General features: G+C 59.5%; 41 protein-coding genes. 23 read left to right on the top strand and 18 right to left on the bottom strand.

Translation table 11 applies throughout. The annotated features are described in order from the left end of the window. The first annotated feature begins 407 nt into the window (after positions 1-407). Positions 408-1,184 (top strand): ABC transporter substrate-binding protein, encoded by a 777-nt coding sequence (locus KGB28_RS19500; RefSeq protein WP_223447218.1) that lies wholly within the window; start codon positions 408-410, stop codon positions 1,182-1,184. Positions 1,185-1,300: 116 nt separating this feature from the next. Here the strand turns inward: KGB28_RS19500 and KGB28_RS19495 are convergent, their stop codons facing one another. From KGB28_RS19495 to KGB28_RS19475, 5 genes are all read right to left on the bottom strand, one after another. Continuing rightward, complete coding sequence (locus KGB28_RS19495; RefSeq protein ID WP_223447217.1) at positions 1,301-1,942, bottom strand: transcriptional regulator; 642 nt, start codon at positions 1,940-1,942, stop codon at positions 1,301-1,303. A gap of 90 nt (positions 1,943-2,032) precedes the next feature. Continuing rightward, a complete protein-coding gene (locus tag KGB28_RS19490) occupies positions 2,033-3,160 on the bottom strand; it encodes an NAD(P)/FAD-dependent oxidoreductase (protein WP_223447215.1) in 1,128 nt (375 codons plus the stop codon). 146 nt (positions 3,161-3,306) lie between these two features. Further along, a complete protein-coding gene (locus KGB28_RS19485) occupies positions 3,307-4,251 on the bottom strand; it encodes an ornithine cyclodeaminase family protein (RefSeq protein ID WP_223447213.1) in 945 nt (314 codons plus the stop codon). Between the two features lie 137 nt (positions 4,252-4,388). Then, positions 4,389-5,879 carry an ATP-dependent RNA helicase RhlB gene (gene rhlB, locus KGB28_RS19480; RefSeq protein ID WP_223447211.1) on the bottom strand — a complete coding sequence of 497 codons (1,491 nt, stop codon included), beginning with the start codon at positions 5,877-5,879 and terminating at the stop codon, positions 4,389-4,391. Positions 5,880-5,977: 98 nt separating this feature from the next. After that, the gene (locus KGB28_RS19475) at positions 5,978-6,634 is read right to left on the bottom strand and encodes an alpha/beta hydrolase (protein WP_151213857.1); all 657 of its coding nucleotides are present in this window, start codon (positions 6,632-6,634) and stop codon (positions 5,978-5,980) included. 469 nt (positions 6,635-7,103) lie between these two features. On the opposite strand from KGB28_RS19475, the gene KGB28_RS19470 reads away from it, so the two are divergent. From KGB28_RS19470 to KGB28_RS19445, 6 genes are all read left to right on the top strand, one after another. Next, positions 7,104-8,135, top strand: a complete 1,032-nt coding sequence (locus KGB28_RS19470; RefSeq protein WP_046041975.1) for an amino acid ABC transporter substrate-binding protein — start codon at positions 7,104-7,106, stop codon at positions 8,133-8,135. A 65-nt stretch (positions 8,136-8,200) separates the two neighbouring features. Continuing rightward, on the top strand, positions 8,201-9,382 hold the full coding sequence (locus tag KGB28_RS19465; RefSeq protein WP_223447209.1) for an amino acid ABC transporter permease: 1,182 nt from the start codon (positions 8,201-8,203) through the stop codon (positions 9,380-9,382). Between the two features lie 10 nt (positions 9,383-9,392). Then, positions 9,393-10,490: an amino acid ABC transporter permease gene (locus KGB28_RS19460; RefSeq protein WP_223447207.1), complete on the top strand. Its 1,098-nt coding sequence runs from the start codon at positions 9,393-9,395 to the stop codon at positions 10,488-10,490. Between the two features lie 28 nt (positions 10,491-10,518). Next, positions 10,519-11,283: an amino acid ABC transporter ATP-binding protein gene (locus KGB28_RS19455; RefSeq protein WP_223447205.1), complete on the top strand. Its 765-nt coding sequence runs from the start codon at positions 10,519-10,521 to the stop codon at positions 11,281-11,283. A 274-nt stretch (positions 11,284-11,557) separates the two neighbouring features. Continuing rightward, the gene (locus KGB28_RS19450) at positions 11,558-12,217 is read left to right on the top strand and encodes a FadR/GntR family transcriptional regulator (protein ID WP_223447203.1); all 660 of its coding nucleotides are present in this window, start codon (positions 11,558-11,560) and stop codon (positions 12,215-12,217) included. Further along, entirely contained in the window at positions 12,207-13,517 is a 1,311-nt protein-coding gene (locus KGB28_RS19445; protein WP_223447201.1) for a CynX/NimT family MFS transporter, read from the top strand. Before KGB28_RS19450 ends, KGB28_RS19445 begins: the two co-directional genes overlap by 11 nt. Positions 13,518-13,524: 7 nt before the next feature. On the opposite strand, the gene KGB28_RS19440 is transcribed toward KGB28_RS19445, so the two are convergent. The 5 genes from KGB28_RS19440 to KGB28_RS19420 all read right to left on the bottom strand — a co-directional run bounded on the left by KGB28_RS19440 (position 13,525) and on the right by KGB28_RS19420 (position 19,457). After that, positions 13,525-14,175, bottom strand: a complete 651-nt coding sequence (locus tag KGB28_RS19440; RefSeq protein ID WP_223447198.1) for a DUF1120 domain-containing protein — start codon at positions 14,173-14,175, stop codon at positions 13,525-13,527. Between the two features lie 82 nt (positions 14,176-14,257). Then, positions 14,258-14,872 carry a DUF1120 domain-containing protein gene (locus KGB28_RS19435; RefSeq protein ID WP_223447196.1) on the bottom strand — a complete coding sequence of 205 codons (615 nt, stop codon included), beginning with the start codon at positions 14,870-14,872 and terminating at the stop codon, positions 14,258-14,260. Positions 14,873-14,955: 83 nt separating this feature from the next. Further along, the gene (locus KGB28_RS19430) at positions 14,956-16,098 is read right to left on the bottom strand and encodes a DUF1120 domain-containing protein (protein ID WP_411740591.1); all 1,143 of its coding nucleotides are present in this window, start codon (positions 16,096-16,098) and stop codon (positions 14,956-14,958) included. A gap of 11 nt (positions 16,099-16,109) precedes the next feature. Continuing rightward, a complete protein-coding gene (locus KGB28_RS19425; RefSeq protein ID WP_223447194.1) occupies positions 16,110-18,593 on the bottom strand; it encodes a fimbria/pilus outer membrane usher protein in 2,484 nt (827 codons plus the stop codon). Between the two features lie 135 nt (positions 18,594-18,728). After that, on the bottom strand, positions 18,729-19,457 hold the full coding sequence (locus KGB28_RS19420) for a fimbria/pilus chaperone family protein (RefSeq protein ID WP_223447192.1): 729 nt from the start codon (positions 19,455-19,457) through the stop codon (positions 18,729-18,731). Positions 19,458-19,930: 473 nt separating this feature from the next. Here KGB28_RS19420 and KGB28_RS19415 point away from each other — a divergent pair, with 473 nt between their 5' ends. The 4 genes from KGB28_RS19415 (at position 19,931) to KGB28_RS19400 (ending at position 22,524) form a co-directional block, all read left to right on the top strand. Further along, positions 19,931-20,557 (top strand): response regulator transcription factor, encoded by a 627-nt coding sequence (locus KGB28_RS19415; protein WP_223447190.1) that lies wholly within the window; start codon positions 19,931-19,933, stop codon positions 20,555-20,557. A 120-nt stretch (positions 20,558-20,677) separates the two neighbouring features. Then, positions 20,678-21,148, top strand: coding sequence for a nuclear transport factor 2 family protein (locus KGB28_RS19410; protein WP_223447189.1), 471 nt, complete (start codon positions 20,678-20,680; stop codon positions 21,146-21,148). Between the two features lie 40 nt (positions 21,149-21,188). Next, positions 21,189-21,500, top strand: a complete 312-nt coding sequence (locus KGB28_RS19405; protein WP_223447187.1) for a GIY-YIG nuclease family protein — start codon at positions 21,189-21,191, stop codon at positions 21,498-21,500. Positions 21,501-21,588: 88 nt separating this feature from the next. Then, positions 21,589-22,524, top strand: a complete 936-nt coding sequence (locus KGB28_RS19400; RefSeq protein WP_223447185.1) for a glutathione S-transferase family protein — start codon at positions 21,589-21,591, stop codon at positions 22,522-22,524. A 98-nt stretch (positions 22,525-22,622) separates the two neighbouring features. Here the strand turns inward: KGB28_RS19400 and KGB28_RS19395 are convergent, their stop codons facing one another. After that, positions 22,623-22,973 (bottom strand): glutaredoxin family protein, encoded by a 351-nt coding sequence (locus KGB28_RS19395; RefSeq protein WP_223447183.1) that lies wholly within the window; start codon positions 22,971-22,973, stop codon positions 22,623-22,625. Next, positions 22,973-23,977 carry a nucleoid-associated protein YejK gene (gene yejK, locus KGB28_RS19390; RefSeq protein ID WP_008018580.1) on the bottom strand — a complete coding sequence of 335 codons (1,005 nt, stop codon included), beginning with the start codon at positions 23,975-23,977 and terminating at the stop codon, positions 22,973-22,975. Before yejK ends, KGB28_RS19395 begins: the two co-directional genes overlap by 1 nt. 396 nt (positions 23,978-24,373) lie before the next feature. Here yejK and KGB28_RS19385 point away from each other — a divergent pair, with 396 nt between their 5' ends. Continuing rightward, complete coding sequence (locus tag KGB28_RS19385) at positions 24,374-24,655, top strand: HU family DNA-binding protein (protein WP_007905514.1); 282 nt, start codon at positions 24,374-24,376, stop codon at positions 24,653-24,655. Positions 24,656-24,959: 304 nt separating this feature from the next. Then, positions 24,960-25,295, top strand: a complete 336-nt coding sequence (locus tag KGB28_RS19380; RefSeq protein ID WP_223447181.1) for a DUF3757 domain-containing protein — start codon at positions 24,960-24,962, stop codon at positions 25,293-25,295. Positions 25,296-25,553: 258 nt separating this feature from the next. Here KGB28_RS19380 and rlmF read toward each other — a convergent pair whose 3' ends face one another. From rlmF to KGB28_RS19355, 5 genes are all read right to left on the bottom strand, one after another. After that, positions 25,554-26,585, bottom strand: coding sequence for a 23S rRNA (adenine(1618)-N(6))-methyltransferase RlmF (rlmF, locus tag KGB28_RS19375; RefSeq protein WP_223447179.1), 1,032 nt, complete (start codon positions 26,583-26,585; stop codon positions 25,554-25,556). 265 nt (positions 26,586-26,850) lie between these two features. Further along, positions 26,851-29,697 (bottom strand): valine--tRNA ligase, encoded by a 2,847-nt coding sequence (locus tag KGB28_RS19370; RefSeq protein WP_223447177.1) that lies wholly within the window; start codon positions 29,695-29,697, stop codon positions 26,851-26,853. Between the two features lie 239 nt (positions 29,698-29,936). Then, positions 29,937-31,253, bottom strand: coding sequence for an MFS transporter (locus KGB28_RS19365; protein WP_223447175.1), 1,317 nt, complete (start codon positions 31,251-31,253; stop codon positions 29,937-29,939). A gap of 261 nt (positions 31,254-31,514) precedes the next feature. Then, positions 31,515-32,747, bottom strand: a complete 1,233-nt coding sequence (locus KGB28_RS19360) for a transporter associated domain-containing protein (protein ID WP_223447173.1) — start codon at positions 32,745-32,747, stop codon at positions 31,515-31,517. Between the two features lie 12 nt (positions 32,748-32,759). Next, on the bottom strand, positions 32,760-33,572 hold the full coding sequence (locus KGB28_RS19355) for an inner membrane protein YpjD (protein ID WP_056726163.1): 813 nt from the start codon (positions 33,570-33,572) through the stop codon (positions 32,760-32,762). Positions 33,573-33,782: 210 nt separating this feature from the next. Between KGB28_RS19355 and ffh the strand changes: the two genes are divergently transcribed. The 5 genes from ffh (at position 33,783) to rplS (ending at position 37,354) form a co-directional block, all read left to right on the top strand. Beyond that, a complete protein-coding gene (gene ffh, locus KGB28_RS19350; RefSeq protein ID WP_223447171.1) occupies positions 33,783-35,159 on the top strand; it encodes a signal recognition particle protein in 1,377 nt (458 codons plus the stop codon). Between the two features lie 250 nt (positions 35,160-35,409). Continuing rightward, positions 35,410-35,661: a 30S ribosomal protein S16 gene (gene rpsP / locus KGB28_RS19345; protein WP_108214983.1), complete on the top strand. Its 252-nt coding sequence runs from the start codon at positions 35,410-35,412 to the stop codon at positions 35,659-35,661. Positions 35,662-35,666: 5 nt separating this feature from the next. Continuing rightward, entirely contained in the window at positions 35,667-36,203 is a 537-nt protein-coding gene (gene rimM / locus KGB28_RS19340; RefSeq protein ID WP_150754524.1) for a ribosome maturation factor RimM, read from the top strand. A gap of 2 nt (positions 36,204-36,205) precedes the next feature. Then, on the top strand, positions 36,206-36,958 hold the full coding sequence (gene trmD, locus KGB28_RS19335; RefSeq protein WP_007897583.1) for a tRNA (guanosine(37)-N1)-methyltransferase TrmD: 753 nt from the start codon (positions 36,206-36,208) through the stop codon (positions 36,956-36,958). 45 nt (positions 36,959-37,003) lie between these two features. Further along, the gene (rplS, locus tag KGB28_RS19330; protein ID WP_003175895.1) at positions 37,004-37,354 is read left to right on the top strand and encodes a 50S ribosomal protein L19; all 351 of its coding nucleotides are present in this window, start codon (positions 37,004-37,006) and stop codon (positions 37,352-37,354) included. A gap of 186 nt (positions 37,355-37,540) precedes the next feature. On the opposite strand, the gene KGB28_RS19325 is transcribed toward rplS, so the two are convergent. Then, positions 37,541-39,352 (bottom strand): cation:proton antiporter, encoded by a 1,812-nt coding sequence (locus KGB28_RS19325; RefSeq protein ID WP_223447169.1) that lies wholly within the window; start codon positions 39,350-39,352, stop codon positions 37,541-37,543. A 107-nt stretch (positions 39,353-39,459) separates the two neighbouring features. Between KGB28_RS19325 and xerD the strand changes: the two genes are divergently transcribed. From xerD to KGB28_RS19300, 5 genes are all read left to right on the top strand, one after another. Further along, a complete protein-coding gene (xerD, locus tag KGB28_RS19320; RefSeq protein ID WP_223447167.1) occupies positions 39,460-40,356 on the top strand; it encodes a site-specific tyrosine recombinase XerD in 897 nt (298 codons plus the stop codon). Positions 40,357-40,622: 266 nt separating this feature from the next. Further along, the gene (dsbC, locus tag KGB28_RS19315; protein ID WP_008053501.1) at positions 40,623-41,354 is read left to right on the top strand and encodes a bifunctional protein-disulfide isomerase/oxidoreductase DsbC; all 732 of its coding nucleotides are present in this window, start codon (positions 40,623-40,625) and stop codon (positions 41,352-41,354) included. Between the two features lie 133 nt (positions 41,355-41,487). Then, positions 41,488-42,792 carry a homoserine dehydrogenase gene (locus tag KGB28_RS19310; protein ID WP_007998527.1) on the top strand — a complete coding sequence of 435 codons (1,305 nt, stop codon included), beginning with the start codon at positions 41,488-41,490 and terminating at the stop codon, positions 42,790-42,792. A gap of 111 nt (positions 42,793-42,903) precedes the next feature. Beyond that, complete coding sequence (gene thrC / locus KGB28_RS19305) at positions 42,904-44,313, top strand: threonine synthase (RefSeq protein ID WP_223447165.1); 1,410 nt, start codon at positions 42,904-42,906, stop codon at positions 44,311-44,313. A 119-nt stretch (positions 44,314-44,432) separates the two neighbouring features. Continuing rightward, a partial coding sequence (locus KGB28_RS19300) for a transporter substrate-binding domain-containing protein (RefSeq protein ID WP_223447163.1) occupies positions 44,433-44,879 on the top strand: 447 nt, incomplete at its 3' end.

Here is a 44,879-nt window from a genome sequence, read left to right as displayed (position 1 = left end):
CACGATCATCCTGTGCATGTAGATGAAAGGTGTGTTTTCCCAGATCGATGGCGGCAATAGCTACTTTGCTCATGGCAATGATCTCCGATAAGCCCCCTGTGAAAGCTTAGTGGGCGATCACAGGGGGCGGCGGGGGTAGCCATTTCATTAGTGGATCTGGTTGAACATAAACATTGTGTACGACACAGAACCCTGTGGGAGCGGGCTTGCTCGCGAAGGGGTCATCTGACTCACCCAATACCTTGCAGAACCACCACCCGACCATCGGCCGGCACGGGCTGCATTTGCCTCATTGACGATTTATACGTAAAAGTCCAGTATGGAATTATAAGTACAAAAAAGGCTTCCACCCGTTTCAGCTTTTTCTTCTGTCTTGCCAAACCAACAACAACCGCGAGAAAACGAACATGAAGAAGTTCCCCCTCATCACCGGTCTGGCCCTGAGCCTGTTGGCGTGCAGTTCTGTGTTCGCCGCCGAGAAAACCCTGCGCATCGGTATCGAAGCGGCGTATCCACCGTTTGCCTCGAAAACCGACAAAGGCGAAATCGTCGGTTTCGACTATGACATCGGCAATGCCCTGTGCGCACAGATGAAGGCCAAGTGTGTGTGGGTCGAAGGCGAGTTCGACGGTCTGATTCCTTCCCTGAAGGTGAAGAAAATCGACATGGCGCTGTCGTCCATGACCATCAATGAAGACCGCAAGAAGTCGGTGGACTTCACCCACAAGTACTATTTCACTTCGTCGCGCCTGGTGATGAAGGATGGCGCGGTGGTGGATGACCAGTACGCCAGCCTCAAGGGCAAGAACGTCGGTGTGCAGCGTGCCACCACCACCGACCGTTACGCCACCGAAGTGTTCGAGCCCAATGGCATCAACGTCAAGCGCTACAGCAACAACGAAGAAATCTACATGGACCTGGCAGCCGGTCGCCTCGACGCGATTTTTGCCGACACCATTCCACTGAATGACTTCCTGTCGATGCCGCGTGGCAAGGGGTACGCCTTTGTCGGGCCGGAGCTGAAAGATCCGAAGTATGTGGGCGAGGGTGCCGGGATTGCAGTGCGCAAGGGCAATACCGAACTGGTCAGCGAGCTGAACACGGCCATTGATGGCATTCGTGCCAGTGGTGAGTATCAGAAGATTTCGGACAAGTATTTCAAGTCGGACATCTACGGCGACTGATCTATAGCTTTCGCGAGCAAGCCCGCTCCCACATTTGATCTCCATAAGACGAAGATCCAGTGTGGGAGCGGGCTTGCTCGCGAAGAGGCCAGTTCAAGCAATGCAAATCTCAGGGCTCAGCCCTTCAATTCCTTCAAATGCTTGTACACCGTCGCCCGGCCCATGTTCAGCACATTGGCCACATAGTTCGAGGCGCTTTTGCCCTTGAACGCGCCTTCGGCGTGCAACGCCAGCACCAGTTCCCGCTTGTGGTCGCGAGTCAGCAGATTCAGGCTCAATTGGCGCTCGCGCAGCCAGGCGTGTAGGAACGTGTTGATCCGTTCCTGCCAGTCATCGCGAAACAGTGAGTCCGGTTGCGGGATCAGCTTGGTCGGGGACAGGAACAGGTCCAGGGCGGCCTTGGCATTTTCGAACAACGAAATATTCAGGTTGATGCACAGCACCGCCAGTGGACGATCTTCGCTGTCCCGTAGCACCGTGCTGAGGCTGCGAATCTTCTGACCATCCCAGTTGAGCTTTTCGTACGGCCCGATGTTTCGTTCGCTGACATCGTCGCTGAGCATGTCTTCCAGCGCCGAGTCGTCGCCGATTTCCCGCTTGGACAGGTTGTTGGCGATGTAGTCGACCTTTTGCGTGCGCAGGTCGTGCAGCACCACTTCGGCGTGGGGGAAAAACAACGTGGCGATGGCGTCGGCAATCGCGTGGAAGTTATCCAGGGACGTGTCGTCCAGGACCGAGTCTTTTTCGGGGGCGTTCATACAGTGGAACTCCAGGCAGCGTCAGCACCCCATCAAAGGGGCGCTGAAAGTGTGCCGTATTCGTGTGGGCACGTCACCTGAGGATCAGGATCAGCCGAGGCGGGCAGGGGAGAGCATTTCGGCATTCAGGCCGAAAAGGCTGAGCGACTCGGGCAATGCGGCGCCGCGCACCAGTGCCGCGCTGGCCTGGCCCATGGCGGGCGAGGTCTGGATGCCATAACCGCCTTGTGCCGCGACCCAGAACAGCCCCGGTACCTGTGGATCGAAGCCGGACAGCAAGTCGCCGTCGTTGACGAAGCTGCGCAGGCCGGCCCAGGTGCGGGTCGGGCGGCGAATGGTCAGGGTCGTGGCTTCTTCGATCTGGTAGATGCCCATGGCGATGTCCAGCTCTTCGGGCTGCACATCGTGGGGTTCCACCGGGTCGGCGTTGGCCGGCGAACCGAGGAACATCCCGGCGTCGGGTTTCATGTAGAAGGATTCGTCGAGGCTGACCAGCATCGGCCAATGATGGATGTCCACGCCTTCGGGGCCGGCGAAGATGAATGCGGCACGGCGTTTGGGTTGCAGGCCCAGCGGCTTGGCGCCGGCCAGTTCACCGATCTTGTCGGCCCAGGCGCCGGCGGCGTTGATGATGATCGGCGCGCTGAAGGTCTGGTTGCCGGTCTGGACGTGCCATGTACCTTGGCCGTCGCGGTTCAGGCTGACGACTTCGCTGTCGGTATGCACTTCGCCCTGGTTGCGGCGGATACCGCGCAAATAGCCCTGGTGCAGGGCATCGGTGTCGATGTCGCTGGCGGTCGGGTCGTAGATGGCGCCGTGGACCTTTTCCCGGCGCAGGATCGGCACCCGCTTGCAGGCCTCGTCGACGCCAAGCAATTGCATCTCCGGCACCGTGGTTTTTGCGCTCTGGTATTGCCTGTGCAGTTCGTCCGGGTCACCGGTGAAATCCACGGTCATTTCGCCGCGCGGAGTCAGCAACGGGTGTTCGCAGAAACCGCTGGGCGGGTTGTCGAAGAAGTCCCGGCTGGCCAGGGTCAATGCCCGCACTTGCGGGGTGCCGTAGGCTGCGGTGTACAGCGCAGCCGACCGGCCGGTGGAGTGATAGGCCGGATGGGATTCGCGTTCGAGCACGATCACGCGGCCGTGCTGCGACAGCCAGAAACCCGTGGAAGCACCGGCAATCCCGCCGCCGATGATGATGAAATCTGCCTGGCTCATGAACGTCTCCAGTGAAGTGCGATGCTGAAATTGTGGTGATCCCCTGTGGGAGCGGGCTTGCTCGCGAAAGCGGTGTGACAGTCGACATTGCAGGTGAATGTCGGACCCTATTCGCGAGCAAGCCCGCTCCCACAGGTTTCGCGGTGTTAGTGATGTCGGCGATAGATCGCATTGGCCAGCGCAATGTCTTCCAGGCCCAGGCCGATCGAGCGGAAAAACACATGGCGATCGTAATCCGGACGCAGGACTTTTCCGCTGAGCAAGTCAGGCAGGTCGCCGACAATCGCGCCCTTGTCCCAGCCGTGCCGTTCGGCGGCGATCAGCATTTCACCGGCCGAGTCCGGGGTGGTCAGGCGATAGTCGCAGAACACCTGCATGTCGTTGAGGCTCTGCGGCGGCACTTCGTGGGCACGCGGTGCGTTGGTGCTGATGGAGGTGATCAACGCCGGTTTGCGCAAGCTCGATGGGTCGATCACCGGACCGGCGGACGAGGTGCAGAGCATGATCACGTCGGCGTCCTGAACGGCAGCTTCGCGACTGCCGACGATGTTCAGGCGTGGCTCGAGGTTTTTCAGCAGGCTCACGGTTTCGGCGTCTTCGCTCAAGCTTGGTGAGTACAGGCAGATGCTCTGCCAGTCGCGCAGGCCTTTCACGTAATGCAGGTGCGCCTGGGCCACTTTGCCGCTGCCGATGATGGCCAGGCGACTCGCCTTGAGCGGCGCGAGTGCATCAACCGCCACGGCGGTGGTCGCAGCGGTGCGTGCCGTGGTCAGTTCGCCGGCATCGCACAGCAACAGCGGCTGGCCGGTTTGCATCGACATCAGCAGCGTCCACGCCGTCACCAGCGGCCCTTGTTCACGGACGATGTATGGCGACGTCTTGATCCCGTACACGCCATCTTCGGCCAGCACACCCAGGTAGTTGATGAAGTCGCCGGCGCCCTGTGGAAACTCCACCAGTTGCTGCGCCGGTTGTACGGCTTGCCCGACGGCCAGGTCGCGGAACAGTTTGCGCAGGATCTGCGGCACATCGACCTGCGCCAGTAGCTCGCGAGCCTGGGCTTGGGGGATCACTTGGGGCGTACTGGACATGGTCGGCTCCGGAGCTGGAAGTAAACTAATTTGTCCATTATGGACTTTTAGATATCTCTGGCAAGCTCCTGTTGAAAAAAGCCGGGCGAAAAAAAAGCGCAGTCCGTTTCCGGCTGCGCTTGTCTTTTCAGCGTCGCTTAATGAGGACGCTTGCGTTCAACGGCCCGCAACAGATGCGTCGGTGGCGTTTCACAGCTGATCTTGCGCCCCAGCTTTTCCTCGATGGACGGTAGCTGGTAGGAGTCATCTTCACCGGCAAAGCTGATGGACACACCGTCGGCGCCGGCACGGCCGGTACGACCGATGCGGTGCACGTAGTCGTCCGGCACTTCCGGCAGGGTGAAGTTGATCACGTGGCTGATGCCGTCGATGTGGATGCCGCGACCGGCCACATCGGTGGCGACCAGTACGCGGATCTTGCCTTCGCGGAAGCCTTCGAGGGTCTTGATGCGCTTGTGCTGCGGCACGTCGCCGGACAGTTGCGCGGCGTTGATGCCGTCACGCACCAGGCGTTCTTCGATGCGCCGCACTTCATCCTTGCGGTTGGCGAACACGATGACCCGCTCCCAACCATTGTCGTTGACCAGGTTGTAGAGCAGTTTGTATTTGTCGGCAGCGGCCACCGCGTAGATGTGCTGCTCGACGTTTTCGTTGGCCACGTTCTGCGACTCGATCTCGACGATCGACGGGTCGGTGGTCCATTGCTTGGCCAGGTTCATCACGTCTTCGGTGAAGGTCGCGGAGAACAGCAGCGTCTGACGCTCGGACTTCGGCGGCGTCTGGCGAATGATCTGGCGCACTTGCGGGATGAAGCCCATGTCGAGCATGCGGTCGGCTTCGTCCAGCACCATCACTTCGACCATGTCCAGGTGCACGTCGCCGCGCTGGTTGAAGTCCAGCAGGCGGCCGGGCGTGGCCACGAGGATGTCGCAGTGACGGGCTTCGAGGTGCTTGAGCTGCTTGTCGAAGTCCATGCCACCGACGAACGTCATGACGTTGAGGCCGGTGTACTTGGTCAGGTCGGCGGCGTCCTTGGCGATCTGCACCACCAGTTCGCGGGTCGGCGCGATGATCAGTGCCCGTGGCTCACCCATGTAGCGCTCTTTCGGCGGCGGGGTTTGCAGCAACTGGGTGATGATCGAGACCAGGAACGCAGCGGTCTTGCCGGTACCGGTCTGGGCGCGGCCGATGGCGTCTTTGCCCGCGAGGGTGAAGCCCAGCACCTGTGCCTGGATCGGCGTGCAATACGGGAAGCCCAGGTCCTGGATGGCGTGCATCAGTTCCGGGGCGAGTTTGAAATCGTGGAAGCGGGTCTTGCCTTCCTGGGGCTCGACGACGAAGTCTTCGAGTTTCCATGGGATGACCGGTGCCTTGGGCTTGGGTTCGCGGCGCGGTTTGGCGGGTTTCGGCGTTTCGCTGAGCGGCTGCTCCGGGGCTGTTATCGCCGCAGGCTGGGCAGCTATTGGGGTCTTCGGCTCATGCTTGGGTGCCGCGGTGGTGGCGGCTCGTTCAGATTGATTACCGTCGGTGCGGTGGCCGGGAGCGTGAGACGCAGGGCTGGGAACTGGCGCGAGTTGCTCAGTCTCGCTTTTACCGAACATTTTCTTGAGTGCTTTGAGCACGGTCATCTCATCAATTGGTTAAGGAATGTACGCCGGCCAGTGTAATGCAAGAATCGGGCGCGGCGTAGTGGGATGGATCAAAGGGCGCTTTTAAACAGAAATGCTTAACGCAAGCGCTCGGCGAGCCAGACGCCGATGTCGCGAATTTCTTCGGGTAACACTTCGTGACCCATTGGGTACTCCTGCCATGTCACGGTGACACCACGCAGCTTCAAATGCTCGTAGGCGCTGCGCCCCATCGAGTTTTGCACCACATCATCGTACTGGCCGTGCATCGACAGCACCGGAATGCGCTGCTGGCTGGCGGACAGTTGCAGTTCGTCGCTGAAGGTCGGTGCATAAGTAGATAGGGCAACTACGCCACCCAACGGTCCCTGCCATTTCAGAAACGCGGTGTGGAAAACCACGGCACCGCCCTGGGAAAAACCTGCGAGGAAGATCCGCGAGGCGTCTATTCCGCTGGCCTTCTGCGTTTCGATCAGTTCGATGATCCAGTTGGTCGACTCTTCCAGTTGCTCGCGATTGATCGCGCGCGCCGGGCTCATGGCCAATATGTCGTACCAGCTCGGCATCTCGTAACCGCCGTTGATGGTCACGGCGCGGTTCGGTGCCTGGGGCAAAACAAAGCGGGTGCTCAACAGGGTTTCCTGCAGGGCTTCGGCCACTGGCAGAAAGTCATAGCGATCGGCACCCAGGCCGTGCAGCCAGATAACGCAGGCATCTGCGGTCTTGACGGGTTGAAGAATCAAGGGGTTGGTCATGGCTGCTCCAAAAATGTGCGTGCGCTCTCATTGAGTGCGAGGGGTGAGTGCGCGTCTGGTTGATCTGTTACGAAGATGTCGCAAGGTTACAAGTTTTGCTATTGACCTGCAGTTGAACTGCTTCGGCGAGCGGTGTGGTACGGGCTTTGCTATGGCGAAGTCTGTATGAAAAATCCCACGCCTCTCGGTAACACTATCAGGCCAAGGTTATTAGTGGGATTGAAAAGAATCCGGTGATGGATGTTCGCCACAGGCCGATACGGGGCTTCGCGAACGTGAAAGGGCTACAGCCCGTTCGGCCGATTGGTGAGAAGTGAGTAATCCATGATGTGGATTTTCTCCTACTAGACTCATAGCTAACGTCTTACGTCGGTTGACCCCAAAACAAGCCAACACGGGTCGACTACGCCTCAAAAGGGTGCGACAGGACTCACGCTCCGACACAACAAGAGCAAAACTGGAGGTTTGAATGAAGATGTTGAAATCCACCCTGGCTATCGTGACTGCAGCCGCGGTACTCGGTGTCAGCGGGTTTGCCCAGGCGGGCGCAACCCTGGATGCAGTGATGAAGAAAGGTTTCGTGCAGTGTGGCGTCAGCGATGGTCTGCCAGGCTTCTCGGTTCCGGATTCCACCGGCAAGATCGTGGGTATCGATGCTGACTACTGCCGTGCAGTGGCGGCGGCTGTCTTCGGCGACGCGACCAAGGTCAAGTTCAGCCAGTTGAACGCCAAGGAGCGCTTCACCGCGCTGCAATCCGGCGAAATCGACATTCTGTCGCGCAACACCACCATGACCAGCTCTCGTGATGCGGGCATGGGCCTGAAATTCCCGGGCTTCATTACCTACTACGACGGCATCGGCTTCCTGGTAAACAACAAGCTGGGCGTCAAGAGCGCCAAGGAACTGGACGGTGCAACCATCTGCATCCAGGCCGGTACCACTACCGAACTGAACGTTTCCGACTACTTCCGCGGCAACGGCCTGAAATACACCCCGATCACCTTCGACACCTCCGACGAAAGCGCCAAGTCGCTGGAATCCGGTCGTTGCGACGTACTGACCTCGGACAAATCCCAGCTGTTCGCCCAGCGCAGCAAGCTGGCTTCGCCGAAAGACTACGTGGTTCTGCCGGAAACCATTTCCAAGGAACCTCTGGGCCCGGTCGTGCGTAATGGCGACGACGAGTGGCTGGCCATCGTGCGCTGGACTGGCTACGCCATGCTCAACGCTGAAGAAGCCGGCATCACTTCGAAGAACGTCGAAGCCGAAGCCAAGGGCACCAAGAACCCTGACGTTGCCCGTCTGCTGGGTACCGACGGTGAATACGGCAAAGACCTGAAAGTGAAGAAAGACTGGGTCGTGCAGATCATCAAGCAAGTCGGCAACTACGGCGAAGTGTTCGAGAAAAACCTCGGCAAGGGCACTCCGCTGGAAATCGACCGCGGGCTGAACGCTCTGTGGAACGCTGGCGGCATTCAATACGCACCACCAGTGCGCTGATGGTTCTATCACCCGGTGGGCCAACCACCGGGTGATGTTCTGTTCCATTATTTCCGGGGCACTTCATGCAAAATTCAATCGGCGCACCAAAGCAGAGGCTCAGCCTCAGCGATCCACGCGTGCGTGCTTGGGTATTCCAGATCATCACGATTATCGCGGTGGTCTCGCTGGGCTGGTATCTGTTCGATAACACCCAGACCAACCTGCAACACCGGGGTATTACCTCCGGTTTCGACTTTCTGGAGCGCAGTGCCGGTTTCGGCATCGCTCAACACCTGATCGACTACACCGAAGCGGACACATACGCCCGGGTGTTTGTCATCGGCCTGCTCAACACCCTGTTGGTGACCTTCATCGGCGTGATCCTGGCGACGATCCTGGGTTTCGTCGTCGGTGTGGCGCGGCTGTCGAAGAACTGGATCATCGCCAAGCTGGCGACGGTGTATGTGGAAGTCTTCCGCAACATTCCGCCTCTGCTGCAGATCCTGTTCTGGTACTTCGCGGTGTTCCTGACCATGCCGGGGCCGCGTAACAGTCATAACTTCGGCGACACCTTCTTTGTCAGCAGCCGTGGCCTGAACATGCCGGCGGCATTGATGGCGGACGGTTTCTGGCCGTTTGTGACCAGCGTTGTAGTCGCCATCGTCGCCATCGTGCTGATGAGCCGCTGGGCCACCAAGCGCTTCGAAGCCACCGGTGTGCCGTTCCACAAGTTCTGGGTTGGCCTGGCGATGTTCCTGGTCATCCCTGCGCTGTGCGCGCTGATTTTCGGCGCACCGGTGCACTGGGAAATGCCGAAGCTGCAAGGCTTCAACTTCGTCGGTGGCTGGGTGTTGATCCCGGAACTGCTGGCGCTGACCCTGGCCCTCACCGTGTACACCGCGGCGTTCATCGCCGAGATCGTGCGTTCGGGCATCAAGTCGGTCAGCCATGGCCAGACCGAAGCGGCGCATTCCCTCGGACTGCGCAACGGTCCGACCCTGCGCAAGGTGATCATTCCGCAAGCCCTGCGCGTGATCATTCCACCGCTGACCAGCCAATACCTGAACCTGGCGAAGAACTCCTCGCTGGCGGCCGGTATCGGTTATCCGGAAATGGTCTCGCTGTTTGCCGGGACCGTGCTCAACCAGACCGGCCAGGCGATCGAGGTGATTGCCATCACCATGAGCGTGTACCTGGCGATCAGTATCAGCATTTCCCTGCTGATGAACTGGTACAACAAGCGCATTGCGCTGATCGAGCGGTAAGGAAAAGCGCATGAGTACTCATACTTTCAAACCTGACATGCCGCCACCGAACCGCAGCATCGGTGTGGTGGCGTGGATGCGCGCGAACATGTTCTCCAGCTGGCTCAACACCTTGCTGACCCTGTTCGCGTTCTACCTCATCTACCTGGTGGTACCGCCGATCCTGCAGTGGGCGATCCTTGATGCCAACTGGGTCGGCACCAGCCAGGCCGACTGCACCAGGGAGGGCGCCTGCTGGGTGTTCATCCAGCAGCGTTTCGGCCAGTTCATGTACGGCTACTACCCGCCGGTACTGCGCTGGCGCGTGGACCTGACGGTGTGGCTGGCGATTGTCGGCGTGGCGCCGTTGTTCATCTCGCGCTTTCACCATAAGGCGGTGTACGGGCTGAGCTTCCTGGTGCTGTACCCGATCATTGCCTGGTGCCTGCTGCATGGCGGCGTATTGGGTCTGGACGCCGTGGCGACCAGCCAGTGGGGCGGCCTGATGCTGACCCTGGTGATCGCCACCGTCGGCATCGCCGGTGCGTTGCCACTGGGCATCGTCCTGGCACTGGGCCGTCGTTCGAACATGCCAGCGATTCGGGTGGTCTGCGTGACCTTCATCGAGTTCTGGCGCGGTGTGCCGTTGATCACGGTGCTGTTCATGTCCTCGGTGATGCTGCCGTTGTTCCTGCCTGAAGGCATGAACTTCGACAAGCTGCTGCGGGCGTTGATCGGCGTGATCCTGTTCCAGTCGGCCTACGTGGCTGAAGTGGTGCGCGGCGGTCTGCAAGCGATTCCCAAAGGTCAGTACGAAGCAGCTGCAGCGATGGGCCTGGGTTACTGGCGCAGCATGGGCCTGGTGATTCTGCCGCAAGCCCTGAAGCTGGTGATCCCCGGCATCGTCAACACCTTCATTGCGCTGTTCAAGGACACGAGCCTGGTGATCATCATCGGTCTGTTCGACCTGCTCAACAGCGTCAAGCAAGCCGCCGCCGACCCGAAATGGCTGGGCATGGCCACCGAAGGCTATGTGTTCGCCGCCCTGGTGTTCTGGATTTTCTGTTTTGGTATGTCGCGCTATTCCATGCATCTGGAACGCAAGCTCGACACTGGCCACAAGCGCTAAGTCGCTACCTAATTTAGGAAGTTTTGTGATGAGCGAAGCAATCAAACAGCCTGTGAGCCCTGAAGGCATTATTCAGATGCAGGGCGTGAACAAGTGGTACGGCCAGTTTCACGTACTCAAGGACATCAACCTCAACGTCAAGCAGGGCGAGCGTATCGTCCTGTGCGGCCCGTCGGGTTCCGGCAAATCCACCACCATCCGCTGCCTCAACCGTCTGGAAGAGCACCAGCAGGGCCGCATCGTGGTCGATGGCGTGGAACTGACCAACGACCTCAAGCAGATCGAAGCGATCCGTCGTGAAGTCGGCATGGTGTTCCAGCACTTCAACCTGTTCCCGCACCTGACCATCTTGCAGAACTGCACCCTGGCGCCGATGTGGGTACGCAAGCTGCCCAAGCGCAAGGCCGAGGAAATTGCCATGCACTACCTGGAACGCGTACGCATTCCGGAGCAGGCGCACAAGTACCCGGGGCAACTGTCCGGCGGTCAGCAACAGCGTGTGGCGATCGCTCGTGCGCTGTGCATGAAGCCGAAGATCATGCTGTTCGACGAACCGACCTCGGCACTCGACCCGGAGATGGTGAAAGAGGTACTGGACACCATGATCGGCCTGGCCGAAGACGGCATGACCATGCTCTGCGTGACCCACGAAATGGGCTTCGCCCGCACCGTGGCCAACCGCGTGATCTTCATGGACAAGGGCGAAATCGTCGAACAGGCTGCACCGAACGACTTCTTCGACAAGCCGCAGAATGAACGCACCAAGCTGTTCCTGAGCCAGATCCTGCATTGATCGAACCCAGGCACTGAAATAAACCCGGACTGAGTTCCGGGTTTATTTTTGCCTGCGATTTAACGTCCGAATGCAAAACCCTGTGGGAGCGGGCTTGCTCGCGAAGGCAGTGTGTCATTCACATTGATGTGGGATGTGCCACCGTCTTCGCGAGCAAGCCCGCTCCCACAGGATTTAGGCTCACCGCTCCAGCCGTTATGCAGTTGCCCCTCTGGAGGGTACTGACTAACATGTCAGAAAATTCATCCTATGATTGGATGAAAGGATGAAACCAATGTCAGAAAGCTCTCCTTTAGTGAAACGATCCCTGGTCGATCAGGCCCTTGACCAGCTGCGCCTGCGCATCAACCAGGGCACCTGGGTCGTGGGCCAGCGTTTGCCCACCGAGCCTGAGTTGTCCGCCGAGCTGGGCATCAGCCGCAACACCGTGCGCGAAGCCATGCGCGTGCTGGCGTTTTCCGGGTTGATCGAAATCCGTCAGGGCGATGGCAGTTACCTGCGGGCAGTGGTCGATCCGCTCGATACCTTGAAGGCGCTGTCCCGTTGCTCCCTTGAGCAGGCCCGGGAAACCCGGCACATCCTCGAAGTCGAGGCCATTGGCCTGGCTGCCATGCGCCGCACCGATGAAGACCTGGTGGCATTGCGCGAGGCGCTGGGTGTCAGCGGCAGTCATTATCACGGCGATCTCGATACCTACATCGCCTGCGATCTGGTGTTCCACCGCCGTCTGGTGGACGCCGCGCACAACCCGACCCTCAGCGAGTTGTATCGCTATTTCTCCAGCATCGTTGGCGCGCAATTGCGCCAGACCCTGAGCATCGTCCCGCGCCGTCAGGAAGTGTTCGACCTGCACATCGAATTGCTCGATGCCGTCGAACAACGCGACCCTGAGCGTGCCAAATCCCTGTCGAGGCAGTTGATCAATGAACCTTGAAACCGATAAGCCGATGCCGCGCAGTGATCTATCCACAGCCCCGAAACGTTCGGCCGAGCTGGAAGAACTGCTGATCGACGCCGAAGCCGATGACGAACAGGTCCAGCAAACCCACCCGGTTCTACGCCGGCCGTGGCTGTTGCTGCTGGGCCTGGTTCTGGTAGCGCTGAACCTGCGTCCGGCGCTGTCGAGCATGGCGCCGATGCTCAGCGAAGTGTCGAAGTCCCTTGGCTTGTCTGCATCGCAGGCCGGTTTGCTGACGACGCTGCCGGTGCTTTGCCTAGGCCTGTTTGCGCCATTGGCGCCGGTGCTGGCGCGTCGTTTCGGTGCCGAGCGGGTGGTGCTGGGCATTCTGCTGACCCTGGCTGGCGGGATCATCCTGCGCAGTTCGTTTGGCGAGATCGGTTTGTTTGCCGGCAGCGTGCTCGCCGGTGCCAGCATCGGCGTGATCGGCGTGTTGCTGCCAGGCATCGTCAAGCGCGATTTCCCGAAACAGGCCGGGACCATGACCGGCGTCTACACCATGGCCCTGTGCCTGGGCGCGGCGATGGCGGCGGGTGCGACCGTGCCACTCAGTGAGCATTTCGATAAAAGCTGGGCGCTGGGCCTGGGCTTCTGGGTCATTCCGGCATTGGTCGCCGCGCTGTTCTGGTTGCCGCAAGTCGGCCAGAAGCACGGTTCGCACAACGTCGCCTACCGCGTCCGCGGATTATTGCGTGACCCGCTGGCCTGGCAGGTGACCTTGTACATGGGCCTGCAATCGTCCCTGGCCTACATCGTGTTCGGCTGGTTGCCGTCGATCCTGATCGGTCGCGGGCTGAGCCCGACCCAGGCCGGCCTGGTGCTGTCGGGATCGGTAATCGTGCAACTGGTCAGCTCCCTGGCCGCGCCATGGCTGGCGACACGCGGCAAGGATCAACGCCTGGCGATCGTGATCGTGATGGCGCTGACCCTGGGTGGTCTGTTCGGTTGTCTGTATGCGCCGATCGACGGCTTGTGGGGCTGGGCGATCGTGCTGGGGCTGGGGCAGGGTGCCACGTTCAGTCTGGCATTGACCCTGATCGTGCTGCGCTCGCGGGACTCTCATGTCGCGGCGAACCTGTCGAGCATGGCCCAGGGCTTCGGTTACACGTTGGCGTCCATGGGGCCGTTCGCAGTCGGTATCGTGCATGACTGGACCGGCGGCTGGACGGCGGTGGGCTGGATCTTCGGCGTTATCGGCCTGGGTGCGATCATCGCCGGACTGGGTGCCGGGCGAGCGCTGTATGTGCAGGTCGAGAGTGAGAAAATTCAGCCGTGACGCACGCCTATAAATAGACAATCTCCAGGGTCGCGGAACCGTCGAGTATTGCATCGTCACTCAGGTCCAGCGTTGAGGTGGGGGCAATGATGGTGACGAGAGTGACCCGACTGCTCAGGTTCCTGATCGCGACGGGACCGGCGGTGCTGCCCGCCACATCGGTGAAACCCAGATAGCTTCTGGCGGCAATCGGTATGGAGTTGGAGCGGGACAGGCTCCACGCCCGCCCTGCGGTGGTGGAGTCGGTTCGATACACCTGCGGCACAGCGTCCACTACGGTGCTGGCGGGATCGAAGTACAGCGAATGCAGACCGATCCTGTTGCCGCTTCGGTCGTAGTTCAGACCATAGTAGATCTCACTGTTGACGATGGCCGAGCCTTCGCGGTTGTCGCGCATTTTCAATGCAAAACGGACAGCTGTGTTGCAGCTGATGTTGAGGTCGAGGGACTCGTCACGCAGTTGCGTCCTTTTGTCGACGTTCAGGTCCTGCCGGGAGATTTTTCCGTAGTCGACAAGACCGTTGTTGGAAAAGATCGGGGTGCAGGCGACCGGAGTGATGATGCCGTTGACTGTCAGGTCCACGGTAGACGCCGCCAGGGCGCAAGTCGCCGCGCTCACCATTAGCGCGACAGTCACGGTCATAGGGATACGCTTCATCGGTAAATTCCTTTTTGAGAAGAAGGTATAGGTGCTGAACCGCTCGTTCATACAGGCAGCGAACGGTTCAGCGCCCTGGCCCTTAGAGGTATTTCACTTCGAACGTTGCGGAGCCATCAATGGTGACTTCGTCGTCCAGGGTCAGTGAGTCGGCGCGGGCGATGTAGGTGTCGACCTCGAAATCAAAGGTGACATCTTTTGCCTCAATCGGTGCGGTGCCGGCTGTAGCGGCAACGGACAGAAGATATCCCGCTTGAGCATCGGCTGCTTTCACCCAGGTTGCTCCGCCGTCGTTTGATTTGATTGCGTCCAGCGCAGTTGCCCCTTCTTTGACTTGCACGACTTTGGGGAAAAAGAAGCCCAACGGTTCGTCGTCAGGGGTCAGACCAAGACCAAACCAGTCACCAACTGATGTACCGTCTTGATTGTCGATTGGATTCAGTGCGAGCTTGGTTGCAGCATCACAGTTTATGACCAGTTGAATCGGATGTGTCCCAACCAGCGTATTGCTGGTTGGCTTAAGGTCTGATGACGAGATCTTGCCGAGATCAATGACACCGCCGCCGGAAAAGGTCGGTGTGCAAGCGACTGGCGTGATGAGGCCTGTAACCGTCAGTTCGGCGGTCGATGCTGCGAGAGCAAAAGGTGCAGCACTGATCAGTGCTGTTGTGGTGAGTGCTGCGAAGTACTTTTTCATCGGTGAAACTTCCTTGCTGTTGTTGACCTTGAATGGCCCGGGGCGCGAGATTGCACCGCGTATTCCACAAGGTCGGATGGGTGTTACGGGTAAAGAATTTCGATCGTCCCTGAGCCGTCGAGGTGAACGGCGGTGCTCAGGTCCAGGCTTGTGGTGGGGGCGATGACGGCATCGACCGTCACCGTGGTGGTGAGGTTCTGGATCCAGGCCGGGCCGGCGGTGCTGGCGGCACTGTCGGTAAAGCCCAGGTAGCTTTTCCCGGCGATCGGTATGGGGTTCGAACTGGAGCTGCTCCAGGCCACGCCCTGGGTGGTGGAGTCGGTCCGGTACACACGGGCAAAACTGTCCGCGCTGGCGTTGGCGGGATCGACATTCAACGAGTACAGGCCAATCTTGTTGCCGTGGTTATCCAAGTTCAGCCCGTAGTAAATCTCGCTGTTGACCGTTGCCGTGCCTGGGCGGTTGTCATGCATGACCAGGGCAAATTTCGCAGGGGCATCGCAGTCAACCCGCAGGGTTAGATCCTTGGGAGGCAGCCGGGTGCTCTTGTCGGGGTTCAGATCGTTTTTCGATAGCTGGCCGAAATCCACCTGGCCGCCATTGGACAATTCAACGTTGCACGCGGTGGGCGCGAAACTGGCGCGCAGGGTTGTTTCCCTTGAGCGGCCAATAGCGACCGCGTCGAACAGACCGCTGGCTTCCCAGACCACGGCATCACGTACCTGCAAGGCTTTTTCCTGCGCCCAGGCCGTCAGCTCCAGTTGCGCCGACAGGCTTTGACCTTGCACCGCCACACCGCCCCGAACCGGAACCAGTGCTTGCTGTGGTCGCCAAAGCAGACTCGGAGCGGTTTCTTCGGGTACTTGGCCGACGGCGGAAATCAGGCCCAGGTCCACTGCTTGCCCATCGAGCTGGGCCTCACTCATGCGCAGGGCATAGCTGCCGTGTTCGGCAAAGCGAAAGCGCTCGGCGGTCGCGGCGATGGCGCGGTAGAACAGGGTCATGTCAGCGGGTTGGCTGCAGCTCAGGTTCAGGCTCAACCGCTGCACTCCCAGGGTCAGCTCCTGGGAGGCAGGGGTGTGAAGCGCCCGATTCACGACGCCGTAGTCAACGACCGGCTGACTCAGGGTGAGTTGGCACTCATCGGCGAACGCCCAGGCCTGTGGCGCAAGCACGTTCGACATCAAGGTGCCGAATACCAACAGCAGCGGGTGAGACAGCTTCATGGGGGTCATCCTCAAAGGGCCCTGCACTGGGCGGCGGCGGTCTCGTAATACACCTGGGCATTGGCCTTGGCCGGCAGTTCGAAACGCAGTTCGCAACGCTCGAGCCCCGGTGCGGTTATCCACAGGTCAGGGGTGTCGAGGGCGTTGGGCAGGAACACCAGTCCGCCTTCCTGGGCGAGCGTGACGAACTCACCGTTTGCGGTGCTGACCGTCGCGTCGCGGGGCAGGGGTAGGCCGTTGTCCGTGGTGACTTTGAGCAGGGCGCGTCGAGTCAATGCGACGCCGAAGTGGACTTTGTCGACGGCTCCACGCCCGGCGGAAACCACGGCCAGTCCGTTGTTGATATCGAGGTTGCGTGGCAGCGAGCGGGTGTCGACTTCTACCGGACTGCGGCCATAGGCGCTTAATTGAGGAACCACGGCGTGACCTTGCCAGTCAGTCCAGACCGGACCGCTGGGGGTCGAGACCTTGATCGCGCTTTCGTCGCCAACCGAGAGCAGCGCGAAGGTGTCCCGTACGGGGTATGGCGACAACGTCAAGCCATCGCCGTGCAGCACGACGCCGCCACGGGCGCCCACCTGGTAGCTGGAGCGTTCGGCATCGGAACGGGTGTAGTTCACGTCCAGTTGGCTGTAGCGCGGCAGCAGGGAAACCCCCGCCGAGGACTGCACTTGTTTGTCTCGTGTGTCGTGCTCGACACCGACCCGGTAACTCAACTGGTCGTTGACCTGTTCGTTCAAGCCGACACCGCTGCGGTATTCGCCAGCGGCACTGCGTAGCCAGGTGCGCGCCCGGCGACTTTCACCCAGTGGAATGCTCAAGCTCAGGTAAACGCTGTCGTCGTTGCGTTGGGTGCCGCTGACTTGCCATTGCGCGCTGGCCGACACAGATACACCACCGATCTGCGTGCCCCAGGACGCCAGGGCGCGGCTGCTGTTTTGTCCGTTAAATGTCGTTGAGTGATTGAAGCCGCTGCTGAACGCGCCAAACCCGGGATGTGACCAGGCCAGCGACAGGCTCTGCTGATCGCGGTAACGCGACTGGCTGCGTTCTGATTGAGTATCGAACACCGCTTCGGACAGTTCGTGATAGCCGAAGGTCCGGTGCGAGGTTCCGGCAGTGATCGACCACTGCTCACCCAGGCGCTGCGAAACATTCAGGTCGGCCTGAAGCCCTCTGCCGACCTGGCGGGTACTCGTATCGGCCGCTTGCAGGGTGGTCTGGATCTGTGTGGCGGGCCCTGGCAGCACACTCAGGCCGGCGCCCGCAGCGCGGTAGTCGGCGGCGCCCGTGGCGCCGGTGCTGAGCAGGACATTCGGATTGAGTGCTGCGCTCCAGCCACCGCTGATCACCCAGGGTTCGTCGCTCTGTGCACCGCCGAGATTGCGTACCTGGCCGGCGGCCAGGGAAAAGCCGGGCGTTGGCAGGCCAATACCGAGCATGGCGACAGGGACCGTGAAGCGTTGCTCGCTGCCATCCGCTTCCTTGACGGTGACTTCAACATCGGAGCGACTGTCGAGCCGACGCACGTCACTCAGGGAAAACGGTCCTGCCGGCACCACTGTCGAGTGGATCAGCGAACCCTTCTGACGAATTTCGATCCGGGCCTGGCTGCGGGCTATCCCTTCGATGGGATTGCCTCGGCCTTCGACCTGGAGCGCCTGCTCGGTCATGACCTGCACGCCGGTAATCTGCGCACCGGAAAGTACCGGGTTGTAGAGATTGATCTGGCCTGCTTGAAACACAGTCTCATGGCTGGCAAAAGTGCGCTGGGCGTAAGCTGCCAGGTGAGCGCTACGCGACTCATCGTTATTCCAGGTATGCACCTGACGACTGCGCACAATCCAGTCTCCGGCATTGAAACCGACTTCGGTATTGGCCGAGAGGTAGCGGTTCGATTGATCGCCGTATTGGCTGTGAAGGCTGTTGACGTCGTAGTTGAACAGCCCGGCAACACCGCCGGTTTGATAACCGGAGATATCCCGGACCACCGGACGTATCCCCTGGGTGGGCACGATCAGGGACAGGCCGAGGTTGGCCGGGTCCTGTTCGATTCGGGCTTGCGGCCAGGTGGCGAGTACATCGAAACAGCCTTTGTCGTTGGCCGGAACCGATGGCTCGCTCAGGTTCGCCGCATCGAGCAGGGCACGGTCAACGCACAGGTCGCCCTCCCGGTTGAACGTGACGTCGACCCGGCCACGGCGCAGGCCATTGACCGTGAGGGTGATCGGGTGTCGGCCAGCGGTGAAGTTCGGTGCGGCCAGCAGTTGGGTTGCGAGACTGGGGTCGATACCGCGTTGACTCAGCATTTTCTGGTCGAACGAAGCAGGCAACGCAGCTGCATTGAGGTCTTTGGCATTGGCCTGGAGCCCTGTCAGCACGTTGCCCAGCAGCAAAACCATGCCGGTCCGGACTCGCGACGGATAAGGGTACGTGCTGGCCGACCGAATCGCAGGCATGGCTTTGCCATCACGGTATTTCAATACGGTGTTCATGAGGTTCACTTGGGTTCTGTCCGGGTGCCGGCGTGATCCGCTACGGTTCCCGTCACACATGTGGCAACGGCAAAGTTGGCCGTCACGTTGAGAACTCGACGCCTGCCTTTCTATGCAGGGCGCTATGGATGCTGGCTAGAGGGCGAGCGGTGCGTCATAGGCTGGCACCGCAAAGCCATAGACGGTCGCCGGATGAATTCGAACCTGGGCGGCAGCCTTTGCAGAAACCGAAACGCTGATCTGGTCACCGGGCAGTACGTAGGTCCGCGGGAGCATCGCAGCGTTGCCGGAGGGCAGCAGTTGTACTTCCTGAGCCAGTCGCACGACATAAGGTGTTTCGTTGCGTACGGTCAGTTGACCATCCTGCAGCGACCATTTCAGATCGGTCCACGGTGTGCGGTTGGGCGCCAGGCCTGCGGGGTGAAGGATGATCGGCAGGTTCTGGCGCACCGTCACGCCCACACGGGCATGCCCGGCTTCGGCGGCCGGCTTGTTCTGGGGGATGCCTTCAAAGATCACCCGCTTCAAACGCTGTGTGAGCAGGGGTTTTTCCGACTGCAGGATAAAACGCACCAATTGCGTTTTGGAGGCTTCAACGCGCGCCAGTGGCGGCGTCACGAACACCAGTGACTCGGCATCTTCGGGAATGTCTTCGATGGTGACGTGTAGCAGTGCCAGGCTGGCGTCGGTATTGGTCACCGATACAGCGGTTTCCCCGTTGGCTTCATTGACGATAACCACTGAGGTATCGGGCACCATGCCGTCAGCGAGAGCCTGCGCGGTCCATAACAGGGCGCATGCACCGATGCCCGCATGGGTCAAGCGGCGTACCTGCTTCAAAAGTATCTTCTTGATGTCTTTCATTGAAATTCCCGGATAAAAGACCGTTGGCATGGCTCGCAATACAGGTAACGCAGGGATTCCGTGGATAAGCGTGCAGTGCGCAGGGTCATTGGCGTCTTGTTCATGTATTCGATAGTCAGGTAGAGAGTGAGCGCAGTTCTGTGCAGGTATGGCCGGACTGCTTGGTAGACCGCAATTTAGCGAGCAGGCGGAGCGGGAGGAATGCAACTAGTACGAAAAGAGAGGGGGGCATGTATGAAAGAGTGTTGCGGACTACGTAACGTTTTCTGACGAAGAATTCTTTGGTAATAGCCCTCCTGCGTAGTCTTCAGCGCGCTGCAATGTAGGAACCATCTATTTGTTGGATGGGCAAAGAGTTAGCCCATTGAATACATTGAGGATGTGACGTTAGAGGTTTTTTCGGGGCGTTGTGGAGGGGTGAAGAACGGCGCTATTTTCCGCGCCTTTGCGCCACAAGCAGGAGGTATCCCACAATGCGAGTCGTAATTGCTGACGACCATTCCGTCGTTCGAGTCGGACTACGCATACTCATCAACGCCAGCCGACGATGCGTGATCGTCGGCGAGGCCGACAGTGCCGACAGCCTGATGAATCTGCTTTCATGCACGTCTTGCGACCTGCTGATCACTGACTTCTCCATGCCGGGAGGGCAGCAGGCCGATGGCTTGAAAATGTTGAGTACGATTCAACGCCTTTACCCGGCCTTGCCGATCATTCTGGTAACGATGTTTACCAGTGTGGCGACGGCAAGGGCTGCGTTGGCTCAAGGGGCGATGGCCATCGTCGCCAAAACCGCATCGGCGAAGGAGTTGCCCCTGGCAATCAATGCGGTGCAGCAAGGGCGTCGCTACCTCAGCGAGTCCCTGCGCACGCTGCTGGCCAATACCCGCAATCAGTTGCACGAATCGCCACTGTCGGCCAAGGAGCACGAAGTGGTCCGAATGCTCGCCAGTGGCATGACCGTCAGTGAAATTGCCATTCATTTTAAACGCAGCGTGTCGACCATCAGTAAACAAAAGAACATGGCCATGCACCGGCTGGGTATTTCCACGGACGTTGATCTTTTTTCCTACGCCCGGGACAACGGAATGTCGTACTGAAATGAAGTGAATAATCATCGCGTTATTTCCGTCATGAATGCCGATAGTGTTCGGTGCATTTGCAGACTATCGTGCAGGCAATCTTTCGAAGCCATTGTGCATATCCAGGGGAGCCCGCAAATGAGTGAAGCCCATAGCGCCTTGATCACCCGTTTCTACCAGGCTTTCCAGCGCCTGGATGCCGAAGCCATGGCTGCCTGCTACACCGATGATGTGGTGTTCAGTGACCCTGCGTTCGGCGAGCTTCGTGGTCGCGATGCCGGTGACATGTGGCGCATGCTGACCACGCGTGCCAAGGACTTTTCCCTGACTTTCGATCATGTTCACGCCGACGAGCGCACTGGTAGTGCCCATTGGGTCGCGACCTATCTGTTCAGCCAGACCGGCAACACCGTGGTCAACGATATCCAGGCGCGTTTCATCTTCCGTGATGGCAAGATTTGCGAACATCACGACAGTTTCGATCTATGGACCTGGTCGCGTCAGGCGTTGGGTTTCAAAGGCCTGCTGCTGGGCTGGACGCCGCTGGTGAAAAACGCCGTTCGCGCGCAGGCGTTGAAGGGCTTGAAGGCATTCCAGGCCAGTCGCTGATAAGATCGCGGCTTGTTTTCCTTCAAGTCCTGATCGTTACGTGACCACCCTCAGTGAAAGCCCTGTCGACGCCGACACACCCGCGAGCAAAACCTGGTTCGTCTACCTCGTTCGCGCGGCCAACGGTTCGCTCTATTGTGGGATCAGCGATGATCCCGTGCGTCGCTTCGCCAAGCATCAAAGCGGCAAGGGCGCACGATTCTTTCTTTCCAGCCCTGCCATGGCCCTGGTCTACACCGAACGCTGTCGCGACAAAAGCGATGCGTTGCGTCAGGAACGGCTGATCAAAAAACTCAAGAAGAGCGCCAAGGAATGCCTGGTGGCGAGTGCCGCCCCTGACTCATCACTCTGACTGATCTGTTCCCATCAGGCAGATCTGTAGGCTGCCAGGTGATTGCGCGCTAAGCTGCGGACTCCTGATCCTTGCGGCGGAGCCGAGCATGTCCGAGTTGATTCTGCATCATTACCCGACGTCCCCCTTTGCCGAGAAGGCCCGTCTGCTGCTGGGCTTCAAGAGTTTGTCCTGGCGCTCGGTGAAGATCTCGCCAGTGATGCCAAAACCGGATCTCACGGCGTTGACCGGTGGCTACCGCAAGACACCGGTGTTGCAGGTCGGTGCAGATATTTATTGCGACACGGCATTGATTGCCCGGCGACTGGAGCAGGAAAAAGCCCTGCCTGCGTTCTTCCCGGAAGGTCAGGAAATGATCACCGCATCGTTTGCAGCCTGGGCCGACTCCGTGGTGTTCCAGCATGCGGTGAGCCTGGTGTTCCAGCCGGAATCGATAGCGGTGCGCTTTGGCAATTTGTCGCCGGAAGCGATCAATGCGTTTCTGGCCGACCGTGCCGGTTTGTTCAGCGGAGGTAGCGCGACAAAACTGTCCACCGAACAGGCCAAGCATCAGTGGCCAACGATCATGTCGCGCCTGGAGTTGCAGTTGCAGCGCGAAGAGGGGGATTTCCTGTTCGGTGAGCCTTCGATTGCCGACTTCGCCTTGGCTCATTGCCTCTGGTTCCTCAAGGCCACACCGGTGACGGCTCCGCTGGTCGAAGCTTATCCGGCAGTCAATGCATGGCATGCACGGGTATTGGGCTTCGGTCATGGTGCGTCCAGCGAGATGAGTTCCGAGGAGGCTCTGGCAGTGGCGCGCGCGTCCACGCCAGCGGCATTGCCGGATGAGCAATTCGTCGATCCCAATGGATTCAAGGCGGGGCAGCAGGTAGTGATCGCGGCCACGGACTATGGCGTTGATCCGGTGGCGGGGGAGTTATTGTTTGCCGGCCGCGAAGAGCTGATTGTACGGCGAGAGGACGAGCGTGGCGGTGTGGTGCATGTGCACTTCCCGCGTTTCGGCTTCCGCATCGAAGCCTGCTGAAAAAACTTGTGGGAGCGAGCTTGCTCGCGATGGCGGACTGACATTCAACAAAATTGTTGGCTGTGTTGGCCTCATCGCGAGCAAGCTCGCTCCCACAGTTAATTCAGCGCAGCCAGAATCGCATCCGGGTCATACCCGCGAATCAGCGTCCCGTTCACATCGATAATTGGAATGCCGCCACCGCCCAGCGCCTGATAGTCCTCGCGCGCGGCAGCATCCTTCTCGATATCGAATTCCTTGTACGCAATGCCTTTCTGATCGAGGAAGCGCCGGGTCAGCTTGCAGTAACCACACCATTCGGTGGCGTAGAGCACGACGTTGGCCTTGGCCTGCGTCTGCGCAGGCACCACTTGCGATGGATTGAACACCCGCTCGATCTTGCCCCAGTTCTGATAGGCCACGACCACCAGCAGGATCAGCAGGAATTTCTTCAGTACGCCGCCGAGCATCAGTTGCGACGCTTCAGCTGATCGGTGAGTGAAGTGGGCAGGCCCTTGATGATCAACGTGCCGGCTTCTTCGTCGTACTCGATCTTCGAGCCCAGCAGGTGTGCTTCGAAACTGATCGACAGGCCTTCGGCGCGGCCAGTGAATCGGCGGAACTGGTTCAGGGTGCGTTTATCGGCCGGGATTTCCGGCGAGAGGCCGTAATCCTTGTTGCGGATGTGATCGTAGAAGGCTTTCGGGCGTTCTTCGTCGATCAGCCCCGACAACTCCTCCAGGCCCATCGGCTCACCGAGCTTGGCCTGGCTGCTGGCGTAATCCACCAGGGTCTTGGTCTTCTCGCGGGCGTCGTCTTCCGGCAGGTCTTCGCTTTCAACGAAATCACTGAAGGCTTTGAGCAGGGTGCGGGTTTCACCCGGACCGTCGACGCCTTCCTGACAGCCAATGAAGTCGCGGAAATACTCCGAAACTTTTTTGCCGTTCTTGCCTTTGATGAACGAAATGTACTGCTTGGATTGTTTGTTGTTCTGCCACTCGGAAACGTTGATCCGCGCGGCCAGGTGCAACTGGCCAAGGTCGAGGTGGCGGGACGGGGTCACGTCCAGTTCGTCGGTCACGGCCACGCCTTCACTGTGGTGCAGCAGGGCGATGGCCAGGTAGTCGGTCATGCCTTGCTGATAGTGTGCGAACAGCACATGGCCGCCGACCGACAGGTTCGATTCTTCCATCAGTTTCTGCAGGTGCTCGACCGCCACGCGGCTGAACGCGGTGAAATCCTGGCCACCCTCGAGGTACTCCTTCAGCCAGCCGCTGAACGGGAACGCGCCGGATTCCGGATGGAACAGGCCCCAGGCTTTACCCTGTTTGGCGTTATAGCTTTCGTTGAGGTCGGCGAGCATGTTCTCGATGGCCGCGGACTCAGCCAGTTCAGAGTCACGGGCGTGGAGAACTGCAGGTGTGCCGTCGGGTTTTTTGTCGATCAGGTGGACGATGCAATGACGGATCGGCATGGGCTTCTCGGTTGAATGAAGAGAGGAGGGCGTGCTCCCCCGAAAAAGCGCCCAGTGTACCGCAACCACTGGTTTTGGCGCGGTGCGAAGGGCAATTGGCGGGCGACCGGCGGCGCTTATGCGTTTTTTTCATGTTTTAGCGCAATAAAGCTGACCAAATGGGTAGCTAGAGGCGGATATTTCCACGTCTGTGTGCTAGCTTTGCCCGGTCTTGCGCGAAGTCACTGCGTTAAGCGTGCAGTCAGCATTTGTCAGGTCGAACCAAACCCTGATTTCGGTATCTATAACCCCGATCCCGAGGTTATTTGGCCGAGGGTGCCGGATCCAAAAGATCGGGCTCGATAGCTGACATTGCACTCTGCAATCCATATGAATTTGATAGGGAAGGAACACTAAATGGCTCTTACTAAAGACCAACTGATCGCCGACATCGCTGAAGCTATCGACGCGCCGAAAACCACCGCGCGTAACGCTCTGGACCAACTGGGCCAAATCGTTGCCGATCAGCTGGAAAACGGCGGCGAAATCACTCTGCCAGGTATCGGCAAACTGAAAGTGACTGAGCGCCCTGCCCGTACTGGCCGTAACCCTTCGACTGGCGCTGCCATCGAAATCGCTGCCAAGAAAGTGATCAAGCTGGTTGTGGCCAAAGGCCTGACCGACGCTGTTAACAAGTAAGACTTGTTAAAAAAAACCGTGCACCGGAGCGATCCGGGCACGGTTTTTTTGTGGGCGTTGTAACGATTTACGCAAGGTGAATTGTTGGAATAATCCATTTGTTTGAAAGCAATTGTTACCTGCGTATCTGACAGGAATAGTCGTTTGCGCTGAATTGCACTTTTCTCTCTATATAAAACGAACGTTCCTACAGAACTGATAGTTGAGTGTGCTCCTTGGGTCAGTAGTATCAATAAGGCGTAGCGCTTGGCTTTGCGTAAAAAGCCAAAACCAAATTTCAGTTGTTGGTTACAGGGACGTTTTTATGAAACTTAAACAGTTGTTGATGTGCGTATCGTTACTAGTGTCCGGCCAGGCTTTGGCAAATGTTACCGAGTACTGCCCAAGCCCATCTGACATCAAGGAGTTTGCACCAGGTTCCTATAAAGCCCCGACAGCAAGTGGAGAGGGGGAATGGTACGGTGTTTCGCAAACCGGGCGTGGGCCGGTAGGTGAATTCGAAGTGTCGATATTCGCACCTCGCAAAGAGGCTGAAGGTAGCACTGTCGTCGGTGAAATCCTGCGTTGTGGTTACATGCTGCAAAATGGGGGGGGATCTGGATATGAGGTACAAACGAGAGGGAACTATGGTAAGTATTGATACCGAAGGGCCATGGTCAGAGTGGCTGACTCGGTATTACTGCGATAGTAAAGAGGCGCGTGCCTGTGAGTTCAAAGAGATTGTTCGTGCAGTAAAACGCTGAAACGAAGATGCATGAACTTTCCTGTTGTTGAAATTATATTGAAAGTTGTCAATCAGTTTGTGTTACAGGTCTGAGCGTCACTGTTAACCGCTGAGGCTGGTTAAAAAGCCGTGTCCAGGAGTCATCCGGGCACGGCTTTTTGTGCGTTTGACATTTTACTCAGCTATAGCCTTCGACCATCGTGCCTGACGCCAGGACTGTTGCTGCGCTTTGGTCTGGAAGGTCCAGGCGACGAAGCGGCTCTGCTTCTGCCCTTGGGACATTTCCACTACCTGGCTTTCCAGGGCGCCGGCCTTTTTCAGGGCGGTTTGGATCGCCGGCAGGTTCGACGCCTTTGACACCAATGTACTGAACCACAGTACCTGCTGAGCGACCTGCACGCTTTCGCTGACCAATTGGGTCACGAAGCGTATTTCACCGCCTTCGCACCACAACTCGGCCGACTGGCCGCCAAAGTTCAACACCGGCAGCTTGCGTTTCGGATCGGCTTTGCCCAGGGCGCGCCATTTGCGCGTGCTGCCCCGTGTGGCCTCGTCCAGCGAGGCGTGGAATGGCGGGTTGCACATGGTCAGGTCGAACCGCTCTGCGCTCTCCAGCAGACCTGTGAGGATCTGCTTGGGGTTGCTCTGATGGCGTACCTGGATCGCTTTGTTCAGGCCATTGGATTGAATGATGGCCTTCGCCGCGGCGATGGCGGTCGCATCGATATCGGAACCGAGGAACTGCCAGCGATAGTCGCTGTAACCGATCAGCGGATATACGCAGTTGGCGCCCATGCCGATGTCCAGCACCTTCACGGCGGCGCCACGGGGGATCACACCGTCATTGCCGCTGGCCAGCAGGTCGGCGAGAAAGTGCACGTAATCGGCACGGCCTGGCACCGGTGGGCACAGGTAGTCCGCCGGAATGTCCCAGTGAGCGATGCCATAGAACGACTTGAGCAGCGCCCGGTTGAACACCCGCACGGCTTCCGGGCTGGCGAAGTCGATGCTTTCTTTGCCGTACGGATTGATGATCACGAACTTCTTCAGTTCCGGGGCGCTTTTGATCAGCGTCGGAAAGTCGTAGCGACCCTGATGGCGATTGCGCGGATGCAGGCTGGCCTTTTCCTTCGGGGCGACGGCCGTGGCCGGGGTCTTCGGGGCAGGCTTTTTGCGCGCAGGCTTGGGGGAGCGGGGGGCGGTCATGGCGGTGGTCGATTCGGGTATGGCTAAAAGTGGCGGGCATTGTCCCACATCCGGCCGATGTGAGCCCAACTGTAGCAATCAGCAAATAACCCTGTGGGAGCGAGCTTGCTCGCGATGGCGGTGTGTCAGACAACACATATGTTGGATGTGATGGCCTCATCGCGGGCAAGCCCGCTCCCACAGGGATCTTCGTTGGTTAGTCGGGAAGTGACAGGCATAAAAAAGGGAGGCCACTTGGGCCTCCCTTTTTCATAGCGATTTACCCTTACAGGCTGGCAATCCGCGCATGCTGCTCGGCCAGCTTGCCCAGGGCCTGTTCGGCCTCGGCCAGTTTGGCACGTTCTTTCTCGATGACTTCGGCTGGCGCCTTGTCAACGAAACCGGCGTTGGACAGCTTGCCGCCGACTCGTTGCACTTCACCTTGCAGACGCTGGATTTCCTTGTCCAGACGCGCCAGTTCCGCACCTTTGTCGATCAGGCCGGCCATTGGCACCAGCACTTCCATCTCGCCGACCAGTGCGGTGGCGGACAGCGGTGCTTCTTCGCCAGCAGCCAGCACGGTGATCGATTCGAGGCGCGCCAGTTTCTTCAGCAGGGCTTCGTTCTCGGTCAGGCGACGCTGATCCTCGGCGCTGACGTTCTTCAGGAACAGCGGCAGCGGTTTGCCCGGACCGATGTTCATTTCGCCACGGATGTTACGGGTGCCGAGCATCAGGCCCTTGAGCCATTCGATGTCATCTTCGGCGGCCTGATCGATGCGTGTTTCGTTGGCCACCGGCCAAGGTTGCAGCATGATCGTCTTGCCTTCGATGCCAGCCAGCGGCGCGATGCGCTGCCAGATTTCTTCGGTGATGAACGGCATGAACGGGTGCGCCAGGCGCAGGGCGACTTCCAGTACGCGCACCAAGGTACGACGGGTGCCGCGCTGGCGTTCGACCGGTGCGTTTTCGTCCCACAGCACAGGCTTGGACAGTTCCAGGTACCAGTCGCAATACTGGTTCCAGATGAACTCGTACAAAGCTTGTGCGGCCAGGTCGAAACGGAACTGGTCAAGCTGGCGGGTCACTTCGGCTTCGGTGCGTTGCAGCTGCGAAATGATCCAGCGATCGGCCAGGGACAGCTCAAAGGCTTCGCCGTTCTGGCCGCAGTCTTCGCCCTTGTCCAGCACGTAGCGCGCCGCGTTCCAGATCTTGTTGCAGAAGTTGCGATAGCCTTCGACGCGGCCCATGTCGAACTTGATGTCACGACCGGTGGACGCCAGCGAGCAGAAGGTAAAGCGCAGGGCGTCGGTGCCGTAGCTGGCGATGCCTTCGGCGAACTCGTCGCGGGTCTGCTTCTCGATCTTCTTCGCCAGTTTCGGCTGCATCATGCCGGAGGTGCGTTTCTGCACCAGGGCTTCGAGCTCGATGCCGTCGATGATGTCCAGCGGGTCCAGGACGTTGCCCTTGGACTTGGACATCTTCTGGCCCTGGCCGTCACGCACCAGGCCGTGAACGTACACAGTCTTGAACGGAACCTGCGGCGTGCCGTCTTCGTTTTTCACCAAATGCATGGTGAGCATGATCATCCGGGCAACCCAGAAGAAAATGATGTCGAAGCCAGTCACCAGGACGTCGGTGGAGTGGAATTTCTTCAGGAACTCGGTTTTTTCCGGCCAGCCGAGGGTGGAGAACGTCCACAGACCCGAGCTGAACCAGGTGTCGAGTACGTCGTTGTCCTGTTGCAGCGCAACGTCCGGCCCGAGGTTGTGCTTGGCACGCACTTCGGCTTCGTCGCGACCGACGTAGACCTTGCCCGACTCGTCGTACCAGGCCGGAATCCGGTGGCCCCACCACAGCTGGCGGCTGATGCACCAGTCCTGGATGTCGCGCATCCACGAGAAGTACATGTTTTCGTACTGTTTCGGCACGAACTGGATACGGCCGTCTTCAACGGCGGCAATCGCAGGCTCGGCCAAAGGCTTGGTGGACACGTACCACTGGTCGGTCAGCCAAGGCTCGATGACGGTTCCGGAGCGATCGCCTTTCGGCACTTTCAGGGCGTGATCGTCAACGCTGACCAGCAGGCCGATAGCGTCGAACGCGGCCACGATCTGCTTGCGCGCTTCGAAACGGTCGAGACCGGCGTATTCGGCCGGGATCTTGCCGTCGATGGTTTCGTTCAGTGTGCCGTCGAGGTTGAACACCTGGCACGCTGGAAGAACGGCGGCGTTCTTGTCGAAGATGTTCAGCAGCGGCAGGTTGTGGCGCTTGCCGACTTCATAGTCGTTGAAGTCGTGGGCCGGGGTGATTTTCACGCAGCCGGTGCCGAATTCAGGGTCGCAGTAATCGTCGGCGATGATCGGGATGCGGCGGCCAACCAGTGGCAGCTCGACAAATTTGCCGATCAGGGCTTTGTAGCGTTCATCGTTCGGGTTAACGGCCACGGCGGAGTCGCCGAGCATGGTTTCCGGGCGAGTGGTCGCGACGATCAGGAAATCCTTGCCTTCAGCGGTCTTGGCGCCGTCGGCCAGCGGGTATTTCAGGTTCCACAGGAAACCTTTCTCGTCGTGGTTTTCCACTTCGAGGTCGGAAATCGCCGTGTGCAGCTTGGTGTCCCAGTTGACCAGGCGCTTGCCGCGGTAGATCAGGCCGTCTTCGTGCAGGCGTACGAAAGCTTCTTTAACGGCTTCCGAGAGGCCGTCGTCCATGGTGAAGCGCTCGCGGCTCCAATCTACGGACGAACCGAGGCGACGGATCTGACGGCTGATGTTGCCGCCGGACTCATCTTTCCACTCCCAGACTTTCTCGAGGAATTTCTCGCGGCCCAGGTCATGGCGGCTCTGGCCCTTGGCTTCGAGCTGACGCTCTACCAGCATCTGCGTGGCGATACCGGCGTGGTCGGTGCCCGGCTGCCACAGGGTGTTGCGACCCTGCATGCGGCGGAAACGGATCAGGGCATCCATGATCGCGTTGTTGAAGCCGTGACCCATGTGCAGGCTGCCGGTGACGTTCGGCGGCGGGATCATGATGGTGTAGGACTCGCCCGCGCCTTGCGGGGCGAAGTAATTCTCTGACTCCCAGGTGTTGTACCAGGAAGTTTCAATGGCGTGCGGCTGGTAGGTCTTATCCATGCGCGGCGGGACCCTATTGGCATTTATTCAGGAAAAGCCGGGAAGTATAGCGGGGATGAGCCGATGCGCGTAGAGCGAGGTGACAATGGGTGGGGGAAAGTTGTGGTTTTTCAGGGGGTGTTTTGTCTGCAATGACGCCATCGCGGGCAAGCCACGCTCCCACAGTATCGGTGTCGATCACACAAAGGTAGTACGACACTAACCCTGTGGGAGCGTGGCTTGCCCGCGATGGCGGTCTTTCAGTCGATGCGATTCAAATCGTTATGCCGCGTTTCCTTCAGGCACAGTACCGCAATCAAACTCAGCACCGCCGCCCCGGACACATAACCGCCGACGTAACTCAACCCTCCCATCGCCACCAGTTTCTGGGCGAAGAACGGCGCCGCGGAAGCGCCGACGATACCGCCCAGGTTGTAGGCCGCCGAGGCGCCGGTGTAGCGCACGTGGGTGGGGAACAGCTCCGGCAGCAGCGCACCCATCGGCGCAAAAGTCACGCCCATCAGAAACAGTTCGATGCACAGGAACAGCGCCACAGCCCAGGTCGAGCCTTGGGTCAACAGCGGCTCCATGAGAAAGCCGGACAGGATCGCCAGCACACCGCCGATGATCAGCACCGGTTTGCGCCCGTAACGGTCGCTGGCCCAGGCCGATAGCGGGGTGGCGGCAGCCATGAACAGCACCGCGAAGCACAACAGGCCGAGGAAGGTTTCGCGGCTGTAGCCGAGCGTTGCCACGCCGTAACTCAGGGAAAACACGGTGGAGATGTAAAACAGCGCGTAGCACACGACCATCGCACCGGCGCCCAGCAATACAGGCACCCAGTATTGGCCGAACAGCTCGAACAGCGGGATCTTCACTCGTTCCTGGCGCGCCATGGCGTTGGCGAATACCGGGGTCTCATGCAGCTTGAGGCGAACGTACAGGCCGACCATCACCAGTGCGGCGCTGAGCAGGAACGGAATACGCCAGCCCCATGAGCGGAATTGTTCGTCGTCCAGCACTAAGGCCAGGGTCAGGAACAGGCCGTTGGCCGCCAGAAAGCCGATGGATGGACCCAGTTGCGGGAACATGCCGAACCACGCGCGCTTGCCTTTCGGCGCGTTCTCCGTGGCCAGCAATGCCGCGCCACCCCATTCACCGCCTAACCCAAGGCCTTGGCCGAAGCGCAGGACGCAAAGCAGGATCGGTGCCCAGGCGCCAATGCTGTCGTATCCCGGCAGCACGCCGATCAGCGTGGTGCACACGCCCATCAGCAGCAGCGAGGCGACCAGGGTCGACTTGCGGCCGATACGGTCGCCGAAGTGACCGAAAAGGGCCGAACCCAAGGGGCGCGCAAGGAAGGCGATGCCGAACGTGAGAAACGCCGAAAGCATCTGGGCGGTGCCGGATGTCTGCGGAAAGAACACCGGACCGATCACCAGTGCGGCGGCAGTGGCATAGACGTAGAAGTCGTAGAACTCGATGGCAGTACCGATGAAGCTCGCGGTGGCCACGCGGGTGGCGGAGTTCGTCGGTTGCGCAGGTGTGGAGTCGCTGTAAGTCGTGCTGGTCGTCATGCGGTTATCCCTGACAGTCATGTGCTCCAGTGGAGCGAATTATTATGGTCGAGAACCCAGGGATGTGGGTGGAAGCACGGTCGCTGTTCAAGGTCGGAACAGTCGTCGGTTTGTTGCGGGCTTTGCGGGTGGACGGGCCGGAAGCTGCGAAGTGCGGGGTAAGCACGGGGCCGGCGAGGCTTGGGTAAGCGTTTCGATTATAGGAAGGTGGCTAACGATCGAACAAGTGGCTTGAGTGGCCACAAAAGACTTGTCCGATAGTTAGATAACAACAGGCATCGAGCTGGTCTGCCAGATCAGCACCCGCGTGACCCGGTTGTCCTCGGTCTCGAGAATTTCCAGGCGATACCGGCCGATCTTCAGGCACACCGCGCTTTCGGGAATGGTTTCCAGGGCCTCGGTGACCAGGCCGTTCAGGGTTTTCGGGCCGTCGCTGGGCAGGTGCCAGCCGAGGCTCTTGTTCAGCTCGCGAATGGACGCGGCACCGTCGATCACCAGGCGTCCGTCGGCTTGCGGGTGAATGTGCGGATTGTCCAGGCTCTGCTGGCTTTCGAACTCGCCGACGATTTCTTCGAGAATGTCTTCCAGGGTGACGATGCCCAACACTTCGCCGTATTCGTCGACCACCATGCCCAAGCGCCGCTGCTGCTTGTGGAAGTTGAGCAGTTGCAGCTGCAACGGCGTACTTTCCGGCACGAAGTACGGCTCGTGGCTGGCCGCCAGCAACGCTTCCCTGGTCAGGCTGGCATCGGGCAGCAAGTGAAGGATATGCCGGGTGTTGAGGACGGCTTCGACCTGGTTGATATCACTGTGGAACACCGGCAGGCGAGTACGTCTGTTGTGGCGCAATTGTTCGATGATTTCTTCGATGGAGTCATCGAGATTGATGCCGTCCACGTCGCTGCGCGGTACCAGGATGTCATTGACGGTGATGTTGTCCAGCGCGTGGATGCCTGGCAGCGGGTGAGGGCGGTTTGCGGTTTCGGAGTGCACATGCCGCTCCGTCAGCGCTTCGTCCTCACTCTGTTGCACCACTTTGGCTTTACGGGCGAATGGTCGCGTCAGCAACTGACTGATGCTATTGAGCAGCCATGCCGCGGGATAGATGATTTTCAGCGGCACCCGCAGCAGGTTGTTGCCCTGGGCCAGGATCGCATCCGGATAGCGAGCGGCGAGGGTGCGTGGCAAGTAGTCGGAAAACACCAGCAAAATGGCACCCGCCCCGAGGCAGGCGACCCACGGGCCGTTCTCGGCCCAAGTGAAAATGGCCAGCAAGGTACTGATGACTACCACCAGTGCACGGCACAGAGTGTTGCAAAAAATCAGGCTGGCCAGGGGAAAGCTGAGTTTCGCCACCGGTTTGTCGCTGGAACGCGTTGCGGTGCGCTGGGCCAGCAAATGCTGGTGCGCCGCTTCGATGGCGGTAAACAGCCCCGACCATAAAACCAGCAGGGTCACTACCGCGAGCATCGGCCCTATGGGCAAGTCGTCCATTAATGCCGCCCGTCAGATATGCAGGATGTATTCACGAACCAGCTTGCTGCCGAAATACGCCAGCATCAACAGGCAAAAACCGGCCAGGGTCCAGCGAATGGCTTTGTGCCCGCGCCAGCCGAGGCGATTGCGCCCCCACAGCAGCACACTGAAAACGATCCAGGCCAGGCAGGCCAGCAGGGTTTTGTGCACCAGATGCTGGGCGAACAGGTTCTCGACGAACAGCCAGCCGGAAATCAGCGACAGCGACAACAGCGTCCAGCCGGCCCAGAGGAAACCGAACAGCAGGCTTTCCATGGTTTGCAGCGGCGGGAAGTTCTTGATCAGCCCGGATGGGTGCTTGTGCTTGAGCTGGTGGTCTTGAATCAGCAGCAGCAAGGACTGGAACACCGCGATGGTGAACATGCCGTAGGCCAGGATCGAAAGCAGGATGTGGGCGAGGATGCCCGGCTCCTCATCGATGACCTGTACCGTGCCGGCGGGGGCAAAATGCGCCAGCATCACGGTCAGGGCCCCAAGGGGGAGCAGCAGGACCAGCAGGTTCTCTACGGGAATCCGCGAGCAGGCCAGCAGGGTCAGTGCGATGACCGCCACGGCAATCAGGCTGGCGGCACTGAAAAAGTCCAGGGCCAGGCCGGTCGGGGTCAGCAGGTGGGTGAGCAGGCTGACGCTGTGGGCCAATACGGCGAGCACGCCGAGCATGACCAGCAGGCGTTTGTTGACCTTGGCGCCGGACGCCAGGCGAGTGCCCTGGTAAATGGTCGCAGCGGCATACAAGCAGGCGGCGGCGAGGGTAGTTAGCAAGCTGGGTGACAAGGGGAGCATAAATCCTGTTAGGCAAGCCCGAAAGTCGCTGAGTTTGGCATAGAATCCCCGCCGCACGAAAGACCGCGCAACCCGACAGCGAGGTGTCCGCCGGCCACAGTCTTCGCTATAATCCGCGACCTGCCCACGCCGCAGGCTCGCCGAGCACACGTTTAGTCCGGTCCGGGCCGCCATTATCCCGGTCTACACAGGGCCTGAAAGGATCGCGCAATGTTTGAAAACTTAACCGACCGTCTCTCGCAGACGCTGCGCCATGTCACCGGCAAGGCCAAGCTGACTGAAGACAACATCAAAGACACCCTGCGTGAAGTGCGCATGGCGTTGCTCGAAGCCGACGTCGCCCTGCCGGTGGTCAAGGACTTCGTCAATTCGGTCAAGGAACGCGCCGTAGGCACCGAGGTGTCGCGCAGCCTGACGCCGGGCCAGGCCTTCGTGAAGATCGTCCAGGCCGAACTCGAAAGCCTGATGGGCGCGGCCAACGAAGATTTGAACCTGAGCGCCGTGCCGCCAGCGGTCATCCTGATGGCCGGTTTGCAGGGCGCTGGTAAAACCACCACCGCCGGCAAGCTCGCGCGCTTCCTCAAAGAGCGCAAGAAGAAGTCGGTCATGGTCGTGTCCGCCGACGTTTATCGTCCAGCGGCGATCAAGCAGCTGGAAATGCTCGCCGGTGAAGTCGGCGTTACCTTCTTCCCGTCCGACCTGAGCCAGAAGCCGGTCGAGATCGCGCAAGCGGCTATTAAGGAAGCGAAACTCAAATTCATCGACGTGGTCATCGTCGATACCGCCGGTCGCCTGCACATCGATGAAGAGATGATGGGCGAGATCAAGGCCCTGCATGCCGCGATCAACCCGGTCGAAACCCTGTTCGTGGTCGACGCCATGACCGGCCAGGACGCCGCCAACACGGCCAAGGCCTTTGGCGATGCATTGCCGCTGACCGGTGTGATCCTGACCAAGGTCGACGGCGACGCCCGTGGCGGTGCCGCCCTATCGGTGCGCGCCATCACCGGCAAGCCGATCAAGTTCATCGGTATGGGCGAGAAGAGCGAAGCGCTCGATCCGTTCCACCCTGAGCGTATCGCCTCGCGCATCCTCGGCATGGGCGACGTGCTCAGCCTGATCGAGCAGGCGGAAGCGACCCTCGACAAGGACAAGGCCGACAAGCTGGCCAAAAAGCTGAAGAAGGGCAGGGGCTTCGACCTCGAAGACTTCCGCGATCAGCTGCAACAGATGAAGAACATGGGCGGCCTCGGCGGGCTCATGGACAAGCTGCCGAACATGGGTGGCGTGAACCTGGCGCAGATGGGCAACGCCCAGGGCGCGGCAGAGAAGCAATTCAAGCAGATGGAAGCCATCATCAACTCCATGACCCCGGCCGAGCGCCGCGACCCTGAGATGATCAGCGGTTCGCGCAAGCGCCGGATCGCCATGGGTTCCGGCACCCAGGTGCAGGACATCGGCCGCTTGATCAAGCAGCACAAGCAGATGCAGAAGATGATGAAGAAGTTCTCCGCGAAAGGCGGAATGGCCAAGATGATGCGCGGCATGGGCGGAATGTTGCCCGGCGGCGGCATGCCAAAGATGTAAAGAATCCGCGCCGGCCATCAGGTCGGCGCTGCCCCACACGGACGTGGGATACACAGCAAACCCGCACTTGGCGGGAGCTGACCGGCCGTTTTCAACGACGGCTCTATAGCAAATCTGCATGGCGGCCGATAGGCCGCCGGAAAAAGTCATTTGCAAAAGTCCGGATATTCCTTAGAATATGCGGCCTTTCGGGCACCCATGCCCGCTGTGCCTTTAGATTTGCAGCACCGACTACAGGAACGATGTTCACATGCTAACAATCCGTCTTGCCCTTGGCGGCTCCAAAAAGCGCCCGTTTTACCACTTGACCGTAACCGACAGCCGCAACCCGCGCGACGGTTCGCACAAGGAACAGGTTGGCTACTTCAACCCTGTTGCCCGTGGTCAGGAAGTTCGTCTGTCCGTGAACCAAGAGCGCGTAGCCTACTGGCTGAGCGTTGGTGCACAACCTTCTGAGCGCGTTGCTCAGTTGTTGAAGGAAACTGCTAAGGCTGCGGCCTGAGCAATATGAACGCGACGCCTGCCATTGCTGATGATTTGATCGTTATCGGCAAGATTTATTCTGTTCACGGCGTTCGCGGCGAAGTGAAGGTGTACTCCTTTACTGATCCGATTAAAAACCTGCTGGACTACAAAACCTGGACGCTCAAGCGTGACGGTAATGTAAAGCAGGTAGAGCTGGTCAGCGGACGCGGGAACGACAAGTTCCTGGTCGCAAAGCTCAAGGGTCTCGATGATCGCGAAGAAGCTCGTCTTCTGGCCGGTTATGAGATCTGCGTGCCGCGCAACCTGTTCCCTGAACTCACCGACGGCGAGTACTACTGGTACCAGCTGGAAGGTCTCAAGGTCATCGACACCCTCGGACAACTGTTCGGGAAGATCGATCACCTGCTGGAGACTGGCTCGAACGATGTCATGGTGGTCAAGCCTTGCGCTGGCAGCCTGGATGATCGCGAACGCCTGTTGCCCTATACGGAGCAATGCGTGTTGGCCATCGACCTGGCCGCGGGCGAGATGAAGGTGGATTGGGACGCGGACTTCTAAGCGTGGCTAACTTGCGCGTAGAAGTGATCAGTCTGTTTCCCGAGATGTTTTCCGCCATCAGCGAGTACGGCATCACCAGTCGGGCGGTGAAACAGGGGCTCTTGCAGCTCACCTGTTGGAATCCGCGAGACTACACGACGGATCGACATCACACTGTGGACGATCGCCCGTTTGGCGGTGGTCCGGGCATGGTGATGAAGATCAAGCCCCTGGAAGATGCTCTGGTTCAGGCCAAGGCAGCAGCCGGGGAGGCGGCGAAGGTAATTTACCTGTCCCCCCAAGGCCGTCAACTGACTCAGTCGGCGGTACGCGAGTTGGCGAATCTGGATGCATTGATCCTGATTGCCGGCCGCTATGAAGGCATTGACGAGCGTTTTATTGATGCTCATGTCGATGAAGAGTGGTCGATTGGCGACTATGTACTGTCTGGCGGCGAGCTGCCGGCGATGGTCCTGATCGATGCGGTTACACGACTGCTGCCTGGAGCTTTAGGGCATGCGGACTCCGCCGAGGAAGATTCCTTTACGGATGGTTTGCTGGATTGCCCGCACTACACCCGACCGGAGGTGTATGCGGATCAGCGTGTTCCCGACGTATTGCTAAGTGGCAATCACGCGCACATCCGGCGTTGGCGTTTACAGCAGTCCCTTGGTCGGACCTTTGAACGACGCGCCGATCTTCTGGAAAGCCGCTCGCTTTCTGGAGAAGAGAAGAAGCTGCTCGAGGAATACATCCGCGAGCGGGACGATAGTTAACAACGTATCGATGGTAGATCCGACGATTTACCTTAGGAGCACAGCATGACTAACAAAATCATCCTTGCACTCGAAGCAGAGCAGATGACCAAAGAGATCCCTACCTTTGCCCCGGGCGACACCATTGTCGTTCAGGTGAAAGTGAAGGAAGGCGACCGTTCGCGTCTGCAAGCGTTCGAAGGTGTTGTTATCGCCAAGCGTAACCGCGGCGTAAACAGTGCATTCACCGTTCGTAAAATCTCCAACGGTGTTGGCGTAGAGCGTACTTTCCAGACCTACTCCCCGCAAATCGACAGCATGGCTGTCAAGCGTCGCGGTGACGTACGTAAAGCCAAGCTGTACTACCTGCGTGACCTGTCGGGTAAAGCAGCTCGCATCAAGGAAAAACTGGCTTAAGTCCAGCTTCCGATGCAAAAAAAGCAGCCTGCGGGCTGCTTTTTTGTTGCCTGTAATTTATCCCGCGACACAAGACCTGGTTATGCCCTTCGCGAGCAGGCTCGCTCCCACACAAGCTCTCTGGCGAGCCGAAAATCTGTGGTCAAAGGAGATTTCCTGTGGGAGCGAGCTTGCTCGCGATGGGATTTAGCCGGCGGCAACAGTCTCCGGCTGAATCAACGCCAACAACATCCACCCCGCCGCGGGCTTGATCGTGCTTTCCGGCGTCACTACATGCACCCAACCACTGTCGTCGCGCACGAACAACAAGGTCGCACGCTCGCCATGCAGTGCGCGGTAGTCGTCCCAATTGAAACCATCCGTCAACGTTGTGCTGTACAACTCGGCACCCTGACTCAGCTGGCTGGCTAGTTTGGCGTAGGTCAGTGCTTCGCTGCCCAGTTGATTGCCGCGATGTTCCAGGCTGGTGCGATGCTTGTCGGTGCGGCGGCTTTCCTGGCCGCTGGCCAGACCGAACATGCGTTGATGGCCCAGCTCATGACGAAAGCGCATCAGCGCCAGGGTGTTCATCTCGCCGGAGGGTGACAACGCCAGCAAATGCCCGAGGCCGACCAGGTCCAGATGCGCATCGGCATGTTGCGACGCCGGGTTGCCAAAATAGGTCGACAAGCCTTCCATCCGCGCGGCACTGATGTTTTCCCAGCTCGAATCCGTCAGCAGCACCCGGCTGCCCAGTTGTTGCAGGGCCTTGCCCAACGTGCGTGCAGGTCCGTTGGCGCCGATGATCAGGAAGCCGCTCGGTGCCGGTTCCGCTACTTTCAGCAGGCGAGCCAGCGGTCGTGCCGTCGCGCTTTGCAACACCACCGTGCCGATGATCACCGCAAAGGTGAGCGGCACCAGCAGCAACGCTCCCTGGTGACCGGCCTCATGCAGGCGAATGGCGAAGATTGCCGACACCGCCGCTGCCACGATGCCCCTTGGGGCAATCCATGCCAGCAGCGCTCGCTCGCGCCAACCCAGGCTGGAGCCCGCCGTGCTCAGCAGCACATTCAAAGGGCGGGCGATGAACTGAATCACCAGCAGCAAAATCAGCACCAGAGGCCCGAGGCCGATCATGGCGTTCAGGTCCAGTCGTGCCGCCAGCAGAATGAACAGGCCGGAGATCAGCAGCACGCTGAGGTTCTCCTTGAAGTGCAGGATGTGCCGCACGTCCACGCCTTTCATGTTTGCCAGCCACATGCCCATCAAAGTCACGGCCAGCAACCCGGATTCGTTGGTGACTTCGTTGGAGGCAATGAAAATACCCAGGACTGCCGCGAGCGCTGCCAGGTTGTGCAGGTATTCCGGCAGCCACTGGCGGCGAATCAGGGTACCGAGCAACCAACCACCAAAAACACCGAACAGGCTGCCGCACAAAATCACGCCACCGAAGGTCAGCAGGCTTTCCTCGAGGCCGTCACCTTCGGCGCTGGCGATGATGAAGCTATAGACGACCACCGCCAGCAGGGCACCGATGGGGTCGATGGCAATGCCTTCCCAGCGCAGGATGTTGGCAATCGACGCTTTCGGGCGCACGACGCGCAGCATTGGTACGATCACGGTCGGCCCGGTCACCAGGGTCAGGCTGCCGAACAGGATGGCCAGCATCCAGTCGAAATCCAGCAGCCAGTGAGTGGCGACAGCAATGACCACCCAAGTGGAGAGGGCGCCAATCGTGACCAGGCGATGAACGACGCTGCCGATTTCGCGCCACTCGGACAGATGCAGGGTCAGGCTGCCTTCGAACAGGATCAGCGCCACCGCCAGGGACACCAGCGGCATCAGCAGTGGCCCGAACATCTCCTGCGGGTCGAGCAAGTGCAGCACGGGGCCGGCCAGGATGCCGGTCAGCAGCAGGAAAAGGATCGCTGGCAGTTTCAAGCGCCAGGCCAGCCATTGGCAGAGCAGTGCCGCCGCACCGATTCCGCCAAATGCCAATAAAATCTGCTGCTCGCTCATTGCTGCTCCCTGTTCCTTGAAATCGCGGCCTATGAAAGACTAGCGGCCGTTTCCATGTCCAATTTTAATTTTGTGCGCAGTCCCAAGGCTGCGTGATTCGAGTGCCCATGCCTGCCATCGATCACCCGCTGATAGACCAATTCCTCGATGCCTTGTGGCTGGAGAAAGGCCTTTCCGATAACACCCGCGATGCCTATCGCAGTGACCTGGCGCTGTTCAACGGCTGGCTGCAGGACAAAGAACTGGAGCTGGTCAATGCCGGTCGCGGGTTGATACTCGACCACCTGGCCTGGCGCCTGGAGCAAAACTACAAGCCACGTTCCACTGCGCGATTTCTCTCGGGTGTGCGTGGCTTTTATCGTTACCTGCTGCGGGAAAAGATGATCTCGGTCGATCCGACATTGCGCGTTGATATGCCGCAACTCGGCAGGCCGCTGCCAAAGTCATTGTCTGAGGCCGATGTGGAAGCCTTGCTGAAGGCGCCTGATTTGAGCGAGGCCATCGGCCAGCGCGACCGGGCCATGCTTGAGGTGCTTTATGCCTGCGGCTTGCGGGTGACCGAGCTGATCAGCCTCACCCTTGAGCAAGTCAATTTGCGTCAAGGCGTGTTGCGAGTGATGGGCAAGGGCAGCAAGGAGCGGCTGGTGCCGATGGGCGAGGAGGCGATTGTCTGGGTCGAACGCTACATGCGTGATGCCCGCAGCGAACTGCTTGGCGGACGTCCCAGCGATGTGTTGTTCCCCAGTCAGCGTGGCGAGCAGATGACCCGCCAGACCTTCTGGCACCGGATCAAGCATCAGGCCAGGGTGGCCGGGATCGGCAAGTCGCTGTCGCCACACACCTTGCGCCATGCCTTCGCCACGCACCTGCTCAACCACGGTGCAGACCTGCGGGTGGTGCAGATGCTGCTGGGGCACAGCGATTTGTCGACGACGCAGATTTATACCCATGTTGCCCGGGCACGTTTGCAGGATCTGCATGCCAGGCATCATCCACGCGGGTGAACTTCCCGAGATCCGCTTTTCTGTTGGAGCGGGCTTGCCCGCGAAGAGGCCGGCACATACAACATTGATGTCGCCTGACACGACGCTTTCGCGAGCAAGCTCGCTCCCACAAGGGATTGTGTCGCCACAAGTGTCTTGCATCAGGTGCATTCGGCCATGTGGACCTAATGTGATAGGCTGGGCCGGTTTGCACGATGGGCGGTTATGACCCGGTGTTTCGGCACGGGCGTTCTGATCGTCCCATATGTTCGCCTTCAGGAGTTCTCATGCGTCTGACCCAGATTTTCGCCGCCGCAGCCATTGCGTTGGTCAGCACCTTTGCCGTCGCCGATGACGCGGCCGACAAAGCCATTCGTAAAAGCCTGGAAAACCTCCAGCTCGAAGTGCCGGTAGAGACCATCACCGCCAGCCCGTTGCCAGGCCTGTACGAAGTCAAACTAAAAGGCAGCCGTGTGCTGTACGCCAGCGCCGACGGCCAGTACGTGGTTCAGGGTTACCTGTTCGATCTCAAGGACGGCAAGCCGGTCAACCTGACCGAGAAGACCGAGCGCCTGGGCATCTCCAAGCTGATCAACGCCATCCCGGTTGCCGAAACCGTTGTCTACCCGGCCATTGGCGAAACCAAGTCGCACATCACCGTGTTCACCGACACCACTTGCCCGTACTGCCACAAGCTGCACGCCGAAGTGCCCGAGCTGAACAAGCGCGGCATCGAAGTGCGTTACGTCGCGTTCCCGCGCCAGGGCCTGGGCTCGCCGGGTGACGAGCAACTGCAAGCGGTGTGGTGCTCGAAGGACAAGAAAGCGGCCATGGACAAAATGGTCGACGGCAAGGAAATCAAGGCCGCCAAGTGCGATAACCCGGTTTCCAAACAGTTCGCACTCGGCCAGTCGATCGGCGTGAATGGCACACCGGCTATCGTTTTGGCCGACGGTCAGGTCATTCCGGGCTACCAGCCTGCGCCACAAGTCGCCAAACTGGCGCTGGGCGCGAAGTAAATTCGCATCGTCACGGCAAGCCTTGACGATCATGGTCCGGTAGCGACATTCGCCGGGCCATCAATAGAGAACCGCGAGTATGCGGTTGTTTTCACGGCCGGCCTCGAGTCGGCCGTTTTATGGGGAGTTCACAGTGAAACCGGTCAAAGTAGGCATCTGTGGGTTAGGAACCGTCGGTGGCGGTACCTTCAACGTACTTCAGCGTAACGCCGAGGAAATTGCTCGTCGTGCCGGGCGTGGGATCGAAGTGGCACAAATTGCCATGCGCACGCCAAAGCCTCAGTTCCAAACGACCGGTATTGCGATTACCAACGATGTCTTCGAAGTGGCCACGAACCCTGAGATCGACATCGTTATAGAGCTGATGGGCGGCTACACCGTTGCCCGCGAGCTGGTACTCAAGGCCATCGAGAATGGCAAGCATGTGGTCACCGCGAACAAGGCGCTTATCGCCGTTCACGGTAATGAAATTTTCGCCAAGGCCCGCGAGAAGGGCGTGATCGTTGCGTTCGAAGCGGCGGTGGCCGGTGGCATCCCGGTGATCAAGGCGATCCGCGAAGGCCTGTCCGCCAACCGCATCAACTGGGTAGCCGGCATCATCAACGGCACCGGCAACTTCATCCTCACGGAAATGCGTGAGAAGGGTCGCACCTTCGAAGACGTATTGGCCGAAGCCCAGGCCCTGGGTTACGCCGAAGCCGATCCGACCTTCGACGTCGAGGGTATCGACGCCGCTCACAAGCTGACGATCCTGGCGTCCATCGCGTTCGGTATTCCGTTGCAGTTCGACAAGGCCTACACCGAAGGCATCACCAAGCTGACCACCGCCGACGTCAACTACGCCGAAGCGCTGGGCTACCGCATCAAGCACCTGGGCGTGGCGCGCAGCACCGCGGCCGGTATCGAACTGCGCGTGCACCCGACGCTGATCCCGGCCGATCGCCTGATCGCCAACGTCAACGGCGTGATGAACGCGGTGATGGTCAACGGCGATGCTGCCGGTTCGACCCTGTTCTACGGCGCTGGCGCCGGCATGGAGCCGACCGCTTCGTCGGTGATCGCCGATTTGGTGGACGTGGTCCGCGCCATGACTTCCGACCCGGAAAACCGCGTGCCGCACCTGGCGTTCCAGCCGGATTCGCTGTCGGCTCACCCGATCCTGCCGATCGAAGCCTGCGAAAGCGCCTACTACCTGCGCATTCAGGCCAAGGACCATCCGGGCGTATTGGCTCAGGTCGCGAGCATCCTCTCGGAGCGCGGCATCAACATCGAGTCGATCATGCAGAAGGAAGCCGAGGAGCACGACGGTCTGGTGCCGATGATCCTGCTGACCCACCGCGTGCTGGAACAGCACATCAACGATGCCATCGCTGCTTTGGAAGCCTTGGCGGGTGTGGTCGGTCCGGTTGTACGGATCCGCGTCGAGCACCTTAACTAATTGAGAAGTAGCTGCAAGCCGTCAGCTGCAAGCTGCAAGCTAAAAGCCCCGGTGCTTTGAACTTGCAGCTTGAAGCTTGAAGCTTGAAGCCCAAACCGAAGGTTTGCCCCTATGCGCTACATCAGTACCCGCGGCCAGGCACCGGCCCTGAATTTCGAAGACGTCCTGCTGGCAGGCCTTGCCACCGACGGCGGTCTGTACGTCCCGGAAAACCTGCCACGTTTCACCCAGGAAGAAATCGCTTCGTGGGCCGGCCTGCCGTATCACGAGCTGGCTTTCCGCGTCATGCGCCCGTTCGTCACCGGCAGCATTCCGGACGCCGATTTCAAAAAGATTCTTGAAGAAACCTACGGCGTGTTCGCCCACAGCGCCGTTGCGCCGCTGCGTCAGCTGAACGGCAACGAATGGGTGCTGGAGCTGTTCCACGGCCCGACCCTGGCGTTCAAGGACTTCGCCCTGCAACTGCTGGGTCGTTTGCTCGACTACGTGCTGGAAAAGCGCGGCGAGCGCGTGGTGATCGTCGGTGCCACCTCCGGTGACACCGGTTCGGCTGCCATCGAAGGCTGCAAGCACTGCGAAAACGTCGACATCTTCATCCTGCACCCGCACAACCGTGTGTCCGAAGTGCAGCGTCGGCAGATGACCACCATCTTCGGTGAGAACATCCACAACATCGCCATCGAAGGCAACTTCGATGACTGCCAGGAAATGGTCAAGGCGAGCTTCGCCGACCAGGGCTTCCTCAAGGGCACTCGCCTGGTCGCCGTGAACTCGATCAACTGGGCGCGGATCATGGCCCAGATCGTTTACTACTTCCACGCAGCCCTGCAACTGGGCGGCCCAGCGCGTTCGGTGTCGTTCTCGGTGCCGACCGGCAACTTCGGCGACATCTTCGCCGGTTACCTGGCGCGCAACATGGGCCTGCCGATCAATCAGTTGATCGTCGCCACCAACCGCAACGACATCCTGCACCGCTTCATGAGTGGTAACCAGTACGTCAAGGACACCCTGCACGCCACGCTGTCGCCGTCCATGGACATCATGGTGTCGTCGAACTTCGAACGCCTGCTGTTCGACCTGCATGGTCGCAACGGCGCGGCCATCGCCGGGCTGATGGATTCGTTCAAGCAGGGCGGTGGTTTCAGCGTCGAGCAAGAGCGCTGGACCGAAGCCCGCAAGTTGTTCGACTCGCTGGCCGTGGATGACGCGCAAACCTGCGAAACCATCGCCGAAGTCTACGAGCAGACTGGCGAAGTGCTGGATCCACACACGGCCATTGGCGTGAAAGCGGCGCGGGAATGCCGACGTAGCCTGGACATCCCAATGGTGATCCTGGGCACCGCCCACCCGGTTAAATTCCCGGACGCCGTGGAAAAAGCCGGTGTAGGAAAAGCTCTCGAACTGCCTGTGCATCTTTCTGATTTGTTTGAACGAGACGAACGTTGCACCGTGTTGCCAAATGACCTGAAGGCCGTGCAGGCCTTTGTCAGTCAGCATGGCAACCGCGGCAAGCCGCTGTAACCGGTCAGCGCTGTTACATTTTGAAGCCCGTCTCCTGACGGGCTTTTTCATTTCTGCATGCACACTTGTCGTGTTATCGCCGCGAAAGGACAGGCGAGTGGATCACCAAGGACGTGGGAATGCTGTTTACAAGTGTGTTCAAGTCGGTTGTGCGTTGGCTGTTTTTGCTCGGCATCCTGGGTGTTGCCCAATGGGGAGGGGCGAGCCCTGCATCGATTCAGGAGCGTGGGAAGTCTGTCGCACGTTCAATGGTCGTGCTGGATGACCAGGAGTTGCAGTGGATGGCCAGCCATCCACGGGTCGTGGTTACGGCACTGGAATACCCGTTGTACCTGTTCAAGGATGAATATGGCCAATGGACGGGCTTGAACAGTGACCTGCTCAAACGCATCAGTGACATGACAGGGTTGCAGTTCGTTTACGAACAGTCTTTTTCCACCGATCAGATGCTGGCCCATCTGGAAAGCGGCGCGGCGGATTTGAGTACGACCCTGTCGATGAATGACGAACGCAAGGCGTTTCTCGATTTCAGCCATGCGTTCGGCGGTGCAGGGTGGGTCTTTGTC

Origin of the sequence: Pseudomonas sp. BF-R-19 (assembly GCF_019956445.1) — a bacterium.
GTDB classification, from domain to species: Bacteria; Pseudomonadota; Gammaproteobacteria; order Pseudomonadales; family Pseudomonadaceae; genus Aquipseudomonas; species Aquipseudomonas fluorescens_BH.
This window is presented reverse-complemented; position numbering and strand designations above follow the sequence as displayed.

Coding starts and splice junctions, on each gene's coding strand:
- KGB28_RS19500 (WP_223447218.1), top strand. CDS start 408: ATGAAGAAGTTCCCCCTCATCACCGGTCTGGCCCTGAGCCTGTTGGCG.
- KGB28_RS19495 (WP_223447217.1), bottom strand. CDS start 1,942: ATGAACGCCCCCGAAAAAGACTCGGTCCTGGACGACACGTCCCTGGAT.
- KGB28_RS19490 (WP_223447215.1), bottom strand. CDS start 3,160: ATGAGCCAGGCAGATTTCATCATCATCGGCGGCGGGATTGCCGGTGCT.
- KGB28_RS19485 (WP_223447213.1), bottom strand. CDS start 4,251: ATGTCCAGTACGCCCCAAGTGATCCCCCAAGCCCAGGCTCGCGAGCTA.
- rhlB (WP_223447211.1), bottom strand. CDS start 5,879: ATGACCGTGCTCAAAGCACTCAAGAAAATGTTCGGTAAAAGCGAGACT.
- KGB28_RS19475 (WP_151213857.1), bottom strand. CDS start 6,634: ATGACCAACCCCTTGATTCTTCAACCCGTCAAGACCGCAGATGCCTGC.
- KGB28_RS19470 (WP_046041975.1), top strand. CDS start 7,104: ATGAAGATGTTGAAATCCACCCTGGCTATCGTGACTGCAGCCGCGGTA.
- KGB28_RS19465 (WP_223447209.1), top strand. CDS start 8,201: ATGCAAAATTCAATCGGCGCACCAAAGCAGAGGCTCAGCCTCAGCGAT.
- KGB28_RS19460 (WP_223447207.1), top strand. CDS start 9,393: ATGAGTACTCATACTTTCAAACCTGACATGCCGCCACCGAACCGCAGC.
- KGB28_RS19455 (WP_223447205.1), top strand. CDS start 10,519: ATGAGCGAAGCAATCAAACAGCCTGTGAGCCCTGAAGGCATTATTCAG.
- KGB28_RS19450 (WP_223447203.1), top strand. CDS start 11,558: ATGTCAGAAAGCTCTCCTTTAGTGAAACGATCCCTGGTCGATCAGGCC.
- KGB28_RS19445 (WP_223447201.1), top strand. CDS start 12,207: ATGAACCTTGAAACCGATAAGCCGATGCCGCGCAGTGATCTATCCACA.
- KGB28_RS19440 (WP_223447198.1), bottom strand. CDS start 14,175: ATGAAGCGTATCCCTATGACCGTGACTGTCGCGCTAATGGTGAGCGCG.
- KGB28_RS19435 (WP_223447196.1), bottom strand. CDS start 14,872: ATGAAAAAGTACTTCGCAGCACTCACCACAACAGCACTGATCAGTGCT.
- KGB28_RS19430 (WP_411740591.1), bottom strand. CDS start 16,098: ATGAAGCTGTCTCACCCGCTGCTGTTGGTATTCGGCACCTTGATGTCG.
- KGB28_RS19425 (WP_223447194.1), bottom strand. CDS start 18,593: ATGAACACCGTATTGAAATACCGTGATGGCAAAGCCATGCCTGCGATT.
- KGB28_RS19420 (WP_223447192.1), bottom strand. CDS start 19,457: ATGAAAGACATCAAGAAGATACTTTTGAAGCAGGTACGCCGCTTGACC.
- KGB28_RS19415 (WP_223447190.1), top strand. CDS start 19,931: ATGCGAGTCGTAATTGCTGACGACCATTCCGTCGTTCGAGTCGGACTA.
- KGB28_RS19410 (WP_223447189.1), top strand. CDS start 20,678: ATGAGTGAAGCCCATAGCGCCTTGATCACCCGTTTCTACCAGGCTTTC.
- KGB28_RS19400 (WP_223447185.1), top strand. CDS start 21,589: ATGTCCGAGTTGATTCTGCATCATTACCCGACGTCCCCCTTTGCCGAG.
- KGB28_RS19395 (WP_223447183.1), bottom strand. CDS start 22,973: ATGCTCGGCGGCGTACTGAAGAAATTCCTGCTGATCCTGCTGGTGGTC.
- yejK (WP_008018580.1), bottom strand. CDS start 23,977: ATGCCGATCCGTCATTGCATCGTCCACCTGATCGACAAAAAACCCGAC.
- KGB28_RS19385 (WP_007905514.1), top strand. CDS start 24,374: ATGGCTCTTACTAAAGACCAACTGATCGCCGACATCGCTGAAGCTATC.
- KGB28_RS19380 (WP_223447181.1), top strand. CDS start 24,960: ATGAAACTTAAACAGTTGTTGATGTGCGTATCGTTACTAGTGTCCGGC.
- rlmF (WP_223447179.1), bottom strand. CDS start 26,585: ATGACCGCCCCCCGCTCCCCCAAGCCTGCGCGCAAAAAGCCTGCCCCG.
- KGB28_RS19370 (WP_223447177.1), bottom strand. CDS start 29,697: ATGGATAAGACCTACCAGCCGCACGCCATTGAAACTTCCTGGTACAAC.
- KGB28_RS19365 (WP_223447175.1), bottom strand. CDS start 31,253: ATGACGACCAGCACGACTTACAGCGACTCCACACCTGCGCAACCGACG.
- KGB28_RS19360 (WP_223447173.1), bottom strand. CDS start 32,747: ATGGACGACTTGCCCATAGGGCCGATGCTCGCGGTAGTGACCCTGCTG.
- KGB28_RS19355 (WP_056726163.1), bottom strand. CDS start 33,572: ATGCTCCCCTTGTCACCCAGCTTGCTAACTACCCTCGCCGCCGCCTGC.
- ffh (WP_223447171.1), top strand. CDS start 33,783: ATGTTTGAAAACTTAACCGACCGTCTCTCGCAGACGCTGCGCCATGTC.
- rpsP (WP_108214983.1), top strand. CDS start 35,410: ATGCTAACAATCCGTCTTGCCCTTGGCGGCTCCAAAAAGCGCCCGTTT.
- rimM (WP_150754524.1), top strand. CDS start 35,667: ATGAACGCGACGCCTGCCATTGCTGATGATTTGATCGTTATCGGCAAG.
- rplS (WP_003175895.1), top strand. CDS start 37,004: ATGACTAACAAAATCATCCTTGCACTCGAAGCAGAGCAGATGACCAAA.
- KGB28_RS19325 (WP_223447169.1), bottom strand. CDS start 39,352: ATGAGCGAGCAGCAGATTTTATTGGCATTTGGCGGAATCGGTGCGGCG.
- xerD (WP_223447167.1), top strand. CDS start 39,460: ATGCCTGCCATCGATCACCCGCTGATAGACCAATTCCTCGATGCCTTG.
- dsbC (WP_008053501.1), top strand. CDS start 40,623: ATGCGTCTGACCCAGATTTTCGCCGCCGCAGCCATTGCGTTGGTCAGC.
- thrC (WP_223447165.1), top strand. CDS start 42,904: ATGCGCTACATCAGTACCCGCGGCCAGGCACCGGCCCTGAATTTCGAA.